Source organism: Arthrobacter sp. Z5-13, from assembly GCF_056499105.1.
In genome coordinates, this window is record NZ_CP096460.1 from 1,938,423 (window position 1) to 1,996,093 (window position 57,671).

52 protein-coding genes and 2 pseudogenes (2 of these 54 cut by a window edge) are annotated in these 57,671 nt (G+C 62.4%); 43 read left to right on the forward strand and 11 right to left on the reverse strand.

Annotated elements, in window-relative coordinates; genetic code table 11:
• The 5 genes from M1E02_RS09235 to pdxS all read left to right on the forward strand — a co-directional run.
• A protein-coding gene (locus tag M1E02_RS09235; protein ID WP_479377744.1) for a DNA polymerase III subunit alpha crosses the window boundary here: on the forward strand, positions 1 to 1,121 show its 3' end. The gene continues 2,401 nt to the left of window position 1, outside the view; the window shows 1,121 of its 3,522 coding nt (coding positions 2,402–3,522); its start codon lies beyond the left edge, outside the window; its stop codon occupies positions 1,119 to 1,121.
• A gap of 103 nt (positions 1,122 to 1,224) precedes the next feature.
• The gene (thrS, locus tag M1E02_RS09240) at positions 1,225 to 3,234 is read left to right on the forward strand and encodes a threonine--tRNA ligase (RefSeq protein ID WP_479377745.1); all 2,010 of its coding nucleotides are present in this window, start codon (positions 1,225 to 1,227) and stop codon (positions 3,232 to 3,234) included.
• Positions 3,235 to 3,256: 22 nt separating this feature from the next.
• Entirely contained in the window at positions 3,257 to 3,847 is a 591-nt protein-coding gene (locus M1E02_RS09245) for an HIT family protein (RefSeq protein WP_479377746.1), read from the forward strand.
• Positions 3,840 to 4,475, forward strand: a complete 636-nt coding sequence (pgsA, locus tag M1E02_RS09250; RefSeq protein WP_479377747.1) for a phosphatidylinositol phosphate synthase — start codon at positions 3,840 to 3,842, stop codon at positions 4,473 to 4,475. Before M1E02_RS09245 ends, pgsA begins: the two co-directional genes overlap by 8 nt.
• Positions 4,476 to 4,673: 198 nt before the next feature.
• Positions 4,674 to 5,600: a pyridoxal 5'-phosphate synthase lyase subunit PdxS gene (gene pdxS / locus M1E02_RS09255; RefSeq protein ID WP_308198279.1), complete on the forward strand. Its 927-nt coding sequence runs from the start codon at positions 4,674 to 4,676 to the stop codon at positions 5,598 to 5,600.
• A 136-nt stretch (positions 5,601 to 5,736) separates the two neighbouring features.
• Here pdxS and M1E02_RS09260 read toward each other — a convergent pair whose 3' ends face one another.
• Positions 5,737 to 7,749 carry a M3 family metallopeptidase gene (locus M1E02_RS09260; protein WP_479377748.1) on the reverse strand — a complete coding sequence of 671 codons (2,013 nt, stop codon included), beginning with the start codon at positions 7,747 to 7,749 and terminating at the stop codon, positions 5,737 to 5,739.
• A gap of 93 nt (positions 7,750 to 7,842) precedes the next feature.
• The gene (locus M1E02_RS09265) at positions 7,843 to 8,055 is read right to left on the reverse strand and encodes a hypothetical protein (RefSeq protein ID WP_479377749.1); all 213 of its coding nucleotides are present in this window, start codon (positions 8,053 to 8,055) and stop codon (positions 7,843 to 7,845) included.
• A 7-nt stretch (positions 8,056 to 8,062) separates the two neighbouring features.
• Here M1E02_RS09265 and M1E02_RS09270 point away from each other — a divergent pair, with 7 nt between their 5' ends.
• A complete protein-coding gene (locus tag M1E02_RS09270; RefSeq protein ID WP_479377750.1) occupies positions 8,063 to 9,061 on the forward strand; it encodes a CapA family protein in 999 nt (332 codons plus the stop codon).
• Between the two features lie 15 nt (positions 9,062 to 9,076).
• On the opposite strand, the gene M1E02_RS09275 is transcribed toward M1E02_RS09270, so the two are convergent.
• Together M1E02_RS09275 and M1E02_RS09280 are read right to left on the reverse strand one after the other, a co-directional pair.
• Entirely contained in the window at positions 9,077 to 9,754 is a 678-nt protein-coding gene (locus M1E02_RS09275; RefSeq protein ID WP_479378114.1) for a type 1 glutamine amidotransferase, read from the reverse strand.
• Positions 9,755 to 9,813: 59 nt separating this feature from the next.
• Complete coding sequence (locus M1E02_RS09280; RefSeq protein WP_479377751.1) at positions 9,814 to 11,118, reverse strand: MurT ligase domain-containing protein; 1,305 nt, start codon at positions 11,116 to 11,118, stop codon at positions 9,814 to 9,816.
• Positions 11,119 to 11,209: 91 nt separating this feature from the next.
• Here M1E02_RS09280 and pdxT point away from each other — a divergent pair, with 91 nt between their 5' ends.
• From pdxT to M1E02_RS09325, 9 genes are all read left to right on the forward strand, one after another.
• On the forward strand, positions 11,210 to 11,968 hold the full coding sequence (pdxT, locus tag M1E02_RS09285) for a pyridoxal 5'-phosphate synthase glutaminase subunit PdxT (RefSeq protein ID WP_479377752.1): 759 nt from the start codon (positions 11,210 to 11,212) through the stop codon (positions 11,966 to 11,968).
• Positions 11,969 to 11,971: 3 nt separating this feature from the next.
• Positions 11,972 to 12,727 (forward strand): YebC/PmpR family DNA-binding transcriptional regulator, encoded by a 756-nt coding sequence (locus M1E02_RS09290; protein ID WP_458111050.1) that lies wholly within the window; start codon positions 11,972 to 11,974, stop codon positions 12,725 to 12,727.
• Between the two features lie 9 nt (positions 12,728 to 12,736).
• Positions 12,737 to 13,312, forward strand: coding sequence for a crossover junction endodeoxyribonuclease RuvC (ruvC, locus tag M1E02_RS09295; protein ID WP_247040160.1), 576 nt, complete (start codon positions 12,737 to 12,739; stop codon positions 13,310 to 13,312).
• 78 nt (positions 13,313 to 13,390) lie between these two features.
• The gene (ruvA, locus tag M1E02_RS09300; protein ID WP_479377753.1) at positions 13,391 to 14,035 is read left to right on the forward strand and encodes a Holliday junction branch migration protein RuvA; all 645 of its coding nucleotides are present in this window, start codon (positions 13,391 to 13,393) and stop codon (positions 14,033 to 14,035) included.
• Positions 14,028 to 15,116 carry a Holliday junction branch migration DNA helicase RuvB gene (ruvB, locus tag M1E02_RS09305; RefSeq protein ID WP_479377754.1) on the forward strand — a complete coding sequence of 363 codons (1,089 nt, stop codon included), beginning with the start codon at positions 14,028 to 14,030 and terminating at the stop codon, positions 15,114 to 15,116. Before ruvA ends, ruvB begins: the two co-directional genes overlap by 8 nt.
• 232 nt (positions 15,117 to 15,348) lie before the next feature.
• Positions 15,349 to 15,744: a preprotein translocase subunit YajC gene (gene yajC, locus M1E02_RS09310; RefSeq protein WP_479378115.1), complete on the forward strand. Its 396-nt coding sequence runs from the start codon at positions 15,349 to 15,351 to the stop codon at positions 15,742 to 15,744.
• Positions 15,745 to 15,860: 116 nt separating this feature from the next.
• Positions 15,861 to 17,618, forward strand: a complete 1,758-nt coding sequence (gene secD / locus M1E02_RS09315; protein WP_479377755.1) for a protein translocase subunit SecD — start codon at positions 15,861 to 15,863, stop codon at positions 17,616 to 17,618.
• Positions 17,619 to 18,647, forward strand: a complete 1,029-nt coding sequence (gene secF / locus M1E02_RS09320; RefSeq protein WP_479377756.1) for a protein translocase subunit SecF — start codon at positions 17,619 to 17,621, stop codon at positions 18,645 to 18,647.
• Between the two features lie 134 nt (positions 18,648 to 18,781).
• A complete protein-coding gene (locus tag M1E02_RS09325) occupies positions 18,782 to 21,175 on the forward strand; it encodes a RelA/SpoT family protein (RefSeq protein ID WP_479377757.1) in 2,394 nt (797 codons plus the stop codon).
• A gap of 189 nt (positions 21,176 to 21,364) precedes the next feature.
• Here the strand turns inward: M1E02_RS09325 and M1E02_RS09330 are convergent.
• A pseudogene (locus tag M1E02_RS09330) lies at positions 21,365 to 21,859 on the reverse strand (hypothetical protein); the annotation flags it as partial.
• A 109-nt stretch (positions 21,860 to 21,968) separates the two neighbouring features.
• Here M1E02_RS09330 and M1E02_RS09335 point away from each other — a divergent pair.
• On the forward strand, positions 21,969 to 22,463 hold the full coding sequence (locus M1E02_RS09335) for an NUDIX domain-containing protein (protein ID WP_479377758.1): 495 nt from the start codon (positions 21,969 to 21,971) through the stop codon (positions 22,461 to 22,463).
• An 82-nt stretch (positions 22,464 to 22,545) separates the two neighbouring features.
• Here M1E02_RS09335 and M1E02_RS09340 read toward each other — a convergent pair whose 3' ends face one another.
• A complete protein-coding gene (locus tag M1E02_RS09340; protein ID WP_479377759.1) occupies positions 22,546 to 24,282 on the reverse strand; it encodes a DUF349 domain-containing protein in 1,737 nt (578 codons plus the stop codon).
• A 67-nt stretch (positions 24,283 to 24,349) separates the two neighbouring features.
• Positions 24,350 to 25,159 carry a peptidylprolyl isomerase gene (locus M1E02_RS09345; protein ID WP_479377760.1) on the reverse strand — a complete coding sequence of 270 codons (810 nt, stop codon included), beginning with the start codon at positions 25,157 to 25,159 and terminating at the stop codon, positions 24,350 to 24,352.
• A gap of 245 nt (positions 25,160 to 25,404) precedes the next feature.
• On the opposite strand from M1E02_RS09345, the gene hisS reads away from it, so the two are divergent.
• The gene (gene hisS / locus M1E02_RS09350; RefSeq protein ID WP_479377761.1) at positions 25,405 to 26,751 is read left to right on the forward strand and encodes a histidine--tRNA ligase; all 1,347 of its coding nucleotides are present in this window, start codon (positions 25,405 to 25,407) and stop codon (positions 26,749 to 26,751) included.
• 10 nt (positions 26,752 to 26,761) lie between these two features.
• Here hisS and M1E02_RS09355 read toward each other — a convergent pair whose 3' ends face one another.
• Positions 26,762 to 28,033, reverse strand: coding sequence for an APC family permease (locus M1E02_RS09355; RefSeq protein ID WP_479378116.1), 1,272 nt, complete (start codon positions 28,031 to 28,033; stop codon positions 26,762 to 26,764).
• A 110-nt stretch (positions 28,034 to 28,143) separates the two neighbouring features.
• On the opposite strand from M1E02_RS09355, the gene aspS reads away from it, so the two are divergent.
• Complete coding sequence (gene aspS, locus M1E02_RS09360) at positions 28,144 to 29,922, forward strand: aspartate--tRNA ligase (protein ID WP_479377762.1); 1,779 nt, start codon at positions 28,144 to 28,146, stop codon at positions 29,920 to 29,922.
• 96 nt (positions 29,923 to 30,018) lie between these two features.
• Positions 30,019 to 30,822 carry a GNAT family N-acetyltransferase gene (locus M1E02_RS09365; RefSeq protein WP_479377763.1) on the forward strand — a complete coding sequence of 268 codons (804 nt, stop codon included), beginning with the start codon at positions 30,019 to 30,021 and terminating at the stop codon, positions 30,820 to 30,822.
• Positions 30,823 to 30,827: 5 nt separating this feature from the next.
• On the opposite strand, the gene M1E02_RS09370 is transcribed toward M1E02_RS09365, so the two are convergent.
• Entirely contained in the window at positions 30,828 to 31,505 is a 678-nt protein-coding gene (locus tag M1E02_RS09370) for an acVLRF1 family peptidyl-tRNA hydrolase (RefSeq protein ID WP_479377764.1), read from the reverse strand.
• 85 nt (positions 31,506 to 31,590) lie between these two features.
• Here M1E02_RS09370 and M1E02_RS09375 point away from each other — a divergent pair, with 85 nt between their 5' ends.
• The 14 genes from M1E02_RS09375 to nusB all read left to right on the forward strand — a co-directional run bounded on the left by M1E02_RS09375 (position 31,591) and on the right by nusB (position 45,208).
• Positions 31,591 to 33,006, forward strand: coding sequence for a replication-associated recombination protein A (locus M1E02_RS09375; RefSeq protein ID WP_479377765.1), 1,416 nt, complete (start codon positions 31,591 to 31,593; stop codon positions 33,004 to 33,006).
• A 185-nt stretch (positions 33,007 to 33,191) separates the two neighbouring features.
• On the forward strand, positions 33,192 to 33,818 hold the full coding sequence (gene rpsD, locus M1E02_RS09380; protein WP_247040174.1) for a 30S ribosomal protein S4: 627 nt from the start codon (positions 33,192 to 33,194) through the stop codon (positions 33,816 to 33,818).
• Between the two features lie 195 nt (positions 33,819 to 34,013).
• Positions 34,014 to 34,388, forward strand: a complete 375-nt coding sequence (locus M1E02_RS09385) for a DUF948 domain-containing protein (protein WP_458111038.1) — start codon at positions 34,014 to 34,016, stop codon at positions 34,386 to 34,388.
• A 20-nt stretch (positions 34,389 to 34,408) separates the two neighbouring features.
• Positions 34,409 to 34,639, forward strand: coding sequence for a DUF6167 family protein (locus M1E02_RS09390; protein WP_479377766.1), 231 nt, complete (start codon positions 34,409 to 34,411; stop codon positions 34,637 to 34,639).
• Between the two features lie 132 nt (positions 34,640 to 34,771).
• On the forward strand, positions 34,772 to 37,450 hold the full coding sequence (gene alaS, locus M1E02_RS09395; protein ID WP_479377767.1) for an alanine--tRNA ligase: 2,679 nt from the start codon (positions 34,772 to 34,774) through the stop codon (positions 37,448 to 37,450).
• A gap of 9 nt (positions 37,451 to 37,459) precedes the next feature.
• Positions 37,460 to 38,059, forward strand: coding sequence for a Holliday junction resolvase RuvX (ruvX, locus tag M1E02_RS09400; protein WP_479377768.1), 600 nt, complete (start codon positions 37,460 to 37,462; stop codon positions 38,057 to 38,059).
• The gene (gene mltG / locus M1E02_RS09405; protein ID WP_479377769.1) at positions 38,056 to 39,771 is read left to right on the forward strand and encodes an endolytic transglycosylase MltG; all 1,716 of its coding nucleotides are present in this window, start codon (positions 38,056 to 38,058) and stop codon (positions 39,769 to 39,771) included. Before ruvX ends, mltG begins: the two co-directional genes overlap by 4 nt.
• Positions 39,768 to 40,628 carry a shikimate dehydrogenase gene (locus tag M1E02_RS09410; protein ID WP_479378117.1) on the forward strand — a complete coding sequence of 287 codons (861 nt, stop codon included), beginning with the start codon at positions 39,768 to 39,770 and terminating at the stop codon, positions 40,626 to 40,628. The genes mltG and M1E02_RS09410 overlap by 4 nt, the downstream gene beginning before the upstream one ends.
• 26 nt (positions 40,629 to 40,654) lie before the next feature.
• Positions 40,655 to 41,854, forward strand: coding sequence for a chorismate synthase (gene aroC / locus M1E02_RS09415; RefSeq protein ID WP_479377770.1), 1,200 nt, complete (start codon positions 40,655 to 40,657; stop codon positions 41,852 to 41,854).
• A gap of 59 nt (positions 41,855 to 41,913) precedes the next feature.
• Positions 41,914 to 42,483, forward strand: a complete 570-nt coding sequence (locus M1E02_RS09420; protein WP_479377771.1) for a shikimate kinase — start codon at positions 41,914 to 41,916, stop codon at positions 42,481 to 42,483.
• Positions 42,480 to 43,571, forward strand: coding sequence for a 3-dehydroquinate synthase (aroB, locus tag M1E02_RS09425; RefSeq protein WP_479377772.1), 1,092 nt, complete (start codon positions 42,480 to 42,482; stop codon positions 43,569 to 43,571). The genes M1E02_RS09420 and aroB overlap by 4 nt, the downstream gene beginning before the upstream one ends.
• Entirely contained in the window at positions 43,571 to 44,089 is a 519-nt protein-coding gene (locus M1E02_RS09430) for a tetratricopeptide repeat protein (protein WP_479377773.1), read from the forward strand. The genes aroB and M1E02_RS09430 overlap by 1 nt, the downstream gene beginning before the upstream one ends.
• A 145-nt stretch (positions 44,090 to 44,234) precedes the next feature.
• Positions 44,235 to 44,798: an elongation factor P gene (gene efp / locus M1E02_RS09435; protein WP_461165154.1), complete on the forward strand. Its 564-nt coding sequence runs from the start codon at positions 44,235 to 44,237 to the stop codon at positions 44,796 to 44,798.
• Positions 44,798 to 45,208: a transcription antitermination factor NusB gene (gene nusB, locus M1E02_RS09440; RefSeq protein ID WP_309107122.1), complete on the forward strand. Its 411-nt coding sequence runs from the start codon at positions 44,798 to 44,800 to the stop codon at positions 45,206 to 45,208. Before efp ends, nusB begins: the two co-directional genes overlap by 1 nt.
• Positions 45,209 to 45,268: 60 nt before the next feature.
• Here nusB and M1E02_RS09445 read toward each other — a convergent pair whose 3' ends face one another.
• On the reverse strand, positions 45,269 to 46,081 hold the full coding sequence (locus tag M1E02_RS09445) for an SDR family oxidoreductase (protein ID WP_479377774.1): 813 nt from the start codon (positions 46,079 to 46,081) through the stop codon (positions 45,269 to 45,271).
• Positions 46,082 to 46,207: 126 nt separating this feature from the next.
• On the opposite strand from M1E02_RS09445, the gene M1E02_RS09450 reads away from it, so the two are divergent.
• Positions 46,208 to 46,639: a protein-tyrosine phosphatase family protein gene (locus tag M1E02_RS09450; protein ID WP_479377775.1), complete on the forward strand. Its 432-nt coding sequence runs from the start codon at positions 46,208 to 46,210 to the stop codon at positions 46,637 to 46,639.
• A gap of 27 nt (positions 46,640 to 46,666) precedes the next feature.
• On the opposite strand, the gene M1E02_RS09455 is transcribed toward M1E02_RS09450, so the two are convergent.
• Entirely contained in the window at positions 46,667 to 47,932 is a 1,266-nt protein-coding gene (locus M1E02_RS09455) for a PrsW family intramembrane metalloprotease (RefSeq protein ID WP_479377776.1), read from the reverse strand.
• 122 nt (positions 47,933 to 48,054) lie between these two features.
• On the opposite strand from M1E02_RS09455, the gene pyrR reads away from it, so the two are divergent.
• The 9 genes and pseudogenes from pyrR to gmk form a co-directional block, all read left to right on the forward strand.
• Positions 48,055 to 48,639, forward strand: coding sequence for a bifunctional pyr operon transcriptional regulator/uracil phosphoribosyltransferase PyrR (pyrR, locus tag M1E02_RS09460; RefSeq protein ID WP_479377777.1), 585 nt, complete (start codon positions 48,055 to 48,057; stop codon positions 48,637 to 48,639).
• Positions 48,636 to 49,634: an aspartate carbamoyltransferase catalytic subunit gene (locus tag M1E02_RS09465; RefSeq protein ID WP_247040190.1), complete on the forward strand. Its 999-nt coding sequence runs from the start codon at positions 48,636 to 48,638 to the stop codon at positions 49,632 to 49,634. The genes pyrR and M1E02_RS09465 overlap by 4 nt, the downstream gene beginning before the upstream one ends.
• Positions 49,634 to 50,998: a dihydroorotase gene (locus tag M1E02_RS09470; RefSeq protein WP_479377778.1), complete on the forward strand. Its 1,365-nt coding sequence runs from the start codon at positions 49,634 to 49,636 to the stop codon at positions 50,996 to 50,998. Before M1E02_RS09465 ends, M1E02_RS09470 begins: the two co-directional genes overlap by 1 nt.
• The gene (locus M1E02_RS09475) at positions 50,998 to 51,516 is read left to right on the forward strand and encodes a PH-like domain-containing protein (RefSeq protein ID WP_479377779.1); all 519 of its coding nucleotides are present in this window, start codon (positions 50,998 to 51,000) and stop codon (positions 51,514 to 51,516) included. Before M1E02_RS09470 ends, M1E02_RS09475 begins: the two co-directional genes overlap by 1 nt.
• Positions 51,497 to 52,810, forward strand: coding sequence for a glutamine-hydrolyzing carbamoyl-phosphate synthase small subunit (gene carA / locus M1E02_RS09480; RefSeq protein ID WP_479377780.1), 1,314 nt, complete (start codon positions 51,497 to 51,499; stop codon positions 52,808 to 52,810). The genes M1E02_RS09475 and carA overlap by 20 nt, the downstream gene beginning before the upstream one ends.
• Positions 52,810 to 56,139 (forward strand): carbamoyl-phosphate synthase large subunit, encoded by a 3,330-nt coding sequence (gene carB, locus M1E02_RS09485; protein WP_479377781.1) that lies wholly within the window; start codon positions 52,810 to 52,812, stop codon positions 56,137 to 56,139. Before carA ends, carB begins: the two co-directional genes overlap by 1 nt.
• Entirely contained in the window at positions 56,132 to 56,995 is an 864-nt protein-coding gene (gene pyrF, locus M1E02_RS09490; RefSeq protein ID WP_479377782.1) for an orotidine-5'-phosphate decarboxylase, read from the forward strand. The genes carB and pyrF overlap by 8 nt, the downstream gene beginning before the upstream one ends.
• Positions 56,995 to 57,240, forward strand: a pseudogene (mihF, locus tag M1E02_RS09495) (integration host factor, actinobacterial type); the annotation flags it as partial. The gene pyrF and the pseudogene mihF, both read left to right, overlap by 1 nt.
• Before the next feature lie 102 nt (positions 57,241 to 57,342).
• A protein-coding gene (gene gmk / locus M1E02_RS09500; protein WP_479378118.1) for a guanylate kinase crosses the window boundary here: on the forward strand, positions 57,343 to 57,671 show its 5' portion. 244 nt of this gene lie beyond the right edge of the window; 329 of the gene's 573 nt are visible here — the first part of the coding sequence; its start codon is at positions 57,343 to 57,345; the stop codon falls past the right edge of the window.

Here is a 57,671-nt window from a genome sequence, read left to right on the forward strand (position 1 = left end):
CTTTTGCCAGCTTTGGTTTCTGCAAGGCTCACGGGGCGGCCTTTGCTGTTCCCACCTACCAGTCGGCCTGGTTGAAGGCACATCATCCGGAAGCGTTCCTTGCCGGGCTTTGGGAGCACGATCCTGGCATGTACCCCAAGCGGCTTCTTGTTGCAGAAGCCAGAAGGATGGGGATCCCCATCCTTCCCCTGGACATCAACAGGAGCAAAGCCGAATACCGGGTAGAACGGGTTGAGTCGGGGGAGCATGCCGGAAAGCTGGGGATCAGGCTAAGCCTCAAGGGCATCTTCGGATTGTCAGGCTCAGAGCTTAAGCGGATCGTTGCCGGGCAACCCTACGATTCCCTGGCGGATTTGCGGGCACGTTCACGCTTATCCAAGCCAGGCATCAAACGGCTGGCCCAACTGGGTGCGTTTGATTCCCTTCACCGTGAATCCGGAAACGATGCCAACCGTGCTGACTTGGTCCTTCATCTGCAAAACCTTCAGAGCCGTTCCACCAAAAAAGGCGTAGACATCATTGAAGGGCAACTGGCGCTGCCTTTAGGGGATGTGGAACTGCACAATCTCCAGCGGGGGCAACCGGCTCCCACCATGGTGGAGAACGTCCGTGCAGAACTTGATCTCATGGCAGTGGACGTCAGTGAGCACTTGATGGAGAGTCACCGGCCACTCCTGAACCGGCTGGGGGTCACAACCGCCGATAAGCTGCTCGGCCTTCGTAACGGCACTGAGGTGTTGGTGGCCGGTGTCCGGATTGCCACCCAGACCCCGCCCATGAGGGGAGGACGGCGTGTTGTTTTCATCAGCATCGACGACGGCACCGGATGCGTGGATTCTGTCTTCTTCCACGAGGCACAGGAAATGGCCGGTCCCTTGCTGTTCGGAACACGCCTGCTCTTGATCCGGGGAACCACCCGGCGGACAGGGCCCAGGGGGATAAGTTTGAGCGCCAGCATGGCGTGGGATCTCAGCAGGATCGAAACCCTTCCCTTCCGACCGCCGGAGCAGAACCAGGACAGGACGGCTTCAAGCATCAATGACGATCAGGTGACCTTTGGCCAGGCCGGCCCTCTGGACGGGATCGGACGCAACCTGGCCATCACCGGGCTCGGGAGCTGAGGCTGCGCCGGCGGCTGCCGAGAAACCGATACGATGGACGAGGCTGGCTGTGGTCCCCGTACGCCACAAGCTACGAAGCCTTAACATTGAATAGGAGACACCCGTGTCAGATGCCCAGCAGATCACCCTCATCGTCGATGGCGAAGAGACCAAGGTGACTACCGGGACCACCGGCGCGGAACTCTTTTTTGAGCGCCGCGACGTCGTTGTGGCCCGCGTGGACGGCGAGCTCAAGGACCTCGACCAGCAGTTGCCGGAAGGTGCTGTCGTTGAAGGCGTCACCATTGATTCCCCTGACGGACTGAACGTCCTCCGGCACTCAACGGCCCACGTCATGGCCCAGGCCGTGCAGCAGCTTCGCCCCGACGCCAAGCTCGGAATCGGCCCATACATCACGGACGGCTTCTACTTCGACTTCGACGTCGAGGAGCCCTTCACACCCGAAGACCTGCGTCAGCTTGAAAAAATGATGCTGAAGATCGTCAACCAGAACCAGAAGTTCGTACGGCGCGTCGTCAGCGAGGACCAGGCCCGCGAAGCCATGAAGGATGAGCCCTACAAGCTCGAACTGCTGGGCAAGAAGAACAATGCCGCCGACGCCGGCGAGGGCGTTAACGTCGAGGTCGGCGCCGGCGACATCACCATTTACGACAACGTTGACCGCAAGAGCGGCGACAGCGTCTGGTGCGACCTGTGCCGCGGCCCCCACCTGCCCAACACCAAGCTCATCTCCAATGCATTCGCCCTGACCCGGTCATCGGCCGCCTACTGGCTGGGCAACCAGAACAACCAGCAGCTGCAGCGGATCTACGGCACAGCCTGGCCCACCAAGGATGCCCTCAAGGCCTACCAGGAGCGCATCGCCGAGGCCGAGCGCCGCGACCACCGCAAGCTGGGCGCCGAGCTGGACCTGTTCTCCTTCCCCGACGAGCTGGGTTCAGGGCTGCCGGTGTTCCACCCCAAGGGCGGCATCATCCGCAAGGCCATGGAGGACTATTCCCGTCAGCGCCACGTGGATGCCGGCTACGACTTCGTCTACACCCCGCACATCACCAAGGGGCACCTCTACGAAGTCTCAGGCCACCTGGACTGGTACAAGGACGGCATGTTCCCGGCGATGCACGTGGACGCGGAACTCAATGAGGACGGCACGGTCCGCAAGCCCGGTCAGGACTATTACCTGAAGCCGATGAACTGCCCCATGCACAACCTCATCTTCCGTTCCCGAGGACGCTCCTACCGCGAGCTGCCACTGCGTCTGTTCGAGTTCGGCTCCGTCTACCGGTACGAAAAGTCGGGTGTGGTGCACGGCCTGACCCGTGTGCGGGGGATGACACAGGACGACGCCCACATCTATTGCACCCGCGAGCAGATGAAAGACGAGCTCACCACCACGCTGAACTTTGTGCTGGGTCTCCTCAAGGACTACGGCTTGGACGATTTTTACCTGGAGCTGTCCACCAAGAACGAAGACAAGTTCGTCGGCGAGGACGCCGCCTGGGAAGAAGCAACGCGGACCCTGGCCGAAGTAGCCGAGGCCTCGGGCCTGGAACTCATTCCGGATCCGGGTGGAGCCGCGTTCTATGGCCCCAAAATCTCGGTTCAGGCTAAGGACGCCCTTGGCCGGACCTGGCAGATGTCCACCATCCAGCTGGACTTCAACCTGCCAGAACGCTTCGAACTTGAGTTCCAGGCCGCGGATGGCACCCGCCAGCGTCCCGTGATGATCCACCGTGCCCTGTTCGGCTCGGTTGAACGGTTCATGGGCGTTTTGACCGAGCACTACGCTGGAGCGTTCCCGGCATGGCTGGCGCCCGTGCAGGTGGTTGGCATCCCGGTGGCGGAGGCGTTCAACGACTACATGTTCGACGTCGTCGACCAGCTTAAGGCGGCGGGCATCCGTGCGGAGGTGGACATTTCATCAGATAGGTTCCCCAAGAAAATCCGCACAGCCAGCAAGGACAAGATCCCGTTCGTCCTGATTGCCGGCGGAGAAGACGCTGAAGCCGGCGCCGTATCCTTCCGGTTCAGGGATGGCAGCCAGGATAACGGGGTGCCGGTTGCTGAGGCTGTCCGCCGCATTGTTGACGCCGTCCGCGACCGGACCAGATAGCGGAAACCGGGAAGGGTAAAGCGTGCGGGAGAACACAGGCGCGGACGCGGACTATTCCGGCGACGCCGGGGTGACTGACGACTTCGGCCTGGTCGGCGTTCCGGACGCGTTCCAGCGCCTGTGGACTCCGCACCGTATGGCCTATATCAAGGGCGGGCAGCACCAGTTCAAAAACCAGGATGATTGCCCCTTCTGCGTCGCACCAGGGCGCAGCGACGAGGAGTCCCTGATCGTATATCGGGGGAAGCGCAACTACGTGGTGCTGAACTTGTTCCCCTACAACCCAGGACATCTGCTGATTTGCCCCTACCGGCATGTCCCGGACTACACAGACCTGACCGAAGAGGAAACCGCCGAGTTCTCCTCCCTGACTCAAACTGCCATGCGGGTTCTGCGGAAAGTGGCAAACCCCGGAGGATTCAATCTTGGGATGAACCAGGGCGTCGTGGGAGGTGCTGGCATTGCCGGCCACCTGCATCAGCATGTAGTACCGCGCTGGGGCGGGGACGGAAATTTCTTCCCGATCATTGCCCAGACCAAAGCCATCACCCAGACGCTGGACGAGGTGCGCCAACAGGTGGCCGAGGCTTGGCCGGAGGATCAAGGTGCTTAACAGACACGCCCGTGGTTTCTTCACCAGGCTTTTCACCCCGCTGGCACGTTGGCTGCTGAAGCATGGAGTATCGCCGGACGCGGTCACCATCTTCGGCACAGCCGGCGTGGTGGTCGGAGCCCTCGTCTTCTATCCCATCGGCCAGCTATGGTGGGGCACAATCTTCATCACGGCTTTCATCTTCTCCGACGTCGTAGACGGCATTATGGCCCGGATGGCGGACCGGGGCGGCCGCTGGGGGAACTTCCTTGACTCCACGCTGGACCGGATAGCCGACGGCGCGCTGTTTGCCGGACTTGCCATCTGGTTCTTTATGGGCGGGGCGAACACGGCAATCGGCATTGGCGCACTGATCTGCCTCGTGCTGGGAATGGTGGTCTCCTATGTCCGGGCCAAAGCTGAGTCCCTGGGTTTCACCGCCAACGTGGGCATTGCAGAGCGCGCGGAGCGGCTGGTCTCGGTGCTGGTTGTCACAGGCTTTACCGGGCTTGGGCTGCCGGAGGTGGTGTTGCTGGTGACCCTGGCTGTGCTTGCCGCCGCAAGTTTCGTGACCATCGTGCAGCGCATTGTCACCGTCCGCCGCCAGTCCCGGGACGAGGCAGGAACAGCGTTCGAACAGCCGGCTTGAGGCACACCCGCGCAGAGAAGTTGGGGTTTGACTTCTCACCGTCACCGGAATTAAGCCCGTCAGCCATGGGGGACTAGTATTAGGAATACCTGAATCAATGGATCCGGTAATCCGGTGTGGCGATGCTGATTTTGCGTGCCGTCAGCACCGATCGGGAGTCCGGATCAAAGTAACATCTATCTACCCATAGGGGTTTTTGTGTCTACACCTGATGTAAGCAGCGAAGCCGGCTCGTCGGCGAACGGCGTCACGGGCAGCAAGCGCGTCAAGCGCGGTATGGCTGAGATGCTCAAGGGCGGCGTCATTATGGACGTCGTTAACGTCGAGCAGGCCCGCATCGCCGAAGACGCCGGTGCCGTTGCAGTTATGGCGCTGGAACGCGTTCCGGCCGATATCCGCGCCCAGGGCGGCGTGTCCCGCATGTCCGATCCTGACATGATCGACAAGATCATCGAAGCCGTCTCCGTGCCGGTCATGGCCAAGGCCCGGATCGGCCACTTCGTGGAGGCGCAGGTCCTGCAGTCTCTCGGAGTGGACTACATTGACGAGTCCGAGGTCCTGACCCCGGCCGACTACACCAACCACATCGACAAGTGGGAATTCACTGTTCCCTTCGTCTGTGGTGCCACCAACCTCGGTGAGGCGCTGCGCCGCATCAACGAGGGCGCGGCGATGATCCGGTCCAAGGGCGAAGCCGGCACCGGCGATGTCTCCAACGCCACCACCCACATGCGCCAGATCCGTGCCGAGCTCCGCCGGCTCTCCTCGCTGCCCGAGGACGAGCTGTACGTGGCGGCCAAGGAACTGCAGGCCCCGTATGAACTGGTCAAGGAAGTAGCGCTTTCGGGCAAGCTTCCCGTGGTCCTGTTCACTGCCGGCGGCATCGCCACCCCGGCTGACGCTGCCATGATGATGCAGCTCGGTGCCGACGGCGTGTTCGTCGGTTCGGGCATCTTCAAGTCCGGGAACCCGGCCCAGCGTGCCGCCGCCGTCGTGAAGGCCACCACCTTCTTCGATGACCCGGACGTCATCGCCAAGGCCTCCCGCGGCCTGGGCGAGGCCATGGTCGGCATCAACGTCGACGAAATCCCGCAGCCGCACCGCCTCGCCGAGCGCGGCTGGTAACCCAGTCTTACGGACAAACCGCGACGCCGGGTGGTCACCTTTTCGAAGGCGGCCACCCGGCGTCGTTGGTTGCATCGATTGCTCCGTAACTGCCCTTTAGGGTCCCCATAAGGGCAGTTACGGAGCAATGGATGGGTCATTCCAGGCCGCGGCGTTTGAGTAGCGGTTCCAGTTCGGCGTCCCTGCCGCGGAAGGTCCGGAAGGATTCGAGTGGATCGCGGCTGTTTCCCCGCGCAAGCAGCTCGGTCCGGAAGAACTCACCGTTCGAGCGGTTGAGTCCGCCGTTCTCCTTGAACCATTCGACCGTGTCGGCGTCGAGCACTTCACTCCAGATGTAGGAGTAGTAGCCGGCCGCATAGCCGTCTCCGGCAAAGATGTGCTGGAAATAACCGGTCCTGTAGCGTGGCGGAATCAGTGTGTGGGCGACGCCCGCTGAAGCAAGGGCCTTTGCCTCGAACTCCAAGGGATCGGCAGGAACGTCTGACGCCTCCAGGACATGCCAGGCGAGATCCAGCAGAGCGGCACTCAAGTACTCCGTGGTGCCGAAACCCTCACCCCAAAGCTCGGCGTCCTTTAGCCGCTCCACCACATCCTGGGGAAGAGGCTCGCCCGTCTCATGGTGCCGGGCATAGTTGGCCAGGACCTCGGGCCACATGATCCACATCTCATTGACCTGTGAGGGGTATTCCACAAAGTCGCGCGGCACGGACGTACCCGAGAACCGGGGATACGTGACGTTGGAGAACAGGCCGTGGAGGGCATGGCCGAACTCATGGAATGCGGTGCGCAGCTCGTCGAGGGTCAGGAGAGTGGGCTCGCCCGCTGGCGGCTTGGAGATGTTGAGGTTGTTGATGACCACCGGCTTGGTCCCGAGAAGGGCCGATTGTTCAACCAGCGAGTTCATCCATGCTCCGCCGCGCTTGGACTCACGGGTGTAGTAGTCGCCCAAGAACAGCCCAAGCCCCGAGCCGTCCTCGTTCCGGACCTCCCACACCCTGACATCCTGGTGGTATCCCAAAAGGTCAGTTCGTTCGTGGAATGTGATGCCGTACAGGGTTGTTGCTGCAAAAAACACACCATCTGTGAGCACCCTGTTCAGTTCAAAGTAGGGACGCAACTGCTGGTCATCAACCGAATACCGGTCCTTCTTCACCTGCGCCGAGTAGTACGCCCAGTCCCACGCCTCTAACCGGTGACCCGCCATCTCGGCCAGTGCAGCAGCCTCAGCGTCAGCGTTTCGGACGGCAGCCGGGGCCAGCCTGCTCATCATGGACTGTACGGCTTCGAAGTCCGGCGCTGTCTGGCGGTCCACCGTCAGCTCGGCGTAGTTTCCAAAGCCCAGCAGGGCAGCCTTTTCGGAACGCAGCCGAACCAGGTCCCTGACGAGGTCCAGGACGTCAAGGCTTCCGCCGCTGGATCCGCGACTGACCGATGCCTCATACAGCCGGCGGCGAACAGCCCGGTTTTCCAAGGCTGACATGGCCGGCTGGTTGCTCGGCAGGATCAGAGTGAGGAGGAACTTGCCCTGGTGGCCGGCCTGGTGGGCCGCTTCGGCAGCATTGGCAATGTCATCGGCGGGCAGTCCTGCAAGTTCACCTTCATCATCCAGCAGCAAGGCTGACTGCTTCATACCCTCCTTCACACGTTGTCCGTATTCAGTGCCAAGCCGGGAGAGCTCGGAGTTGATCGCCCTGAGCCGTTCCTGCCCGGCATCGTCCAGCTGGATCCCTGACTCCCGGAACTCCTTGAGGTACTCCTGGACCAGACGCGCTGATTCGTCATCGAGTCCGTCCGTGCTCAGCGCATGGAAGCGTTCAAACAATTCTCGGTTCATATAAATTGCATCCTGGTGCGCAGCGAACAACGGTGACAGTTCGGTCTCCAGGGAGCGGATTTCATCTGATGCGTGTGCCGACACGAGCGTGAAGAAGGAGGCCGCCGCACGCTCAAGGAGGGCACCGCTGCGTTCCATGGCCAAAGCCGTATTTTCGAAGGTGGGTGGCTCCGGGTTCGCGGTGATTTTCCCTATTTCGGCCAAGTGCTCTGCCAGGCCTGCCCGGATTGCTTCCCCGTAGTGGGCTTCCGCAATGTCGGCAAAGGAAGGCAATCCGAATGGCAGGGGACTGGGTGTCAGAAGGGGGTTCGTCATGAAGCAACACTTTCATGTGGCGGCATGGTTGACCAGCATCGTCGCTGTTCGCCGTAGGATGTCGAACATGTCGAGCAATCCCAGAAAACTCTCTCAACGTCTCGCCGCGGTCTCAGCCGCAGCTGCGCTCATGGTTTCGATGGCGGGCTGCGGAGTAATCGCCGACCAGGACCGTGAGGCAACGACGTCGGCAGCGGCGGCCCCGGCAACCCTGACACCTTCCCCGGCACCCACTCCCACGCCGACGCCGACTCCCGGGAAGGGCCCGGAATGCCCCACTCTGCGCTGCACTTCCGTTGTGGTCACAGGCGACATGCTTGTGCACACGCAACTTTGGGAGCAGGCACGCGCGGACGCCTTGGCCACGGGGGCAAAAGGCCTCGACTTTGGTCCGCTGCTGGAAGGCCAACGCCGGTACGTCGAACGGAGCGATCTGGCTATCTGCCACCAGGAGACACCGGTTTCCGTTCCCGCTGGGCCATTCTCCGCCTATCCCTCATTCAATGTGCCGCCACAGATTATCGCCGCAGCCAAACACATCGGTTATCAAGCCTGCACAACGGCAAGCAACCATACGATCGATCGCGGCACGGAAGGTTTGGTTCGGACCCTGGATACGCTGGACGCTTCCGGACTAAGCCATACGGGTTCCTACCGTACAGAGGATGAATCTCAGGAGATCATGATCCTGCCGACACAGGCGGCGAAAATTGCCGTCATCATCGGCACCTACGGACTCAACGGCCAGATTCCAGAACAGGAATGGCAGGTGGACATGCTAGACGCACCCACCATGATCGCCAAGGCCAAGAAGGCCAAAACCATGGGTGCAGACATCGTGCTGGGAGTCATGCACGCTGGCGATGAGTATGCCAGCGAGGCGAACGCCCAGCAGCAGGAAACTGCCCACGCGCTGGTGGACAGCGGGGAATTCACCATGATCTACGGACACCACACCCACTCGGTCCTGCCGATCGAGCAGTACAAAGGAACATGGATTGTCTACGGACTGGGCAACGGCGTTACGGAGTTGTCGCCGTGGTACCAGGTCAACAACGAGGGGTTGCTGGTACGGGCCCAGTTCAGCCAGGACGCTGCCGGAAAATGGACCGCGGCGGACCTTGCCTGGGCCCCTTCGGTCATTGTCCGTGACCCTTACAGGTGGTGTTCCGTCGCGTCAGACGCTCCTCAAGGACCCTGTGCAACACCGGCCGAGGACGCCGTAACGCACCAGCGCACCAAGACTGTGGTGGAGTCGATGGGAGCCGCTGCCGCGGGAGCCCACGAACTCCTTATCAGCAAGGAGCCCTGAGCTTCAGGTGTTGAGCTAACGCGGCCGGCGGCCGGCGTGTTCCCTCGCCAGGACTGCAAAACGGTCATCCGGTGCACCGGCGGTGAAGTTTCCGTATTTACGTTCGACGGCGGTGCGGATCAGGAAATCTGCGATAGCCGGGTTCTTGGGCAGGAGCGAGCCGTGAAGGTAGCTGGCCACGATGTTCTTATAGCGGGCCCCTTCCTTTCCATCACTGCTGTTGTTTCCAGTGCCTTTGGGGGTAGTGCCCAGAGCACGGACGCCAGGACCGAGGGTGGTTTGGCCGCTGTGGTTCTCGTAGCCCAGGATCTCCCCGAACTCCTCGGACTCGACCTTCACATTCCCAATAAGGCGCTCGTCAGTGCCATGGGTTTCGACGTCCAGCACCCCGATACCGGGAATGACTGAACCTGTGCGCGTCTTGAAGAAGCGGCCAAATAGCTGGTACATGCCGCAAATCAGCAACATGGGCGCGCCATCCTCAGCGAGTTCCTGCAGGGTTGACCCCCGCTTCAGGAGATCGGCTTGAATAACCAGTTGCCCGCTGTCCTGGCCGCCACCGCCAACGATGAGGTCCACGTCTTCCGGGAAATCGTCGCCCACGTTGTACTCGAGCAGTTCCGGGGTGTAGCCGTGCCAGGCAAGGCGCCGCTTCAGAACCAGGGCGTTCCCCCAGTCGCCGTAGATGTTCATGTCCCGCGGATACAGCTGCACTACACGGATGGTGCCTTGATTCTCCGAAGCCTCCTGCGTCAAGAGACCACCTCCACGGTCGTGATCTTGGACAGCTCGCGGCGGATGGCCAGCATTGCTGTATATGTGCAGAATATCCGCTTGGGCTGGCCCTTGGCGTCTCTAATGAAGGCGGCCAGGGCTGACGTGATGTCGGTGTTAACTTCGCCGACGGGTACCTCGTCGTACTGAAGCCGGAGCGCCATGTCGTAGGCACGGGAACCACTCAACTGGTCCACACCGCCGTTACGCAGCGAGTCGAACTCGACGTCCCAGAGCCAGGACATGTCCCGGCCGTCCGCGTAGTTGTCGTTGATGGCGATCATGGTTGCGTAGCCGCCCGCAGGGAACGATTTGAGTCCCAGCCGGAAGCCGCTGGGATTCTTGACCAGGACGAGGTCAAGGGGAAGTCCGTCCACAACCAGGCTCTCGCCCCTGCCAAAAGCAGGGGCCACATTGGAAAGCGCAGACAGCAGCGACTCGTGATCTGTGGGACCGGATCCCTGCCCGGCAATGCAGCGGGCCAGTGTGAGCGCAGCGGCCGCATTGAAGATGTTGTACACACCACGAAGCTTCATGTGAGTGGTGACGATTGCGCCGTCGTACTCAAAATCGGCGTCGTCCACGCCTACCCGGCGAAGCACGACGTCGGCATGGGGCCGTTCCGGTGCAACGGGCACCGGGCTGCCGGGACCGGCACGCATGTCATCGTCATTGGGAAAGGTGCTCAACAGTGAGTCATCAAGGCCGAAATAGCTGACCTCGGGTCCGCCGGACCCCGGCTGGGGCAGCGCGGAAGCAATCCTGGCGACCCTCGGGTCCTCACGGTTAAGCACCACCGTGCCCGTGGTCTTGGACGCAACATGCTGCAGCAGTTCAGCTGTCTTGTCGATCTCCCCGAACCGGTCAAGCTGGTCGCGCAGGACGTTCAGGAGCAGGCTGTAGCGCGGTGGAACCCTGTTCACGAAATGAACTGCATGGGCTTCGTCCAGCTCAAGCACAGCTATATCAGCGTCAAGTCGCCCCCGCCAGTCCACTTCACCCAGCAAGGCAGCAGCAACTCCACGGGTGAAGTTGCTTCCGGTGCGGTTCGTGAAGACTTTCAGCCCTTGGCTTTCCAGCAGTTCCACCACCATTTTGGTGGTGGTGGTCTTGCCGTTTGTGCCGCTGACGACGGCCACGCCATGCGGGAGTGTGGTCAGCGTCCGCGCCATAAAACCGGGGTCGACTTTTTCGACCACCAGGCCGGGAAAAGCGGAGCCGCCTCCCCTTAGCCGGGTGACCCGGCGCACGAGCTTTCCAAGGGGGACGCTGAAGAAAAACATGCTCCGAATATATCCCAGCAGAGGCATGCACTCTTGCCGGGTGCCGTCCCCGCTGCGTCAGGAGCGGCTTCGGGGAGATTATGCTGGATGAATGACCAATCCCACTTCCCAGGATTTTTCGCTGGAATCTGCGCGGGGTTCTTCCCTGTCCTCCCAATGGTCAGCGGAGCAATCATCCAAAGCAGGCGCAGGGCTTCGCATCGGTGTCCTGGCGCTGCAGGGCGACTTCCGGGAGCATCTCCACGCCGCCGAAGACGCCGGTGCGACTGGCGTTGCCGTCCGGCGGCCGAAGGAACTCGACGACCTGGACGGCCTGATCATCCCGGGCGGAGAGTCCACCACCATTGACAAACTGGCCAGGATTTTTGAGCTGACGGAGCCGCTGCGGGAAAAGATAGCTTCAGGCCTTCCCGTCTATGGGTCCTGTGCCGGCATGATCCTGCTGGCAGACGAAATTGCCGATGCAGCAAAGGACATGTCCGGGAATCCCCAACAGACATTCGGCGGACTGGACATGACCGTTCGGCGCAATGCATTCGGACGCCAGCGCGAATCGTTTGAGACCGATCTTGAGTTCAAGGGACTCGAGTTCAGCGCCACCGGTGCCGGCGTTGCTCCGGTGCATGCCGTGTTCATCCGGGGTCCCTGGGTTGAGCGGGTAGGCCCCGCCGTGGAGGTGCTGGCACAGGTGGAACCGGCCAACGCAGCCCACTCTGAGGCCCTGCACGGGAAGGCTAGAATTGTTGCAGTGCGTTCAGGTCACCTGCTGGCCACCTCATTCCACCCGGAAGTGACGGGGGAGAAGCGCGTGCACGAACTGTTTATTCGAATGATCAGAGGAGAAGCGTAAAGCATGTCAGGCCACTCCAAATGGGCGACGACCAAGCACAAGAAGGCTATCCTCGACAGCCGGCGGGCCAAGTCGTTTGCCAAGCTGATCAAGAACATCGAAGTCGCCGCGCGCATGGGCGGGCCGGATCTAGCCGGAAACCCGAGCCTGGAACTTGCCGTCACCAAGGCAAAAAAGACCTCGGTCCCCGCTGACAATATTGACCGGGCCATCAAGCGGGGTGCAGGCCTCACCGGTGAAACAGTTGACTACACCGAGATCATGTACGAGGCCCGTGGCCCCCAGGGCTCGGCCCTGCTGATCGAGTGCCTCACAGACAATAAGAACCGCGCCGCCTCGGAAGTGAGGCTCGCCATTTCCCGCAACGGGGGCACCATTGCCGATCCCGGTTCAGTCAGCTACCTCTTTTCGCGCAAGGGCGTAGTATCGCTGCCAAAAAACGGCCTCAGCGAGGACGATGTCCTGATGGCAGTACTGGATGCCGGCGCCGAGGAAGTCAAGGACAATGGGGACACGTTTGAGGTCCATTCCGAGCCGACGGATCTGCAGGCCATTCGCGATGCTCTGACTGAGGCCGGAATCGAGTACGACACGGACGAAGCGGAGTTCGTGCCGTCCATGCAGGTTCCCCTGGACCTTGACGCGGCGAAGAAGTTCATGAAGCTCGTGGACGCGCTTGAGGAGCTCGACGACGTTCAGAACGTCTACAGCAACGCGGATCTCAGTGACGAAGTGCAGGCCGCACTGGAAGCCGAGTGATCTAGGGCCTTGCTCCGCGTACTGGGGGTTGATCCGGGGCTCACACGATGCGGCATCGGCGTCGTTGATGTGGAAAAAAACCGCCGTGCAACCATGGTTGCTGTGGGTGTTGTAGGTACTTCGCCTAGCGAAACGCTGGACCAGCGGCTGCTGCTCATCGCGACATCGATCGATGACTGGCTTGACCGGTATGAACCCGATGTCCTGGCAGTGGAGCGTGTTTTTTCGCAACTGAATGTCAGCACGGTCATGGGTGTGGCCCAGGCGTCCGGCGTGGTGATCGCCGCCGCCGCCCGTCGGGGAATCCCGGTAGCCCTCCACACGCCGTCGGAGGTTAAGGCAGCAGTGACCGGCAGCGGCACCTCAAACAAGGAGGCCGTCACCAAACTGGTCACCAAAATCCTTCGGCTTGACGCTCCGCCCCGTCCGGCCGATGCCGCAGACGCGCTGGCCCTGGCCATAACCCACGCCTGGCGCGCGGGCAGCGGAGCGGCCGTGGCCACTACAGGCCCGGGAAGCCTGTCGCTGACCCCGGCCCAACGCGCCTGGGCGGAAGCGGAAGCCAAAGCGCGCCGTGCACGATGAATGCACGCCGGGTTGTTAGGGTATTCGTAAGTATGTTCGGATAACCGGTTCAGCCGGTGGTATTTCAGGAGCCCGGCCTTGATCAGTTTTCTCCGCGGAACAGTAGCTCACGTCGGGCTGTCCAGTGCCGTTATCGACCTCAACGGCGCCGGCATGAGCGTCAACGCCACACCGCAGACGCTCAGCAGGCTGCGCCAGGGCGAAGAAGGAAAACTGTTCACATCACTCATTGTGCGTGAGGACTCCCTGGCCCTCTTCGGTTTTTCCACGGATGATGAACGTGAAGTCTTCGACGTTCTGCTGAGCGTCAGCGGTGTTGGCCCCCGCTTGGCGCTGGCTGTCCTGGCTGTCCACGACCCCGAAGCCGTCCGGGTGGCCGCACACTCGGGCGACGGGAAAGCTTTCACCAAGGTGCCGGGCATCGGTCCGAAGGTGGCTGGCAGGATCGTGCTGGAGCTGGCCGGAAAACTCGTCCCGCACGGGACGCCGGGAGGAGCCACCCCCGCCGCCGTTACGGTCACCGCTTGGAAGGGCCAGGTAGTAGCAGCAATGACGAGCCTGGGCTGGTCCGAAAAAGACGCCACTGCCAGCATCGAAAAAGCCCTGGCCGATTCGCCGGAAATCGCAGAAAAGGGCAATGTGGCGGAAATTCTGCGAACCACACTGCGCTGGTTGGGCCAGGACGGTGCCCGGGCCGGCAACAGGGTAGGCAGCCGTGGCTGAGCCCTCCCTGGTCACCGGAGGCGAAGAGCCCGAAGAGCGGGTCATTGAAGCCGCCCTCCGTCCGAGGAACCTTCACGATTTCGTGGGGCAGCACCGTGTCCGTAAGCAGTTGTCTCTGGTCCTTGAAGCATCGAGGATGCGAGGGCGCAGCGCCGACCATGTACTTTTTTCCGGTCCGCCAGGACTCGGAAAGACCACACTCGCCATGATCGTCGCGTCCGAAATGAACGCTCCGCTGCGCATCAGCAGTGGGCCGGCCATTCAACACGCCGGCGACCTCGCGGCAATACTGTCCTCCCTGTCAGAGGGGGAAGTGTTGTTCCTCGATGAAATTCACCGCATGTCCCGGCCTGCGGAGGAAATGCTGTACATGGCTATGGAAGATTTCCGCGTGGACATCGTGGTGGGCAAGGGAGCCGGCGCCACGGCTATTCCACTGGAGCTGCCTCCGTTCACGCTGGTGGGAGCAACCACTCGCGCAGGCCTCCTTCCCGGTCCCCTGAGGGACCGCTTCGGTTTCACCGGCCACCTCGAGTTTTACTCAGTGGAGGAATTGGAACTCGTACTACGGCGCTCGGCAGGGCTGCTGGACCTGAAGGTGAATTCAGCAGGTTTCAGTGAAATCGCCGGCCGTTCACGGGGCACGCCGCGAATAGCGAACAGGCTCCTGCGCCGTGTGCGTGACTGGGCGCTCGTGCACGGCATTGAGCAAATCGACGCGCGGGCAGCTTCGGCTGCACTGGATATGTATGAAGTGGACACCCGAGGCCTGGACAGACTGGACCGCGCCGTCCTGGAAGCACTAATCACCAAATTCGGCGGGGGACCGGTGGGGCTCTCAACTCTGGCCATCGCCGTCGGGGAGGAACCCGAGACCGTGGAAACGGTCGCCGAACCTTTTCTCGTGCGCGAAGGTTTGCTGGGACGCACACCCCGTGGCCGCATTGCCATGGGACCGGCATGGACGCATTTGGGGTTCGCCATCCCCGCCGGAGCCTTTGGCCAGGAACCATTGGAGCTCTTCGACGGCGCCCAGGTGGGCCAGGATCCATCCGACGAATGGATTCGGAACGGTCAATAGCACCGCTGCCGCGTGTTTCCCTTTAGACTGGTATGACGCTCGGCACGTTCGGGTCTTTATTTCTGTGCGCCGACTCCAATGGAGTCGCCCGCCGGCATGGTCTCCTGCCGGGCAGATGGAAGTGAAGCGGACGTTGCTGAAAAACAGTGACGCAAGTACAGAACGGAATTTTCCTGTGTTCGGAAATATCTCTGCCCAGGCCCAGCCGCAGGCCGGCGGCGGCATCGACATCATGACCATCCTGCTGTTCGCGATGCTCGGTCTCTTCATCTTCATGATGTTCCGCCGCAACAAGAAGACGCAGCAGCAGCAGGCCAAGCTGCAGTCGCAGTTTGAGCCGGGCGTTGAGGTCATGACGAGCTTCGGCCTCTTCGGCCGTATTGTCTCGATCGATGACGCCGAGAACAAGGTGGTCCTGGAACTGTCTCCCGGCCACCAGGCAACGGTGCACCGCCAGGCCGTGACCAAAATCGTTGAGGCTCCCGTTGCAGATGAAGAGCCCACGGCTGTTCCTGATGACGCTTCCTCCCTCACCGCCCAGGAAACGGATGCCACTCCCAATGCCGTGGTGGACACTCCTGACGAGGCCGGGAAGCGCCTCAACGACGAGGGCAAGAAGGACATTTAGTCCGCTGCCCCTGTCAGCTCCCGCAAAGTAACGATCCTACGGCTGCGGGCCGCCGCCGGTAAGTGTGCTGCAAGCAGCTGCCGGCGGCTCCTCCGTAATTAATAGAAAGATCCACAATGGCACGAACTGGCCCCAAAAACTCAGCACTCCGGGTGCTGGTCTGGCTTGGCGTTATCCTGGCAGTCCTCACGGCTGTCCTGGCTGGCGGCACCATGGCCGGCCAAGCGAGCTGGGCTCCAAAACTTGCACTGGACCTGGAGGGCGGCACCCAGATGATCCTGGCGCCCAAGGTTGAGGGCGGTTCGGACATCAATGAAGAGCAGCTGAACCAGGCTGTAGCGATCATTCGCCAACGCGTGGACGGCTCCGGAGTCGCTGAAGCGGAAATCAGCACGCAGTCGGGCCGGAACGTTGTGGTGAGCCTTCCCGGCACGCCTTCCTCCCAGACCCGTGCGCTGATCCAGGCTTCTGCGGACATGAACTTCCGTCCAGTGCTGCAGGCAGGCCCGGGTGCTCCGGTTCCGGCCGAACAGCAGGCGCCTGAGGATCAGCTCCCGAAGCCCACTGCCGAACCCACAAACGGCAGTGACATCAACTGGGTGACCCCGGAGATTTACAAGCAGTTCGAGGCGCTTGACTGCGATAACCCCGCACAGGACAAGCAGGAACGATCCGATCCGGCGAAGCCGCTCGTCACCTGCGAGCCCGCTGGCGACTCAAGGCCCGCGGTCAAGTACATCCTTGGACCGGTCGAAGTGAAGGGCTCCAACATTGTCTCTTCCTCGTTCCAGCTTCAGCAGGGCGCCCAGGGAGCAGTCACCAATGAGTGGGCTGTCAACATCCAGTTCGACGGCGACGGCACGGCCAAATTCAAAGAGGTCACTGAGCGCCTGAACCAGTTTTACGTGGCCGCCGGCGGCGAAAACGGTTCGGACCCTAAGGCTCAGTTCGCCATCGTCCTGGATGACCAGGTCATCTCCGCTCCCCGTGCCCTGGCTGTCATCACTGATGGCCGCCCGCAGATCACCGGCGGGTTCACTGAGCAGTCGGCAAAAGCCCTCTCCGACCAGCTCCGTTTCGGTGCATTGCCGATCAGCTTCGAAATCCAGAGTGAACAGCAGATTTCCGCTACCCTCGGCGGCGAGCAGCTGCGGATGGGCCTCTTGGCAGGTGTCATAGGCCTGCTCCTTGTGGTGGTCTACTCGCTCTTCCAATACAGGGCATTGGGCCTGGTGACCATCGCTTCCTTGGTGGTGGCGGGTGTCCTCACCTATCTGGCCATTGCCATCCTGGGCTGGACGGAAAATTACCGCCTGTCCCTTGCAGGCGTCGCCGGTATCATCGTGGCCATCGGTCAAACGGCCGACTCCTTCATTGTCTACTTCGAGCGAATCCGTGATGAGCTCCGTGAAGGCCGCGGACTGGTCTCAGCCGTCGAGAACGGTTGGAAGCGTGCCAAGCGGACAGTTCTGGCGTCCAAGGCAGTGAACCTGTTGGCGGCGCTGGTGCTCTACTTCGTCGCCGTCGGTAACGTACGTGGGTTCGCCTTCACGCTCGGCCTGACTGCCATCGCCGACTTGATAGTGGTCTTCATGTTTACGCACCCCACCCTGCGACTCCTCGCGCGGACCAAGTTCTTTGGCGAGGGCCACAGGTTCTCCGGTCTTGACCCTGAGCGGCTCGGCGCGGTGCCCCTGTACCGCGGTGCCGGAAGAGTGCGCAGCCCCGAAGACAAGCCTGCAACCGTCCGCGCCAAGAACGCCGGCGCTGCCGCGGAAGCAGAGCGCAGAATGACCATTGCAGAACGCCGCCACGCGGAAAAGCAGGAGCAGCTCGCCGGTTCTTCCAAGAGCTCGGCCAAGGAGGGCAAGTAAATGTCCAATAGTTTCGCGAATTTCGGCAATGAGCTCTACACGGGCAAGCGCTCGTACGACTTTGTCGGTTCCAAGAAGATCTGGTTCCTTATAGCCGCCGTTGCGGTTGCCCTGTCCATCCTGCTTCCGGCGGTCAAGGGCGGCTTCAACCTTGGTATCGAGTTCCGCGGGGGTTCCGAGTTCACGGTATCGAACGTGAAGACCACTGACACGACGCTGGGGACCAAGGCCGTCCAGGACGTCGTCGAGGGAAGCGTTCCCCGTGTAGCCAACGTCGCGGGAACCACCATGCGCATTCAGACAGACAAACTGACTGATGAAGAGACGCTGGCCATCAAGGAAGGGTTGACCACCGCCTATGGCGTCACGGACAACGAGGTTACCTCCACGTTCGTCGGGCCCACCTGGGGAGCCGACGTCACGCGGCAGGCATTGGTTGGCCTGCTTGTGTTTGTCGCCTTCGCATCCGTCCTGATGGCGTTGTACTTCCGTACCTGGAAGATGTCGTTGTCTGCCATCGCCGGAATGTTGGTGACGATGTTCATCACAGCCGGCGTCTACTCCCTCAGTGACTTCGAAGTGACCCCTTCGGCCATCATCGGGTTCCTCACGGTCCTCAGCTACTCGCTGTATGACACCGTGGTGGTTTTCGACAAGATCCGCGAGAACACCGCCGACCTTGACGCCTCGACTCGCCGGACCTTCGCTGAAGAGGTCAACCTTGCTGTCAACCAGACGCTGGTCCGCTCCATCAACACCATGATGGTGGCGATCCTCCCTGTCGGCGCCATCCTCTTCATCGGTGCGGGTTTGCTGGGTGCCGGAACGCTGCGCGACCTTTCCTTGGCATTGTTTGTCGGGATCCTCATCGGCACTGCGGCCACCATCTTCATCGCGGCGCCCCTGTATGCATGGTTGCGGGAAAGGGAACCGCAGCTCGTCAGCCAGGCCAAGCGGGTGGAACACCGCCGCCACGATGCAGCTGCACGGGCTTCCGCTGCAGCATCCTCGGAAACAGCTTCCGCCTGATTGATGTTTTTTCTGATGGGCCGGGCTGCGTCACAATGACGCTGCCCGGCCCATCGGCGTTTGCCCCCGGTTATCGAAGTCTCCTGCTCCGGGAATAGACTGGAATAATTGAACAGGTCGTGAGGGGTGCTTCATTGGAAGAACGTTCGACGTCGGCGGCAATGGCAGACGGAAATGAAGATCCGGGCCAGGCTCCACAGACTGGCGTGGTGGCCTCAGTGCGCCCCGGACCTGGTGTACCCGTCGACAACCCCGGCCTGCGCCAGACGTTCCCGGGACGACGGGAGCGTACGCGTTCCCGCCTCGCCCGACTGACGGGAAGGGGCGCTATCACGTATTCGCCCATCCTCGAACCCCTGCTGCGAACCGTGCGGGTGAACAATCCAAAAGAAGATTTTGACCTGATCCAGCGGGCGTTCATCGTAGCTGAGCGCAGTCACCGCGGCCAGAAACGCAAAAGCGGGGATCCCTACATCACCCATCCCGTGGCCGTGGCAACCATCCTGGCTGAGCTGGGGCTCAGCGGTGCCACCCTGGCCGCAGCGCTGCTCCATGACACCGTGGAAGACACGCCTTACACCCTGGCCGATCTCAAGGCTGATTTCGGGCCGGAAGTGGCGATGCTTGTAGACGGTGTTACCAAACTGGACAAGGTCAGCTTCGGCGAGGCCGCCCAGTCCGAGACAGTCCGCAAGATGGTTGTGGCCATGGCGAAGGACATCAGGGTCCTGATGATCAAGCTGGCCGACCGCCTGCATAATGCCCGCACCTGGCGCTTTGTTTCGGCCGAATCGTCGGCCCGGAAAGCCCGGGAAACCCTGGAAATCTTTGCCCCGCTTGCGCATCGGCTGGGCATGAACACCATCAAGTGGGAACTCGAGGATCTGTCCTTCGCCGCCCTGTACCCCAAGGTGTATGAGGAAATCGTCCGCATGGTGGGGGACAGGACCCCCGAGCGTGAGAAGAGCCTCAGTGTCATCCGAAACCAGATCACCGAGGATCTGCGGACTGCCAAGATCAAGGCCACAATTACAGGCCGGCCCAAGCACTACTACTCGATCTACCAGAAGATGATTGTCCGCGACAAAGACTTCGACGACATCAACGACCTCATGGGCGTCCGGGTACTGGTGGACTCGGTCCGTGACTGCTACGCGGCACTCGGAACTTTGCATTCGCGCTGGAACCCCCTGCCCGGCCGGTTCAAAGACTACATAGCCATGCCGAAGTTCAACATGTACCAGTCGCTGCACACCACGGTGATCGGTCCAGGCGGGAAGCCGGTCGAAATCCAGATCCGCACCCACGAGATGCACCGGCGGGCCGAATACGGTGTCGCCGCCCACTGGAAGTACAAGGACCAGCCGAACCGGACGGCAGCAGGGCCCGGGAGCCCGCGCGACGGCGATATGGGCTGGCTGCGTTCACTCGTGGACTGGCAGCAGGAAACGTCTGATCCGGGCGAGTTCCTCGATTCCTTGCGGTTTGAGATCAACGCCCGTGAAGTATTCGTTTTCACTCCCAAGGGCGAGGTCATGGCGCTCCCGGCAGGCTCAACGCCCGTGGACTTCGCTTACGCGGTGCACACTGAGGTGGGCCATCGCACCATCGGTGCCCGCGTCAACGGCAAGCTGGTACCTCTCAACAGCGAACTGAACCATGGCGATTGGGTGGAGATCTTCACCTCCAAGGCTGAAGGCGCAGGTCCCAGCCAGGATTGGCAGCACTTCGTCAAGAGCGCGCGGGCACGGAACAAGATCCGTCAATGGTTCAGCAAGGAACGCCGCGAAGAAGCCATCGACCGCGGCAAGGATCTTCTCACCAAGGCAATGCGGAAGCAGAACCTTCCCTTGCAGCGGCTGATGACCCATGACGCCTTGGCAGCTGTGGCCGAGGACTTGAAGTACGTCGACATTTCCGGGCTCTACGCGGGGGTCGGCGATGGCCATACGTCCGCGCAATCGGTGATGGAGAAGCTCGTAGAGAGCCTGGGCGGGAACGAAAGCCCTGATGATGACCTCGCTGAAGTCAGCATCCCCACACAGGTCACGAAAGCCAGGTTCTCGGATTCCGGTGTCATTGTCCGCGGCGTGGGAGATGTCTGGGTAAAGCTGGCGCGCTGCTGTACGCCTGTTCCGCCGGATCCCATCCTCGGTTTTGTGACTCGCGGTTCCGGTGTGTCTGTGCACCGGACCGACTGCACCAACGTCTCGGATTTGAAGGACCAGCCCGACCGGATCGTGGAAGTGGACTGGGCTCCGACCCAGTCCAGCGTCTTCCTCGTCGAGATCCAAGTGGAAGCCTTGGACCGCAAATCGCTGCTCTCAGATGTCACCCGCGTCCTGTCCGAAAATCACGTAAACATCCTGGCAGCCAGCGTGCATACCTCAACTGACCGGGTGGCCATTTCCAAGTTCGCCTTCGAGATGGGTGACCCCAAGTACCTCAGCCACGTGCTGAGTGCGGTGCGGCGCATCGATGGCGTCTTCGACGTTTACCGGACCACGGGCAACAGGCGCCGCAACTAGCCCGGGCCTGCCTGCCCCGGACCTGCCGGTGAGCTGGCTGAGCTTCTCAAGGGCTGCCTTTTTGTGAGGAACTCTTGGTGTGGCCTCGACGGCCAGGACCAGCAGGCGCAGCCGGACGTCCAGTTCGGGACGATTCAGCAGCTCCTGGAGGGCCGGTATTGCGCGCACCGGCTCCACATGCAGGGCTATATCCAGCGCCGTGCGCAGGGGAGTGGAGACCATTAAGCCGCCCAGGCTGACCACATCGCACGGCCCCAACCGGACTTCGTGCAGGGTGCATCCCCGAGTGGAGCGAAGACTCGATACGCGCCTTTTTGCATCCACCAGCAGAGCGAGCCGGTCCGGCGCGGGTGCGCATCCGTAGATCCAGGCTGCAGTCATGCGACCCGCCACCACCCGTTGCCTTATCGACTGAGGCACCGCGAATGCAGCGGCCCTTGCCCTCAGCTGCGGCGTTTCAGGTGTCCCGGGCAAAAGGTAACCGCGCTGGAAGAGCTGCGTCAGCACGCCGTCGGACGCCATTGCCTGCAACTCAGGCCAGGAGAACAGGCGGCCGGGAAAAAGAAGCTCTGCGGATACGGCGGCGCTTGGGTCCCCGAAGGGCGGAGGAGCTGTGTTCTTTAGTGGAGCCGGGTTCCCTGACAGGGAGCCTGCCAGGAGGGAAAGACGGGACGTGGTGGCCATTGAGCAATCTTCCCGTGCCCCGCTTGAACCGGACAGTACCGGCAGCGGTTATGTGGATAACCCGGGTTGAGGCTCTGAGGGGACTTCCAAGCAGGCATATCCTGTGTCAATGACCGGATTCAGCATGCCCGCCACGGCTGGGCTGCCCACTAAAGGCAAGGTTGCGATTTATATTTTCGATTCGCAGCTTGATCACTACATAACGTTCATCCAGCCACATCACGCCGAAGCCGGGAGGCAGGTACCGGCCGGAACCATCGAAGCGGGAGAAACGCCTGCCCAGACAGCCGTGAGGGAGCTCCAGGAAGAGACAGGGAGAGGCCAAGGGATAGCCCTATTCCATTTCGCGGACAGCGTCTATGACATGCGCCAATACAAGCCCGAGATTCACCTGCGGAGCTGGTTCTTCGGAGTAGCTGCCACAGAGGATTTCCCGCCAGAGCCCTGGACCCACATCGAGCGCCCAGGCGGCGGGGAAGCAGACATCGCGGCGGAGTTCTCATGGACAAGAACGTCCGATCAGGACGGGCTGGTTGCCGGCCATGGAGACCTTTTGCCGCTTGCATTACATCTGGCGCAGGCCTGGGGCCTTCGCCAACCTTGAAATTCTTCCGCTCGGACGGGGCGGAAGACAAGAGGGCCCCGTTCAGAAGTCATCTGAACGGGGCCCGCTGAACCTCTAAACCCTAGGCGAGTTCGTTGGCCGAACGCTCAAGCTGATCCAGCCAGGCCTGGCGCGCCTCAAGGGCTTCCTTGGCCTGCTTGATCTTGCGCTGGTCGCCGGCCTTCTCTGCTTTGGCCAGGTCCTCCTTGAGGGAGGCGATCGCGGACTCCAGCTGTGACAGGGCGCTGTTGGTGCGTGCCTTTGTCTCCGGGTTGGAGCGCTTCCAGTTCTCATCTTCGGCGTGGCGGACGGCGTCCTCCACCTTCCGGAGCCCGGCCTCGATCCGGCCCATGTCCCCGCGAGGAACCTTGCCGGCTTCCTCCCAGCGGTCACGGATGGATTGGAGCGCCTTCTTGGCGGCGGCCAGGTCCGTAATGGGGAGCAGGGCGTTTGCTTCCGTTAGGAGGGCTTCCTTCACGGCGAGGTTGGCGCCGTACTCCTGGTCGATCTCATCGTTTGCAGCCTGACGTGAGGAGAAGAAGACATCCTGGGCGGCACGGAAGCGTGCCCACAGGGCGTCATCATCTTTACGGCTGGCCCGCGGGGAAGCTTTCCACTCATCCATCAGGCGGCGGTATTCCCCGGCGGCGAAACCCCAGTCCGTGGACGAGGACAAGGCCTCAGCCTCTGCAATGAGTTTTTCCTTGACCGACTTCGCAGCGGAATTGTTGCTGTCCAGCTGGGAGAAATAGGCGCGGCGGTGACGGTCAAAGACCGTGCGTGCTGCACGAAACCTCTTCCAGAGCGCGTCCTCGTTGCTGCGGCCAAGCCGGACACCGCTCTTCTGAGCGGCTTTCCAGCTTTCGAACAGCTCGTTCATCCGGGCACTGGACGTCTTCCACTGAATCTGGGAAGGGTCGTGGCCTGCAATTTCCTCAGCCTCGGCAACTATGGCTTCCCGTGCCGCCAGTTCTGCAGCGCGCACGGCGTCGTGCTCAGCCTTTTCGGCCTTTTCCAGTGCAGTAATCTGCTCGGACAAGGCGTCCAGACGCGTCTCGGCTGACCTGATATCGCCCACCATATTGCGTTCTGCCAGGAGCTCGCGCAGATGAGACACGGTTTTCTGCATGTCCGCGGTAGGAGCCTTGGAGCTTACCCGCTGTTCCAGAAGGACAATCTGGGCCACGATGTCGTCGTACTTCTTGGCGAAGTAGGCCAGTGCTGCGTCATCAGTCGCACCAGGAAACTGCCCTACGGGATGCTCGTCGCCGTCGAGTTTCACGAAAACCTGTCCGTCGCCTTCCACCCGGCCCCATCGTGCAGCCTCTGCCAGCGACGTCGCCGGAGGAGCCGGTGCGGGGGCGGGCGCAACGGCTGAAGGAGCCGTCTTGGGCCGGGCAGCAAACGCTGCCGGTGAGGGAGCAGGGCGCGGCGCGGGACGCGGAGTAGGACTTGGTGCCGGTACAGCAGCCGTGGGAGCAGCCTCAGCTGCACCCTCCTCGGCCGGAGCCTCGTCAGCTATCTCGGCCGGAGCAGCCTCAGTTTCAGCCTCAGCTGCACCCTCCTCGGCGGGAGCAGCCTCAGCTGCACCCTCCTCGGCCGGAGCCGCGTCAGCTACCTCGGCCGGAGCCGCCTCAGCTGCACCCTCCTCCGCTGGCGCCTCTTCGAACGAGGCAGTCTCAACTGGAGCATCCTCAACGGACGGGCTGTCGGCTGCTGTGGTGTCGGCTGCGTCGCTGATGGAATCGTCGGTAACGGGAACCGTGGGTTCGCTTGCGTCGGCAGCTGATGTTTCGTCGGATTTCTGACTGTCTGTCACCGCTAAAAGTCTTTCGCTTGGAGGGAACTGCTCAGGTAATGCTGCCCCGGCCCCTGGCCGGAGTTGGTTACTTCAGAGAAAACGAGTCTATCGTGACTGGTTCCACAGGTGGGCCGTCGGTTGGGTTGCCGCCCGGCTTGAGGCCGGCGGCCGCAATGTTCGACACTACGTCCAACCCTGACGTAACCTTGCCAACCACGGTGTAGCCGCCTGCCGAGTCTGCCGGAATCACGGTGTCCTTGTAGACAATGAAGAACTGGCGCCCGTTGCTGTAGGCGTCACCGCCTCTGGCTACGGCAACTGTTCCGGCCGGGTACTTGTTGTCGGCGGGAGTGTTTTCAAGCGGTCCCCAGGTGAAATCGGGGTCTGCCTGGCCGTCACCGGTGTTGGAGCCGCACTGCAGGACGCCGAAGTTCTCGGCTGTGGTGAGTCGGTGGCAGCTGGTTCCGGCGAAGTAGTTCTCGTCGGCCATGGACTTGAACACGGCTGCAGCCTGCGGCGCCTTCGTTCCGTCGAATTCGACACCCAGCGTGCCGCGGTTAAGCATCAGCTCTCCCGTAAACACCTTGCCGGCCGCCGTTTCTGGCTTAGGGATGTTCTCGGCATTGGTGGGCGCTGCGGAAGGGGTGGCGGAGGCAGCAGCCGAGGGGCTTGTGAGGCCGGCCTGGGCCGCCGCGTATTCCTCTTCCGTGGGATTGCTGGAGAAGACCGTCAGCTGGAGGACGACGGCGAGGATCAGCACCGCGGTACCGGCGCCTACCGCAAGGACATTGTCCCGTTTGCGGCGTTTTTCCTGCTCCCGGCGCAACTCTCGCTTTGCTTCCATCTGCTGGATGCGTCGCTTGGTTTCGCGGGCACTGCGTGAACTGGCCGCCAAAAGTCCTCCTGGGTGTCGTGCTGGCGTCAGGCGTGCCGAAGGCAAGCGTCCTTAGACCAGGTGCAGAGTGGCCAGCCGAGTAGCAGGCGCCTGCCGCATTAGAGTTGCAGGCGCCGAAAGCATAAACTGACTGCCGCACATAGTTTATGCATGTCTGACCGGACTCCCGCCCATTCCCGCCCGTTTTGGGCGGAATACTGCGCCGAGGGCACCGGCGGCCTGTTTACCTGAGGAGAAAATCCACCATGGCACGCACCGCCTCCCTGTCCGGATTCCCCGAGTGGCTTCCCGAGGAGCGGCTGGTCGAAATGCATGTGCTGGATACCCTGCGGCGCGTCTTCGAGCTACACGGCTTCTCCTCGATCGAGACCCGGGCCGTGGAGACTGTGGGACAGTTGCTGCGCAAGGGGGAGATCGACAAGGAAGTTTACGGTCTCAGCAGGCTCCAGGAAGAAGAAGGCGACGAGGCCAAAGCCGGCAAAGCTGATCCGCATGCCCTGGCACTGCACTTCGACCTGACGGTTCCCTTCGCCCGCTACGTAGTGGAGAACGCCGGATACCTTGCTTTCCCCTTCCGGCGCTACCAAATCCAAAAAGTGTGGCGCGGTGAGCGCCCCCAGGAGGGGCGCGCCCGTGAGTTCACCCAGGCGGACATCGATGTAGTGGGCGACGGCGAGCTGCCGTTCCGTTACGACGTCGAGATAGCACTGGTCATCGCAGAGGCCCTGAACGCACTGCCCATCCCCGACTTCCGCTTGCGTATTAACAACCGCAAACTGGCGGAGGGCTTCTACCGCGGTATCGGCCTGACGGATACTGCGGGTGTACTGCGCAGCATTGACAAGCTGGAGAAGATCGGTCCGGACAAGGTGTCAGAGTTGCTCCAAAACGAGCTTGGAGCCACCAGGCAGCAGGCCGAAGCAGCGCTGAAGCTGGCCGGCATCCGCACCGAAGACACCTCGTTCGTGGAACAGGTCCGGGCTTTGGGTGTTACCGATGAGCTGCTGGAGGAAGGCCTCAGCGAGCTCGAGCAAGTCATTGACGCTGCCGTCCAGCGCGCGCCCGGAAAGGTGGTGGCGGACCTAAGCATTGCGCGCGGACTCGATTACTACACGGGAACCGTGGTGGAAACGGTACTGGTGGGCCACGAGCAGCTTGGTTCCATTTGCTCCGGAGGCCGCTACGATGCCTTGGCGAGCAAGGGCAGCCGGAAGTTTCCCGGCGTTGGACTTTCCATCGGTGTGACCCGCCTGGTTTCCCGCATCCTGAGCCAGGATCTGGCGAAGGCATCCCGGTCCGTCCCGACAGCCGTGCTGGTGACGCTGAACAACGATGAGAGCTGGGACGCCGCCCAGGATGTTGCCGCATTGCTGCGCAGCCGCGGTATCTCCACTGAAGTTGCGGCGAAGGCTGAGAAGTTCGGCAAACAGATCAAGTTCGCGGACCGCCGGGGAATCCCATTTGTCTGGTTTACAGACGACGACGGCAAGCACCAGGTCAAGGACATCCGTACCGGCGAACAGGTCAGCGCCGCGCCCGAGACCTGGACACCGCCGGAAGAGGACCTCCAGGTCCAGGTACACCGCACGTAGCGGGAAGGACCTAGCTGGTGACGTTGCTTGCGGCTCTGCGTTTTCGGAGCCGGAGCACCGCGTAGCGGCCAAGAACGCCAGCTGCCAGGACCACAACCATGACCAGCACTGAGGTCGGCGGGAGCGTCACGGCCAGGACCATGCAGCCCGCGAACCCCACTGCGTTCAGCCATTTCGGTCCATACGCCGGACGGTTGGTCATGGTAAAAGCGGATGCATTGGTGACGGCGTAGTAAATCAAGACTCCGAAACTTGAGAAGCCAACCACCGTGAGCACATTGGTGGTCAGCAGCAGGACAATAACAGCCGCTGCTACGGCAAGTTCGGCGACGTAAGGGACGGTATGAGTTCCGCCAATGCGGGCCAGAGGCCGGGGCAGGTCCCGCTCCCGTGCCATCGCCAGGGCTGTCCTGCCCACCCCGGTGATCAGGGCCAGCAGGGCGCCGAGACTGGCCGCGGCCGCTCCTGCCTGCACTAACGGTGCACCGGCGCTAAGCCCCGAATCACTGACCGCGTCAAGCAGCGGCGACGCGGATCCGGCCAAGCGCTCAACGGACAGGTGGGCCATCAGCAGGAATGCAAGCACCAAATAGATCGCAAAGGCACCGGCGAGGGCCGCAAGAATGGCCTGGGGAATCGTCTTCGCGGGATCCTTCACCTCCTCGCCCAGAGTGGCGATCCTGGCATATCCGGCAAAAGCAAAGAACATCAGGCCCGCGGCGGGAAGGATGCCCCAAGGGCTGCCTGCCGGCCCTTCGCCAGAGCCGACAGCAACCGGATGGGGCCCCATGATGCTGGCCACAGCCACGAACACCAGCGTGGCCAGGACGATGGCGAGCAGAACCCGAGTGAGAAGTGCTGTCCGCGTGATGCCCAGCAGATTTACGCCCGTAAGCACCACCACCGCCGCGATGGCAACTGGTATTGCGTAATCCGGTGCCACATAGTGCCCGAAGGTCAGGGCCATGGCGGCACATGACGCCGTCTTGCCCGTCACGAAGCCCCAGCCGGCGATGAATCCCGGCCATTCCCCCAGCTGCTTCCGCCCATACAGATAGGTACCGCCGCTGGCGGGATAAACCGAGGCAAGCTGAGCCGATGCCACGGCATTGCAATAGGCGATGGCCCCGGCAAGGACCACCGAAAAGATCAGCAGTTCGCCAGCCAATAGGGCGGCGGGCGAAAAGACAACAAAAACTCCGGCGCCAAGCATGGAGCCGAGGCCTATGGACGTGGCGTCGAACACGCCCAGCCTGCGTTGTAACTGGCTGTGGCTCTGCATGGAGGTGGGGAGGCCTTTCCAACGGGTAAACTCGGACGGGATCATTCCCGCAATGATCCTAGTCAACTTGATTCTGTTTTTGCTTCCGTTCTCCTTTAGAAAGGCGTGCTGTGCTGCGCACACATGACCTCGGATCCCTTCGTTCCGAGCACATTGGACAGACCGTTACCCTGGCCGGCTGGGTAGGCCGCCGACGTGATCACGGTGGTGTCGCCTTCGTCGATCTGCGTGACGCCTCCGGCGTTGCCCAGGTGGTGGTCCGTGAGGAAGAGGTATTCCACGGACTGCGCAACGAATACGTGCTTCAGGTCATCGGAACGGTATCCAAGCGCCCGGAGGGCAACGAAAACCCCGCTCTGGCAACGGGCGAAATCGAGGTCATGGCCGAAAAGGTGGTGATCCTCAACACCTCTGACCCGCTGCCGTTCCAGATTGATGAGCATGTGGAAGTGGGCGAGGAAGCACGCCTGAAGCACCGCTACCTGGACCTGCGCCGCCCGGGTCCCAGCAAGAACCTCCGCCTGCGTTCAGAGGCCAACCGGGTAGCACGCGAACTCCTTCACCAGGACGGTTACGTCGAGATCGAAACCCCCACGCTGACGCGTTCGACGCCGGAAGGCGCCCGCGACTTCGTGGTTCCAGCACGCCTGGCCCCGGGCTCCTGGTACGCACTGCCGCAGTCTCCCCAGCTCTTCAAGCAGCTGCTGCAGGTGGGCGGTTTCGAGAAGTACTACCAGATCGCCCGTTGCTACCGCGATGAGGACTTCCGTGCCGACCGCCAGCCGGAATTCACCCAGCTGGACATCGAAGCGAGCTTCGTGGAGCAGGACGACATCATCGCGCTCGGTGAAAGCATCGTGAAGGCCCTGTGGCGCCTGATCGACGTCGAGATCCCGACCCCCATCCAGCGGATCACCTACAACGACGCCATGGCGCGTTATGGATCTGACAAGCCGGACCTGCGCTTCGGAGTGGAGCTCACCGAGCTCACTGAATTCTTCAAGGACACCAACTTCGGCGTTTTCAAGGCTCCTTACGTGGGCTCCGTGGTCATGCCCGGAGGTGCCTCCCAGCCGCGCCGCACCCTGGACGGCTGGCAGGAGTTTGCCAAGCAGCGTGGGCACAAGGGCCTTGCCTACGTCCTGTTCAAGGAAGATGGCGAGCTGGCCGGTCCCGTGGCCAAGAACCTGACGGAGACTGAACGTGCCGGCCTGGCTGACGCCGCGGGCGCCCAGCCCGGGGACTGCATCTTCTTCGCCGCCGGCGAGAAGTCATCGGCACGCGCCCTGCTGGGTGCGGCGCGGGTCGAAATCGGGCACCGTACCGGTCTCATCGACCCCAACGACTGGGCCTTCGCCTGGGTGGTGGACGCCCCAATGTTCGAGCCGGCTGCAGCCGCTGTGGCATCAGGCGATGTTGCAGTGGGCGCAGGCAACTGGACGGCTGTGCACCATGCGTTCACCTCGCCGAAGCCCGAGTACATGGACAGCTTTGACACCGATCCCGAGTCGGCCCTGGCCTATGCCTACGACATCGTCTGCAACGGCAACGAAATCGGCGGCGGTTCCATCCGTATCCACCAGAGGGACATTCAGGAGCGTGTCTTCGAGGTCATGGGGCTCTCCCATGAGGACGCCCAGGAGAAGTTTGGCTTCCTCCTGGATGGCTTCAAGTACGGGGCACCCCCTCACGGCGGCATCGCCTTCGGCTGGGACCGCGTGGTGGCTTTGCTGGCCGGCGTTGACTCCATCCGTGACGTCATTGCGTTCCCGAAGACCGGTAACGGCTACGACCCCCTGACGGCAGCTCCTGCCCCCATCACGCCCCAGCAGCGCAAGGAAGCAGGCGTCGACTTCAAGCCCGAGGCCAAAAAGCCCGAAGCGAAGTAGCCACGCCGGGCCAGCCTTGCGGCCCTTTGCATTCACACCAAAGGCTCCCTGATACGGGGGCCTTTGGTGTTTCCCAATCCGCTCTGAAGGAGACGAATGGCCAACGCACAGGACGCCGCCAGTCCAGCAATGCCTGAACTGGAGGCACTCATGGACGCCGCGTGGCCCGCCACGGAACGGCAGGACACCGGCGAGTGGGTGTTCCGGGCGGCGTCAGGGGTCACCCAACGTGCCAACTCCATCTGGGTCAGGGACACCGCCGCCAATGAATCGGCAGCGATGCGTGACGCCGTCCAGTGGTACCGCCGGAGCAGGCTCCCCGTCATCTACCAGATCGCAGAAGACCCGCGCGACCGGGGGCCGCAGCGGCATGAGTCTCTGCACGCGTTGCTGGACGCTGAAGGGTATACCCGGCAATCCGAAACGTTGGTCATGCACCTCGATGCCGTCTCAAACCTGCCGGCAGCCGGGACCGGAATAGAAGTCCTACCGGAACCGTCAGAGGAATGGCTGCAGCTGTGGTGGAGTGTCGATGGCCGGGGCGGGTTCGACGAGCTCGCTGTCGCGGGCAGGATCCTTACCGGCTGCCCCGCCCTGTACGCGCTGGTGAGGGACGACGACGGCGCTCCGGCCGCCGTCGGACGCCTTGCCTTGGTAGGCGGTTACGGCGGGTTGTACTGTATGGCCACACGCCCCGCTGTCCGTCGCCAGGGTTACGCCCGCAAGATCATCAACGCCCTGCTCGCTGAAGGGCACAGCCGTGCCGTGTCCGGATACTGGCTTATGGTCACGGCGTCGAATCCAGCGGGACAGCAGCTCTACCGGCAGGCAGGCTTTACCGAAGCAGGCCGCTATGTGTACCGCCAGGAGCGGCCAAAGCGGCATCTGACCGGGTGCTGATCCTGCTAGCGACCGGGAGGATCTGATACCACTACCCTGATGGCACAAAAGTCGGCCGCTGCCTTCTTCAGCACCTCGGCCCGGGGATCCGGAACGTCCATGAAAGCCAAGCGTGGGAGCCTTGCATACTCCTTCAGGGGAGGCTCTCCAAGCACCAGGTCCGTAAGGGTCCTGTCGCCGCCGGGGGCAATGTACTCAATGGCCTGTCCCTGGAAAATCCTTGCGGCATGCTCCGCCACAGCTTCCACGAGGGCATCAGCCTGGTTCGCACGGCGGCGGGCAAATCTTTGCTGCGACCAACCTCCGGCAGCGGTCCGTGACTGGACATGCCGCGTGCCGGTTTTCCACGCAACTACGCGCCCCTCCCGGACCGCCGCAACCGTGTAGCCTCCGCGGCGGACCAGCACCAGTCCCAGACTCCGGGACTGGGCGGCCAGCGAAGCCATCCTGGTCACGGGATCTGCGCCCTTGCCGGGACGTCCGTCTGCCGGCCAGGGTGGCTGCAAGAGGGCGGCGGCGCCATCGGAGGCGTTTACCTGCAGGCCGGCGTCGCGCTCTTCCAGCTGAACCGCACCGTGGCTGGCCTCGAACCGTTCCAGCCAACCGGTGAGCCGCCGGCCCGGAACGAAGGCGGTACGCGTGGCAACGCCCGGACGTCCGGTTGCCGGACCGTTCTCGATCATTACCGCATCCCCTTGTCCGATAGTCAGCTTCTCCACGGTTCACGTGCCGGAACCCGTCCGGAGAAACTATGAGTAGCCTATCTATGTGGATGATCTTTTTGGGCAAGGGCAAGACCGCGACGACGACGCGGACTCCGCTACGCCCGATTCCCGGGTGGGGGGCCAGACGCCGTCGCAACGCAGCCCCCTCGCGGTCCGCATGAGACCCCGGACCCTGGATGAAGTCGTGGGGCAGCAGCACCTCCTTGGCCAGGGCTCGCCACTACGCCAGCTCGCAGCAGGTACCAACGCCGCGGGGCCGGCCGGGCCAAGTTCGCTGATCCTCTGGGGCCCTCCCGGAACGGGCAAAACCACACTTGCCCACGTCATCGCCCGGGGCCCCGGCCGGAAGTTTGTGGAGCTTTCCGCGATTACTGCAGGCGTCAAGGACGTTCGTAGGGTGATGGACGAGGCGCTGACAGCCAGGGATCTCTACAAGACCACCACCGTACTGTTCCTCGACGAGATCCACCGGTTCAACAAGGCCCAGCAGGATGCACTTCTGCCGGGTGTTGAAAACCGCTGGGTGGTGCTGGTTGCCGCCACCACGGAGAACCCGTCGTTTTCGGTGGTTTCCCCGCTCCTGTCCCGATCACTGCTGCTCACCCTCAGGCCGCTCACCGATGCCGATATTGAAGGGCTGCTGCTCAGGGCGGTCACGGATGTCCGCGGGCTGAATGGAAAAGTTGAACTGAGCGACGAAGCCCGGGCGCACCTCGTGAGGCTTTCCGGGGGCGACGCGCGGCGTGCGCTGACTGCGCTCGAAGCAGCAGCGGGTGTGGCCTTCGGCGATGCGGACGATGCCGATCCTGCCGCAGACTCTGTCATCCCAGTTGAATTGCGTCACACCGAGCGCGCCCTGGACGTTGCCGCTGTTCGATACGACCGGGCCGGGGACCAGCACTATGACGTCGCCAGCGCCTTCATCAAGTCAATCCGGGGTTCAGATGTGGACGCCGCCCTCCACTATCTGGCGCGGATGCTTGAGGCGGGGGAGGACCCCCGCTTTGTGGCCCGCCGCATCGTTATCTCGGCGGCAGAGGACGTGGGCATGGCAGACCCCACGGCCTTGCAAACAGCGGTGGCCGCTGCCCAGGCCGTGCAGCTCATCGGAATGCCCGAGGGGCGGATAATCCTGGCGGAGGCTGTGGTTCACCTGGCCACAGCGCCAAAATCCAATGCCGCCTACATGGGTATCAACAAGGCAATAGCGGATGTCCGGGCCGGGCTTGGCAATGGAATACCTGCCCATTTGAGGGATGCCCACTATCCCGGATCCAAGCAACTGGGCCACGGCCAAGGATACAAGTATGCTCATGACGCGCCGCACTCGGTGGCCACCCAGCAGTATCCTCCGGATGACCTGGTGGGGCGGAATTACTACGAACCGACGGCGAACGGCTCCGAGCGGGACATCGCGGTCCGGTTGGAGCGTTTGAGGAAGATCATCCGCGGCGAGTGACAGCCCTCCCGTGGTAGGATAGTTCGTTGTCTGGCAAGGCACGGACGCACAATCCACCTGATTCAGCTTTAGCTGTGTGATTTGGGGTGTGCTCTGCGCCCAGTAGCAAAAGGCAGCGGTTGGCCGATGCTCTCCATCGTGGAGGCCAGTAACACTGACACACCGCAGATATTGGAAGGACACAAGTGGCTAACAACACTCGTGCTCGCCGTACCGCACGCCTCTCGCGTGCACTCGGCATCGCTCTGACCCCCAAGGCCGCCAAGTACATGGAGCGCCGCCCGTACGGCCCCGGTGAGCATGGCCGTGCCCGCAAGAAGCAGGACTCCGACTACGCCGTACGTCTGCGCGAAAAGCAGCGTCTGCGCGCCCAGTACGGCATCCGTGAAGCACAGATGACCCGTGCCTTCGAAGAAGCACGCCGCACCAAGGGCCTGACCGGTGAAAACCTCATCGAACTGCTCGAAATGCGCCTGGATGCCGTCGTGTTGCGTGCTGGCTTTGCCCGCACCATCGCTCAGGCCCGCCAGCTGGTTGTCCACCGCCACATCCTGGTTGACGGAATCCGCGTTGACCGCCCGTCTTTCCGCGTCGCCGAGGGCCAGCTGGTCCACGTTCACAGCCGCAGCGAGACCATGCCTCCGTTCCAGGTTGCAGCAGCCGGCGCGCACCGCGACGTTCTGCCCATCGTCCCGGCTTACCTGGATGTCAAGCTGGATGCACTGCAGGCACGCCTGGTTCGCCGCCCGAAGCGCTCTGAGGTTCCCGTAACCTGCGAAGAGCAGCTCGTCGTCGAATTCTACGCACGCTAAATTTTCAGCAGCGTACCCAAAGAAGCCCGTGGCAAGCGCCGCGGGCTTCTTTGTATGTAAGGTACTTGGGGGAGTTCCGCGGTAGCGGCCAGCTCGGTTCCACAGGTCCTGAATTTCTCAGCAGATCTTTGGAGGGGCGGCGGCAATGCCTCGGAAGTACCGCAGCATTCACAGTATTGAAGGAGATGAACGTCTATGTCTGGTGGCGATATTGCCGGCCTGATCGCGGCCGGAGTGTTTGCAGTCCTGGTGCTGTTGCTGGCTGTACCCATTTTTAAGCTTGGACGGGTGCTCGATGAAGTCCGCACGTCCATCCGTTCCCTCAGTGACGGTGCCACTCCGTTGATGGACGAGGTCACTGCCACCGTCTCCACCACCAACCAGCAGCTGAAGAAGGTGGACGGTATCTCCTCCAACGTTTCCGACGCCTCGGCGAACATCTCGGCTCTTTCCTCTCTCTTGGCCGCCACGGTGGGATCCCCACTCATCAAGGTTGCTGCGTTCAGCTATGGCGTTCGCACGGCTTTGTCTGCCCGCAAGAAGCCCGCAACCGGCCGTCGCAGCCGCTGAATCCAGCCGGAGAACATAAAATGAAGAGAATTATCTGGATGGGCATTGGCGTTGCCATCGGCGTCATCGCATTCCGTAAGGTCACGGAAGCACAATCCGCTCTGGGCCCCGAAGGGCTCAACCGGGCGGTAGGACGTCTCGCCGACGGCCTGTACGACTTTGCGGACGCCGTCCGGGGCGGGATGCAGGAACGCGAAACGGAGCTCCGTTCAGCGCTTGGAATCGAAGTGGAAGACATCGTCCGGCGCTAGGCGGCTGGACGTCGCTGGCCGGGTGCCAACCCAAAAAACCAGATATCGGCAGACCCGTTATGGGGCTGCTACGCGGATCAAGCGGTCACGCGAACCAAATGCAGTGAAGCAAGAAGGGTACGTAGAAAACTCATGAAGTCGCAGGAGATCACAAAGCGCTGGGTGGACTTTTTTGTCAGCAAAGGCCACACACCAGTTCCCTCCGCATCCCTGGTCTCCAGCGACCCCTCCCTGCTGTTTACAGTCGCAGGCATGGTGCCGTTTATTCCGTATCTGACGGCACGCGAAGAAGCCCCTTACGCCCGTGCCACGAGTGTCCAGAAATGCATCCGTACGGGCGACATCGAGGAAGTCGGCAAGACCGCGCGCCACGGGACGTTCTTCCAGATGTGCGGCAACTTCTCCTTCGGCAACTACTTCAAAGAGGACGCCATCAAATTCGCCTGGGAGCTGCTGACCACCAGCACCGACGACGGCGGGTACGGACTTCCCCCGGAACTGCTCTGGGTGACGGTGTACGAAGAAGACGATGAGGCCAAGGACCTGTGGCTGAAGAACACCGGCGTCCCGGCCAACCGCATCCAGCGGATGGGCAAGGCTGACAATTACTGGCACACAGGCCAGCCCGGCCCCGCCGGTCCCTGCTCGGAGATCTACTACGACCGCGGGCCCGATTACGGCGTCGAAGGCGGACCCATCGCCGACGAGAACCGCTATGTGGAAATCTGGAACCTTGTGTTCATGCAGTACCAGATCGACAACGTCCGCTCCAAGGATGACTTCGACATCGTGGGTGAACTGCCCAAGAAGAACATCGACACCGGCCTCGGCATGGAACGCCTCGCCATGATCCTGCAGGGTGTCGAAAACATGTACGAGACTGACCAGGTCCGTCCTGTCATCGACAAGGCAGCCCAGCTGTCCGGCAAGGAATACACCTCGGCTGAGACGGCCGACGATCCTCACCACACCGATGACGTCCGTATGCGGGTAGTGGGCGACCACATCAGGTCAGCCCTGATGCTGATTGCCGACGGCGTCACCCCCTCCAATGAGGGACGCGGCTACGTTCTGCGCCGTCTGATCCGCCGCGCCGTCCGCTCCATGAGGCTGCTGGGCGTCGAAAAAGCCTGCCTGCCTGACCTGCTGCCGGAATCGCGTGACGCGATGAAGGGCGTCTACCCGATCGTGGAGACGGACTTCGAGCGGATCAGCCGGATTGCCTACGCCGAAGAGAAGGCGTTCCTGCGCACCATCGCGTCCGGCACCGCCCGCCTGGAGGATGCGGTCAAGGATTCCAAGGCCGCAGGACGTCCACTCTCCGGAGCCGACGCCTTTGCCCTCCATGACACCTACGGTTTCCCGATCGACCTCACCCTTGAAATGGCAGAAGAGGCCGGCCTGAAGGTTGACGAGCCTGAGTTCCGCAAGCTCATGCTCGAGCAGCGTCAGCGGGCCCAGGCCGATGCCAAGGGCAAGAAGGGCGGCCACGCCGACCTCAGCGCCTTCCAGGAGCTGTTGGCTCAAGGCGAGACCGTCTTCACCGGTTACACCGAACTCGACGGCGAGTCCCGGGTCCGAGGTATCCTCTCCAACGGTGCCAAGGTGTCACAGGCCTCCACCGGCGACGAGATCGATCTGGTGCTGGGCGAGACGCCCTTCTACGCTGAGGCCGGCGGACAGGCTGCTGATACCGGACTTATCACCGGCGACGGATTCGTCGTCGAGGTGCTGGATGTCCAGCGTCCCCTCAAGGGGCTCAGTGTGCACAAGGCCATCGTCCGTGAAGGGGAAATCAGCTCTGACGCCCTCGTCCGGGCCGCCGTGGACCGGGAGCGGCGCCATGCCGCGGAGCAGGCCCACACCGGAACGCACATCGTCCATGCGGCACTGCACCAGATCCTCGGCCCGCAAGCAGTCCAGCGCGGTTCCTACAACAAGGCCGGCTACCTCCGCTTTGACTTTGCCTGGGGCGAAGGCCTCAGCACCGCCACGCGCTCCGAGATTGAGGAAGTCTCAAACATCGCCATCCGGAACAACTTCCAGGTGGAGACCAAGGTCATGCCGCTGGCAGAAGCCAAGGCTTTGGGCGCCATGGCGCTCTTCGGTGAGAACTACGGCAGCGAAGTCCGTGTTGTGGAGATCGACGGCGCCTGGTCCCGTGAGCTTTGTGGTGGAACCCACGTTCCCAATACCTCCCTCATCGGCAGCCTGTCGTTGCTGGGCGAGCAGTCGGTGGGTTCAGGAAACCGGCGCGTAGAAGCCTTTGTGGGCATGGAGGCTTTCCGGCACCTGGCGGCGGAGCGCGCCCTCGTGACCGAGCTGACCGAAATGCTCAAGGTCCCGTCCGGGTTGCTGACGGACCGTATTGCCAGCACTCTGGCCAAGCTCAAGGCCGCCGAGAAAGAGCTTGAGAAGCTTCGTAAGGAGCAATTGACGGCAGCGGCTGCCCAGCTGATCGGAACGGCCCAGGATGCAGCCGGAATCAAGGTTATCGCCCACGACGCCGGCCACGTCAGTGGCGCCGACGATCTCCGGGGTCTGGCACTGGACCTGCGCACGCGCCTCGGTTCAGCGGCTTCGGCAGTTGCCGTTGCCGGCGTCAGCAACGATCGCCCCATCATTCTGATCGCCACCAATGAGGCAGCCCGCGAGGCCGGAGTGAAGGCTGGAGCCCTGGTGCGCCTCGCTGCAGGAATTCTCGGTGGTGGCGGTGGCGGCAAGGACGACGTCGCCCAGGGCGGTGGCAATGACGCCGGTAAGGTCCAGGCTGCTCTGACCGCCGTCGTGGACGCCATCACACGGCGGTAGCGGCTGCCAATGGATCACGAAGCAGAGGGCACCGGCTACCCCCGCGGCCTCAAGCTGGGGGTGGACGTCGGCACAGTTCGTGTCGGCGTGGCTGTCTGCGACCGTGACGGGATACTGGCCACACCGCTGAGGACCCTGGCACGGAATGCCAAGAAGAACATTGACGTCAGGATTCTCGCCGGTCTAGCTGCAGAATTGGGAGCAGTGCAGATTTTCGTGGGGCTGCCCCGGACGCTCAAGGGGGAGGAACATGCCTCTGCGCGCATGGCAGAAGACTATGCGCACCTCTTGGTAGAGGCTCTGGAAGGTGTCGGATTCGAGGTCCCGGTGTGCCTGATTGACGAGCGACTCAGCACGGTCACGGCGCACCGCAACCTTCACGCGGCTGGCATGAGCAGCCGTAACCACCGTAAAGTGGTTGATCAGGTTGCGGCGGCAGGTATTCTGCAGCACGCAATTGACATGCAAAAGGCCAGGGGAACGGACGTCGGAAGCCGAGTTTATGCGGTTTCCCGTGCGGGGCAATCCGGGGACACCACAGCGGGGGACGCTGAGAGGACCGTTCCTGGAGAAAACGAGCAATCTTCAGAACATGGAAGGCTACAGTGAGCCCGGTCGATCGTGACGAGTCCTCAGGTGATGCTTTCAGTGACCTGGGACGCCCCCTGACCCGTAAGGAACTGCGAGCCCGCGAGAAGCTGCTGGCAACCCAGAGCCAGGACGCCGTGCCGCCTCAGGCGTACGTGGAGGATCCTCCCGGCAGGGAGTTGCCCGAGGTACCTTCTCCGCCGGTAGAAAGTCCACAGGTTCCCGCAGCACCGCCTGAGCCGCCGTCAGTGCAGGACGAGCCCATCCACCAGGAGCCGGAGCCCGCCTTCCACGAGCCGGAGCCCGTCTTTCACGAGCCGGAGCGCGTCTTTCACGAGCCGGTACCGGGCCACGATGAGCCGCTTCACCATGAGGACCGTCATGAGCTGGTGACCGTCGGAGAATTGCCGGCGACACACAACGGACCCCATTCCCCACACTTGTCCGAGCCCTTGCCTGATCATGGTGATCACGGGTACCACGAGTTCGACGACCATCTTGAGGCCGGTACACACCATGTCCACCACGACGTACTCGATGCGCACGGGCATCTGGATGAACACGGCCATCACCTGGACCAGCACGGCCACCCGCTGGACGAGCATGGGCATCCGCTGGACGAGCATGGCCACACGCTGTTCGCTGATGCCCCGATCGTGAAGAAGGGCCCGTCAAAGAAAGTCCGCAGACGCCGTCGCTTTCTCGCCCTGCTGCTCACGCTTGCCGTCTTCGTCACCGCGCTGGTGGTCGGTGCGCAGTTCCTGAAGCCGCTGCTGGGAATGGACAAGGTAGCGGACTACCCGGGGCCAGGCACCGGCCAGGTGAGCATTACGGTGCAGCCCGGTGAGGGTGTACGGTCCGTAGCTACGAGGCTCGAGAGTGAGAAGGTGGTAGCCAACGCAGACACTTTCGCCGCAGCCTTTGCTGCCGACGGCGGGACGCTCAGCCCCGGTGACTTTGTCTTCCGCCAGGAAATGACGAGCACCGATGCGGTGGCCATCCTGGTGGGCAAGGACCAAGGCAAGGTGATGTACTTCGCCTTGAGCGCCGGACTGCGGGTTGATGAATCACTTGCCGCCATTGCCAAGGGATCCGGAATACCTGAGCCCGAACTGAAGGCGCTTAGTGATTCCCCTGCCCAATTCGGCATCAGCGCCAAGGCAAAGAACCTGGAAGGTTTCCTGGCGCCCGGTGAATACCGGTTCCCGCTTGGCACAGCCGCCAAGGACATTGTGCAGAAGCTTGTCTCCACTACTGTTGACGAGTTGAAGGCGCAGGGTGTCACCGAGCCCGACAAGCAGTACGACGTCGTAACAGTAGCGAGCATCGTCCAGGCTGAAGGCGGGCAAGCGGAGTACGGAGACGTTGCAGGCGCTATTTATAACCGCCTGAAACCGAACAATACAGAGACCAACGGACTCATTCAGTCCGACGCGACGGTCACCTATGGGCTCGGCATCAAGAGCTTCCACATCAGCGAAGAGCAGAAGGCTGACAAGTCGAATCTGTACAACACCTACGCCAACGTCGGCTTGCCAGTGGGGCCAATCGGCTCACCGGGAAAAACCGCCATTGACGCTGCTGCCAAGCCCAAGACGAATGACTATCTGTACTGGGTGACCATCAACCTGGACACCAAGGAAACCAAGTTCTCGAAGACCTTGGCCGAGCACAGCGTCTATGTTGAGCAGTACAACGAATGGTGTTCTGCCAATCCGGGCCGCTGCGTATGAGCCACCGGGCTGCAGTCCTGGGACACCCGATTTCGCACTCCAAGTCTCCGGCACTACATCGGGCGGCCTACGCCCTGCTGGGCGAGGACATTTCGTATTCGGCCATTGATGTCACCGAGGACACGCTTCCAGCCTTTATGGCTGCCGTCCGTTCCGAAACCGGCTGGCGGGGTCTTTCAGTGACTATGCCGTTGAAATCAGCCATGCTGCACGAATTGGATGAGGTTCGCGGAATCGCCCAAATCCTCAAGGTTGTAAACACCGTGGTGTTCGAAGCTGACGGGCCAGGGGTCCGGAGAGTCGGCTACAACACCGATGTGGCCGGCATCGTCAATGCTGTCCGTCACGCCGGCAGCCCTCCTGTACCGTCAGCCGTAATCCTGGGTGGGGGTGGGACAGCTGCTGCCGCCGTCGCGGCGTTGAAAGACCTCGGTGCAACCTCGGCCGATGTCTTTGTCCGTGATGTGAACCGTGGAGCTGAGGTCAAGGCAGCCTCAGAGGGCGTTGGCCTGGACATCCGGGTGCTTCTCTTTTCCGAGGCCGGATCCGCTGCGGCCGCCGCCGACGTCGTTATTTCCACTTTGCCTCCCCGCGGCGCCGATGCGTTGGCAGATGAGCTAAGCGAAAGCGGGCTAGCGCTTGATGGGGTCCTGCTGGACGTTGCGTATGATCCCTGGCCCAGCCGGATTGCCTCTGCGTGGCAGAACGCCGGAGGCCGGGTGGTCCCGGGACTTGAGATGTTGATCTATCAGGCGGCCGAACAAGTGCGGTTATTCACCGGCCGCGGCGCCGATGTCAATGAGAAAGTCATAGATGTGATGTGTGACTCAGTCGGGGCACCCCGACGGGTGTTGTAACCGCCATACGTGGCAGGATGGAAGATATGTTGCGTTGGTTGACAGCCGGTGAATCCCATGGTCCGGCCTTGGTCGGAATTATTGAAGGCGTTCCCGCAGGTGTTGAACTCACCAGCGGTCAGATCGCCGACTCCTTGGCACGCCGCCGCCTTGGTTATGGCCGGGGTGCCCGGATGAAGTTCGAGCAGGATGCCGTGACCATCCTCGGTGGAGTCCGGCACGGGCTGACCCAGGGCGGGCCCGTCGCCATCCAGGTCGGAAATACCGAGTGGCCCAAGTGGGAACAGATCATGTCCGCTGATCCCGTCGACGCCGAGCTGTTGGCTGATCAGGCCCGCAACGCACCGTTGACCAGGCCGCGCCCGGGTCACGCCGACTTTACCGGCATGCAGAAATACGGCTTCGATGAGGCGCGCCCGGTACTGGAACGCGCCAGCGCCCGTGAAACCGCTACCCGTGTTGCCCTCGGCACGGTCGCCTCGCAATACCTCAAGCAACTCGGCATCGAACTCGTGAGCCACACTGTTGCCATCGCCAGCGTCTCAGTTCCCGAAGGCAGGCCCTTGCCGCTTCCGGTCAACGTTGTTGCACTCGACGCGGACCCTCTTCGCTGCTTTGACCGCGAAACCTCCGATGCCATGGTGGCCGAGGTGGATGCTGCCCACAAGGAAGGCGAAACCCTCGGCGGCGTGGTCGAAGTCCTCGCCTACGGGCTCCCGCCCGGACTCGGCAGCTATGTCCACTGGGACCGCCGGCTTGATTCCCGCCTCGCGGCGGCACTCATGGGCATCCAGGCAATTAAGGGTGTGGAAGTGGGCGACGGTTTCCTGACCGCAGCCCGCCGCGGCTCGGCTGCCCACGATGAAATCGTCAGGGATTCCGACGGAAAAATCATCCGCACAAGCAACCGTGCAGGCGGGATCGAAGGCGGCATGAGCATTGGCGACGTGCTCCGGGTCCGTGCTGGAATGAAGCCCATTGCCACGGTGCCGCGGGCACTCAAGACCATTGACGTCAGCACCGGCGAGGCTGCGAAGGCCCACCACCAGCGTTCAGACGTCTGCGCTGTTCCTGCTGCCGGGGTGGTGGCTGAAGCAATGGTGGCCTTGGTTCTGGCCGAGGCCGTCGCGGAGAAGTTTGGCGGAGACTCCGTGGCTGAAACTGCACGCAACATCAAGGGTTACCTGGAAAACATCCCGGCGGCCCTGGATACGATCGGCCAGTAGTGCCGGTCGGTCAGGGAGCCCGGCCGGGTATTTCCGGGCCCGTCGCGTTGATCGGGCCGATGGCTGTCGGAAAGACAGCAATCGGCCAACAGCTCGCGAAGCAGCTGCGTGCGCCTTTTGTTGACACCGATGCCCTGATTGTTGAGAGTCACGGCTCCATTGCCGATATTTTCGCTGGCCGCGGCGAGCGCGCTTTCCGGGAGATCGAAGCCCGAACGGTAGCCAGGGTCATCGAGGAAGCCGCCGGCACCTCCACCGTTATCTCACTGGGCGGGGGAGCGGTGCTGGATTCCGGCACCCAGCAGTTGTTGGCCCGCTGCACGGTGGTGTACCTGGAATGCGATCCGGAAACGGTCGCGGAACGTATCGCCAGGAATTCCGGCCGCCCCCTGTTGGCCGGCGATGCGATGAGCCGTTGGATGGAACTTTTTACCACCAGGCGCCCGGTCTATGAACGGCTGGCCAATCTGGTGTTTGACGTGCGGCACGGCTCAGTTTCCGAGCTGGGGCGCCGGCTGGAGGAAGCATTGCGTGAGTTCCCCGAAGGGGCGGCAGCAATTGCGAAGGAAACGGCCGCGGCACCCGCTGTACCCGAAAACGTAGCCGTGAAAGAGGAAGTTGAGCAGTGAGTAACGAATCAACCGTCATCAAAGTCACCGGCCAGTCCGCCGGAGAGAACTACGACGTCGTTGTGGGCCGAGGCCTGCTGGGGCAACTCCCCGCGGTGCTGGGGGAGCGGGTAAAGAGGGTTCTCGTTATCCATCCGCGGGCTCTCCGGCTGACCGGCGACACCGTCCGTGATGAACTGGCTGCTGCCGGGTTCACAGCGCTCACCGCAGAAATTCCGGATGCCGAAGAAGGTAAGCACATCCAGGTTGCCGCCTTCTGCTGGCAGGTCCTGGGTCAGAACGACTTCACCCGTTCCGACGCCATCGTTGCTGTTGGTGGCGGAGCCGTGACCGATCTTGCCGGATTCGTGGCCGCTACCTGGCTGCGGGGCGTCAAGGTTGTGCACATGCCCACCAGCCTCCTCGGCATGGTGGATGCCTCCGTCGGCGGTAAGACAGGCATCAACACCGCTGAGGGGAAGAACCTGGTGGGAGCCTTCCACCCGCCTGCCGCCGTCCTGGTGGACCTTGACACCTTAAGCACCCTGCCCAAAAACGAGATGATCTCCGGAATGGCCGAGGTCATCAAATGCGGTTTCATCGCAGATCCAACCATCCTTGACCTGGTGGAGAAGGACCCGGAGGCAGTCACTGATCCGGAGTCGGCAGTGCTCCGTGAACTCATTGAGCGGGCCATCACAGTCAAGGCCAAAGTCGTCTCAGAGGACCTCAAGGAATCCGGATCCAGGGAGTTCCTCAATTACGGGCACACACTCGGCCATGCCATTGAACTCGTAGAGCGGTACTCCTGGCGGCATGGGGCAGCCGTCTCGGTCGGAATGATGTTCGCCGCGGAACTGTCCCGGAGCGTAGGGCGGCTTAGTGACGCGGAAGCCGACAGGCACCGCAGCATCCTGGATACCCTTGGCCTGCCGGTCACCTACCGTCGTGACAGGTGGCAAGGGCTGTTGGACGGCATGCGACGGGACAAGAAATCCCGCGGTGACCTTTTGCGCTTTGTGGTGCTCGACGGCGTCGGGCGTCCTGGAATCCTGGAGGTCCCTGATACCTCCCTGTTGTTTGCCGCCTACCAGGAGATTGCCTCCTGATGTATTCGGTAACTGAATCAACCAGCGAATGGCCGGACGCAGGATTTCCCGGGATCAAGATTAATCCGGACACTCTCACTCCCCACATCGTTGACGAGGAACTTTGCCTGGCCGCGCTGGCTGCGTCCACTGATCCTTCGGACAGGATATTTGTGCTCCTGGCCCAAGGCCATCCCGCAGATGCAGCAGAATTGCTGGCCGAAGCACGTTGCAAGGATCCGGAATCCTTCCGCCTGCGGACGTTCGAGGCTGAGGTGTTGCGTGTTTCCAACCGTTTCGACCGCTCGGTTGAACTGTATAAGCAGCTGCTGGCAGAGGTGCAAGGCACGCCTCGGGAAGCAGTGGTCCTGCAGCATCTGGGACGTGCCTACTACGCCGCAGGCAACACTGCTTCGGCAGTGGACGCCTTCGCCAAGGCACTGGACCTTCGCGTGGCGGAAGCAGCCGACGCTGCGCTGATCTACAGCTCCACAGTGGCATTGCAGCGCGCGCGGAACGTCCTTGAAATGGCCTGCTAAAGGAGCCAGAACCCGGCGGGTCCGCTGTACCGGTAGAATGGTCTTTGGATTTTTGATAAATACGCGCTGGCAGGCCGTTTGGCGTGCCTGCCTGGCATAAGCGGCTGGCAGCCAGAACCAGTCACAGAGAAACCAGAGGAAATCAGTGGCAACCACTAACGACATCAAGAACGGCACCGTCCTGAAGCTGGAGGGCCAGCTCTGGAACATCATCGAGTTCCAGCACGTAAAGCCCGGTAAGGGCGGCGCGTTCGTCCGCACCAAGATGCGGAACGTTATGTCCGGCAAGGTTGTTGACAAGACCTTCAACGCCGGGCTCAAAATCGAAACAGCCACAGTGGACCGCCGGGACTACCAGTACCTGTACCAGGACGGCCCTGACTTTGTGTTCATGGACACACAGGATTACGACCAGATCACCGTAACCGGTGCAACGGTGGGGGACGCCACCAATTTCATGCTGGAAAACCAGATGGTCAACATCGCCATCCATGAAGGCACCCCGCTCTACATCGAGCTTCCCCCGAGCGTTGTGCTTGAGATCACCTACACGGAGCCGGGCCTGCAGGGCGACCGCTCCTCAGCCGGCACCAAGCCGGCCACCCTGGAAACCGGTTACGAGATCCAGGTTCCGCTCTTCGTGGAGAACAACACCAAGGTCAAGGTCGACACCCGTGACGGTAGCTACCTTGGCCGGGTCAACGACTAGTGAGTGCACGCGGTAAAGCCCGGAACAGGGCACTTGATGTACTTTTCGAGGCGGAGCAGCGTTCCGTTTCGGCGTTCGACGTCCTGAGGTCACGACGCGAAAAGACTGACCAGATCGTCAATCCGTACACGCTGGAAATCGTTGAGGGCGTGGTTTCACACCAGAGCGCCATCGATGAGTTCCTGGAAACTTATTCCCAGGGCTGGACCCTCGAGCGGATGCCCTCGGTGGATCGGATCATTCTGCGGATCGGCACCTGGGAACTGCTCTATAACGACGACGTCCCTGACGGTGTTGCTGTCAGCGAAGCCGTGGCGTTGGCTAAGACTCTTTCGACTGATGAATCGCCGTCGTTCATCAACGGCCTTTTGGGCCGGCTCCAGCAGCTGAAGCCCTCGCTGCTGGCTTAGCCTGCTGCACCTCCGGATAGCCCCGACCAGGTAGTGATCCTGGCCGGGGCTCTTCTGTCTCTAACGCCGGACCAGCCACTCCGCCCAGGTTGTGGAGCCGAGCCGCCCCTGGGGGCAGGTCTGAGGTCCTCCGGCCCGGACCGCAATAGCCGGCAGGGGAAACTCAACAATCCTGCTTTCGATATTGCGCGCTGCCTGATACTGCCGGGCAATTTCCCCTTGTGTCAGTACCTCCGGTCCCGCGAAGCACGGCAGGTCCTGGCCCGGCCCCGCCGCCACAGTCTCAACGACGTAGTGGGCGAATTCCGCTGAATCCCCGGGCTGCATTTCCAGGTTCGAGGCAACCGGCCAGAGCCGTTTCTTCCCCGTGTGATGCTTTGTCGCCATGTGATCGTGAAGCCGCTCTACGAGCCAGTAAAAGGGAGTGGTTGCAAGGATGGTCCAGGGGAGCGGTGAACTCCTGACCAGATTCTCCGCCTGCGCCTTCCTCCGGAGATAGGGAATTTTCGACTCCTGGACGCCGACTATCGAGATGAGCAGAAAATGCTCAACACCTGCACTCTTTGCCTCACGCAGGAGACGGCGTGTCCCCTCCACGTCTACGTCCCCGGGACTGCGCACGAAGTCACCCGGCAGAAAATAACCCCTTTGTGCTGCCGGGGACATGGTTGCAGCATGAACGATGGTGCGCACTCCCGAGACTGCCTGGCGCACACCCTCACCGGTGGCAAGGTCGCCCCGGATATTCATGACGTCCGGGTTGGTCCCCAGGCCTCGGGACAGCACCCGCACTCGATCATTCCGTTCCAGGAGGAGCCGTACTACCTCCGAGCCGAGATGGCCGGAACCGCCGGTAACAAGAACGTCCTCCACGATTCTTACCCTTTCCGTGCGTTTGGTCCGCTCCTTCAAATGTAGGTCCTCGGCCCGTGGGTACAAGGTCTCCCCGCCGGCTCATTTGCTCCTGATGAGCCCATTGCGCTGATCTACGATGGAGTGATGTTCGAGCCGTGGGACCCGCAAGCCCCAGGCGTCCTGGTGCTGCCGAGTGGACGCTCCATCAGGGGCCGATCCGTACGGGCGCAGCTGCCGGAAGGACAGCTTCCCGAGCTGGGCCTCTACCTCCTCGGTAAGGAACCAGCCCCCCTGCCTTGGACCACACGCTGGCTGCCATGGCGGGATTTCGGGTTGCCCGCTGATAAATGCGCCGCCCGCCGCTCCTTTGAGGAGGTCTGGGCCGAGGCAGCCACGGTCCGTGTCGAGATCGGCTGTTCCGGAGGGCGGGGAAGGACGGGCACCGCCCTTGCCTGCCTCGCGGTATTGGACGGGGTTCCGCCTGAAGACGCCGTCGCTTACGTGCGGAGGCACTACGATCACCGAGCCGTCGAGACGCCGTGGCAGCGCTTCTACGTGGCGCGTTTTAGGCGCTAACTGCTTTCATTCACTGCTGCTGCGCACTCAGCCTGTGACTGCAGCCCGCAAAGCGACGATGTCGCGCAGCTGGCGGAGCTCATCATGCTGATGGCCCTGCACATCACGCCCGCTGAGGATCCGTTGGCGAGTGAACGCCAATTGCGTTGCGGCCCGCAGGAAGGCCTTCATCTGGCGCCCCCGGCCAAAACTCTTCGCCCAGCGGATGGCCGACCGGCGCCCGCTGGCCGTCGCCAGCATGGCTACTTCCGGAGGGGTGAACCATCCGGTGGCCGCATACTCCAGCAGGCGCTGGCGCGTCAGGCGGTTCTCGGCAACCCGGAGCAGGATCACGACGACGACGGCCAACACGAAGATGGGCACCTGGACGAAGATGTACTGCGCGATGAAGTTCTGCCCCATGCTGTTCCACTGACTGTGCAGGATCATCGCCGGGATGAGCCCAAGGACAAAGCCCAGAACCGACAACCCGTGGTGCCAGCGGCGGGCCGCGAGCCCCATGATGAGGCCCGTAGCCCCGGTGAAAATCGCGTGGGCGAAGGGAGACATGACGCCGCGGAGGAAGAAGACCCGGGCAAGGTCGCTGCCGGGGTCGCTGGACTCAGCGATTGCCCGGCCAAAGTAGAGGATGTTTTCCGTGAAAGCAAAGCCGCCTGCAATGGTGAAAGCGAACACGATGCCGTCCACGGGACCATCAAAATGCTTCCGCGCCAGCAAGAGAATCAGGAGTAATCCGAGGGACTTCGCGAACTCTTCCACCACAGGGGCCCTGACTGTCGTCGCGAATGTCAGGAAGTCCATTCCCGCTGGTGGAGGGGCAATCAGCGGAAAATAGGGCTGGATCAGCAATGTGACGGAAATGGAGCCGATCGCACCCCACACAAACGCGAAGATCAGCAGCCGCTTGGGCTCAGGTTCCCAGCGGTCTATGACTGAGACTGCCAGCAGGACGGCCCCCAGCGGAAGCAGGGAAGCCACAAACCCGATGACGAACCCTGCGATGCCTGTATTGCCCACCAGGAAGGGGAGGACCAGGAACAGGCCCATGAAGGCCACCGCTGCGCCACCGAGCACAAGTCCCAGAACCCCTGCCGAGGCACGACTCCTGGACTTAACAGGCAACGCCGGGGGAATGACCGGACTGAACGCACCAGCAGGGTTGGCCGGTGCCTGGCGGTAATTCTGCGGCTGGATCCTTCCCATCCACGTTGGGTTCGTTTCTGCCCTGAATTGAACCTGGTGTGCATGCGGATTTCGGCCGGACGGATCCTGCCAGGGATGATTGCTGGTCATGGACAAAAGCCTAGGGGGTCCAGGGACCATGCGCAGGCGCCGGCAGCCGGTGTGGTAATTTTGGAGGGCAAATGTTCCTTTTTTAATTCCGTCCCGTGAGGCGGGGAAAGGGGAGACGAGCGTTGGCTTCTGTCACACAGGCACCCGTGCCCGCCAGAGTTGTACTCAACCAGGCGGACATCGACCGTGCACTCACTCGTATCGCCCATGAGATCCTCGAGTCCAACAAAGGCTCCCAGGATCTGGTGCTTCTTGGTATCCCGCGGCGCGGTTATCCCCTTGCAGTCCGGCTGGCGCAGAAAATCGCCGCCGCTGATCCCGACGTGAACCCCGCCGCCATCGTTGGCCAACTGGATGTCACAATGTTCCGGGACGATCTCTCGCATCAGCCCACCCGGCCGCCATATCCCACCCAGCTTCCCCTTACCGGAATCGATAACAAGGTTGTTGTCCTCATAGACGACGTCCTGTACTCCGGACGCACCATCCGTGCAGCCCTGGACGCAATCATCGACCTCGGCCGCCCCAGGATTGTCCGCCTGGCGGTCCTCATCGACCGCGGACATCGGGAACTCCCCATCCGGGCCGATCATGTGGGCAAGAATCTGCCGACTTCGTCTGCGGAGAAAGTCCGTGTCCGGCTCGAAGAAACTGACTCCCGGGACGGCGAGCCCGTCAACGAGGTCGTTATTGAGGCAGGCGCATGAGGCACCTCCTGTCCACCGAGGATCTCAGCCTGCACAACGCAAAACGGATCCTGGACACTGCCGAAGAAATGGCCGCCGTGGGGGAGCGGGAAGTCAAGAAGCTCCCGGCTCTCCGTGGCCGCACCGTGGTGAATCTCTTCTTCGAGGACTCCACCCGGACCCGGATCTCCTTTGAGGCCGCAGCCAAGAGGCTCTCGGCTGACGTCATCAACTTCGCAGCCAAGGGATCATCGGTGTCCAAGGGCGAGTCGCTGAAGGACACGGCGCAGACCCTGGCAGCAATGGGGGCAGACGCCGTCGTCATCCGCCACTGGGCCTCCGGCGCACCGCACCGCCTGGCAGCAACTGACTGGATTGACGCCGCAGTGATCAACGCCGGCGACGGCACCCACGAGCACCCAACCCAAGCACTCCTGGATGCCTTCACCATGCGCCGGCACTGGGCCAAACTCGGCGGACTCCCGTCCACGGGAGCCGACCTGAAGGGCATGCGCGTTGCCATCGCCGGCGATGTCCTGCACTCCAGGGTGGCACGGTCGAACGTGTGGCTCCTCCGTACGCTGGGAGCGCAGGTCACCCTGGTGGCGCCTCCCACTCTGCTGCCCATCGGCGTCGAACAATGGCCCTGCAGCGTGAGCTACGACCTCGACGAGACCCTGGAGAAGGGCGTCGACGCCGTCATGATGCTGCGTGTCCAGGGCGAGCGGATGAATGCCTCATTCTTCCCTTCGACGCGGGAATACTCCCGCCGGTGGGGATTCGATGACAACCGGCTGCGTACGCTTGACCGTATAGGACTCAAGGACACCATCATCATGCACCCGGGCCCCATGAACCGGGGACTCGAAATTTCCGCAGCCGCTGCCGACTCGCACCGTTCCACCGTACTTTCACAGGTGAGGAACGGCGTGTCTGTCCGGATGGCTGCCCTATACCTGCTGCTCTCCGGGGAAACCCGCGAACCAGCCGCCAATTTGAGCAAGGAGAGCAACTGATGGCCAGCAACAACGGCGCATACCTCATCCGGGGTGCTGCAATTCTCGATGGGGCCAAGGAAGACCTCCTTATCCGGGACGGCTTCATCGTGGACCGGGGTGTCAACATCAACGCAGATGGCGCCACCGTCATTGAGGGCGAAGGCCTGGTGGCGCTGCCTGGCATGGTGGATGTGCACACCCACTTGCGGGAACCGGGCCGCGAGGATGCTGAAACGGTGGAAACAGGAACCCGGGCTGCGGCTTTGGGAGGCTTCACTGCCGTGCATGCCATGGCTAACAGCACGCCCGTTGCAGACACCGCTGGTGTGGTGGAACAGGTCCACAGCCTTGGCCAGGCAGCGGGCTGGGTGGACGTCCGCCCGGTAGGTGCAGTCACGGTGGGACTGGCCGGTGTGCAGCTCGCTGAGCTTGGCGCCATGGCTGACTCCCGTGCACAGGTGCGCATGTTCTCAGACGACGGCATCTGCGTCCACGATCCCGTGCTCATGCGCCGCGCCCTGGAATACGTCAAAGCGTTCGACGGCGTTGTGGCCCAGCACGCACAGGAACCCCGGCTTACCGAGGGTGCCCAAATGAATGAAGGCGACGTCTCCGCAGTCCTGGGACTGGCGGGCTGGCCCGCTGTGGCCGAGGAAAGCATTATTGCCCGCGATGTGCTGCTGACCCAGCACGTTGGATCCCGGCTCCACGTCTGCCACGTGTCAACGGCAGGGTCTGTTGAGATCATCCGCTGGGCGAAGGCCCGCGGCATCAACGTCACCGCTGAAGTCACCCCGCACCACCTGTTGCTGACGGACGAGCTGGTCCGCAGCTACGATCCGGTGTACAAGGTGAACCCGCCGCTGCGCACCGACGCGGACGTCCAGGCCTTGCGCGCCGCCCTCGCCGACGGCACCATCGACGTCGTGGGTACAGACCACGCCCCGCACCCGAGCGAGCACAAGGAATGCGAGTGGGCGCAGGCCGCGATGGGAATGACCGGCCTGGAAACTGCCCTCTCTGTGGTGCAGCAGACCATGATCGAGACCGGGCTGATGTCATGGTCCGATTTCGCCAGGGTCACGTCCACGGCTCCCGCCGCCATCGGCCGGCTGGCAGATCAGGGCCGGCCGCTGGAAACAGGCGAACCAGCGAACCTCATCCTGGTGGACCCCGCCGCGCGCTGGACAGTTGACCCCTCCACCATGGCCACCATGGGACGCAATTCTCCTTTTGCCGGCAGGGAACTGCCCGGCAAGGTGGTGGCAACGTTCTTCAAGGGTCATCCCACCGTGCTCGAGGGCAAGCTCAACACCCCATACCGTTACACGGCCGGTCTGCAGCAGCCAGCTAAGGCCGCAGGTCCGGTGAGTGGCCTCTGATGGACAAAATATTGCCCGGAATCGGGATGCTCGCCATCGCGGCAGTCATCTTCGTGATGATCGGCATCGGCTGGCGGAACCGCCGTCGCCGGCAGGCCGACGTTGAACCTCTGCCTGCAGTGCCTGCCCGGCTGGATCCTGCAATCACCAAAGCCGAGGGCCAATACGTCACCACCACAACGGCCGGCGACTGGCTCGACCGCATCGCGGTCCACGGTTTGGGAATCCGGACCAACGCCGTTCTGCAGGCGCACCCTGAGGGCGCGCTCTTCGAGCGGAGCGGGGCCGGCCCCCTGTTCATCCCCGCCGGCAACCTCACCGGTATCCGGCTCGACAGCGGGATGGCAGGCAAATTCGTTGAAAAGGACGGATTGCTCGTCATCAGCTGGATGCTGGGCGAACACGAACTGGACACCGGGTTCCGAACCCGGCGCGCTGAAGATAAGACAGCGCTCCTCAAGGTACTTCAAGAATTAATCCCGGCAGGCCCCCAGGCAGATGCCGATAGTGGAAAGTAAAGACGTGACGGCAACAGAAGTGACAGAAACAGAAGCAATTTCGAAAGCCACCGGTGCCGCCCTGGTACTGGAGGACGGACGGATTTTCCGCGGCAGCAGCTATGGCGCCCAGGGCACCGCGCTCGGCGAAGCGGTCTTTGCCACCGGCATGACCGGCTACCAGGAGACCATTACGGATCCTTCCTACGCCCGCCAGCTGGTAGTGCAGACCGCTCCGCACATCGGCAACACCGGCGTGAACAGCGACGACGCCGAGTCCCGCCGGATCTGGGTGGCAGGCTACATTGTCCGCGACGCCGCCCGCCGTCCCTCGAACTGGCGTTCTGAGCGGAGCCTTGACGAGGAACTCATCGAGCAGGGCATCGTCGGAATCCAGGGTGTGGACACGCGTGCCATCACGCGCCACCTGCGCGAACACAAGACCATGCGCGCCGGCATCTTCTCCGGCGACGCCGCCACCGCCACGGACAAGGAGCTCCTGGACCAGGTTCTCGCAAGCGCCCCCATGGAGGGAGCACGCCTGGCCGAAGAAGTCAGCGTCGAGGAAGCCTACGTCGTGGAGCCCAAGGACCACGGCTGGGAAGGCGATGTGCGCTTCAGCATTGCCGCCATCGACCTTGGCATCAAGGCCATGACCCCCAAACGGTTTGCGGAGCGCGGTGTGCGCGTGCACGTTTTGCCTGCCACGGCCACCATCGAGGAAGTCAACGCTGTCAGCCCGGACGGATTCTTCATGTCCAACGGTCCCGGCGACCCCGCCACAGCCGACAACCAGGTCAAACTGCTCCGTTCGGTGCTGGATGAAAAGCTTCCCTACTTCGGCATCTGCTTCGGCAACCAGATCCTGGGCAGGGCCCTGGGCTTTGGTACCTACAAACTCCGGTACGGCCACCGCGGCATCAACCAGCCGGTCATGGACCGCCGCACCGGCAAAGTTGAGATCACGTCCCAGAACCACGGCTTCGCCGTCGACGCACCGCTGGACGGAGCCACCATGGCTCCTGAAGAGCGTTACGGGCGAGTTGAGGTCAGCCACGTCAGCCTCAATGACGACGTCGTCGAGGGCCTGGCGTGCCTGGATATCCCGGCGTTTTCGGTTCAGTACCACCCGGAAGCAGCCGCCGGTCCGCACGACGCCGCGTACCTGTTCGACCGTTTCATCGAACTGATGGCCGGCCAGCGTGACGGCCAAACGGCCAATCTCTCCGAAGGTTCAGAGGCAGCGGGATCCGAAGACGCCGCTGCAGCCGACGCCCAGAACGTTAACGAAAACAAGACTGAGGACAACAAGTAATGCCCAAGAGAACTGACCTAAAGAGCGTCCTGGTCATCGGTTCCGGCCCGATCGTCATCGGCCAGGCCGCTGAATTCGACTACTCAGGCACCCAGGCACTGCGTGTCCTCAAAGAGGAGGGCCTGCGCGTTATCCTGGTGAACTCCAACCCCGCCACCATCATGACGGATCCCGAGTTCGCCGACGCGACGTACATCGAGCCCATCACCCCCGAGGTTGTGGAAAAGATCATCGCGAAGGAACGCCCTGACGCGGTACTGCCGACCCTTGGCGGCCAGACTGCACTGAACACCGCCATCGCCCTCGACAAAAACGGAGTACTGGAGAAGTACAACGTGGAACTCATTGGTGCGAATATCGCAGCCATTGAGCTCGGCGAAGACCGCGAAAAATTCAAGGGCGTTGTTGAGCGCTGCGGTGCCGAATCAGCACGCAGCCACATCATCCACACCATTGACGAGGCACTCAAGGCGGCGGAAGACCTTGGCTACCCGATGGTGGTCCGCCCCTCCTTCACCATGGGCGGACTCGGTTCCGGGCTCGCCTACAACGAGGGTGACCTGCTGCGGATCGTTGGCCAGGGCCTCCAGTACAGCCCCACCAGCGAGGTGCTGCTCGAAGAGAGCATCCTCGGGTGGAAGGAATACGAACTTGAAATGATGCGGGACAAGAACGACAACGTCGTTGTTGTCTGTTCCATCGAAAACTTCGATCCCGTAGGCGTCCACACCGGTGACTCGATCACGGTTGCGCCGGCCCTTACGCTGACGGACCGCGAATACCAGCGCCTGCGCGATATCTCCATCGCCGTCATCCGTGAAGTGGGCGTGGACACCGGTGGCTGCAACATCCAGTTCGCTATCGAGCCGGACACCGGCCGCGTTGTGGTCATCGAAATGAACCCGCGCGTCTCACGTTCCTCCGCTCTCGCTTCCAAGGCGACGGGTTTCGCGATCGCAAAGATCGCCACGAAGCTCTCGCTCGGCTACACACTGGACGAGATCCCCAACGACATCACCCAGAAGACCCCGGCTTCGTTCGAGCCGACACTGGACTACGTTGTGGTGAAGGTCCCGCGGTTCGCCTTCGAAAAGTTCCCGGCTGCTGACCCCACACTGACCACCACCATGAAGTCGGTCGGCGAGGCGATGGCCATGGGCCGTAACTTCACCGAAGCGCTGCAAAAGGCGCTGAGGTCCCTGGAACAGAAGGGTTCGCAGCTGGACTTCAGCTCGGTCCCTGAATGGGAAGTACCCGAACTGATCGAAAAGGCCAAGCGGCCCACCACTGAGCGCCTCCACCAGGTCCAGCGCGCAATGCTGGGCGGCGCCAGCGTCGAAGAACTCTTCGAGGCCACCAAGATCGACCCCTGGTTCCTGGACCAGCTGCAGTTGCTCAACGAAATCTCCCGCGAGATCCGCACGTCCACCGCCCTCACGCAGGAGATGCTGCAGCGGGCCAAGCGCCACGGTTTCTCCGATGAGCAGATCGGCAGCCTGACCCACAATTCAGAGGCAGTAGTCCGGGGCGTCCGGCAGGCGCTCGGCATCCGCCCGGTCTACAAGACCGTGGACACCTGTGCCGCTGAATTCGCCGCCTACACCCCGTACCACTACTCCTCCTATGACGAAGAGGACGAGGTGGCTCTGCACTCCAAGCCGTCCATCCTCATTCTCGGATCCGGCCCCAACCGCATCGGCCAGGGCATCGAGTTCGATTACTCCTGCGTCCACGCCTCCATGGCACTGCGCAAAGCGGGTTACGAGACCGTCATGGTCAACTGCAACCCCGAGACTGTTTCCACCGACTACGACGTCTCCACAAGGCTGTACTTCGAGCCGTTGACCCTCGAGGACGTCCTCGAAGTCATCGCCGCAGAAGAACGTACCGGCGGAGTTATGGGCGTCTTCGTCCAGCTCGGTGGCCAGACGCCGCTGAAACTGGCGCAGCAGCTTGCCGACGCCGGTGTGCCCATCCTCGGTACTTCTCCAGAAGCGATTGACCTGGCCGAGCACCGCGGCGCCTTCAGCCGGGTGCTGGACGAGGCCGGCCTGATCTCGCCGAAGAACGGGACCGCGGTCTCCTTCGAAGACGCCAAGAAGATCGCCGACGAAATCGGTTACCCGGTGCTGGTCCGCCCGTCCTACGTCCTGGGCGGCCGCGGGATGGAAATCGTTTATGACGAGCCCAACCTCTCCCGCTACATTGCGAACGCCACGGAAATCACCCCCGATCATCCGGTGCTGATTGACCGCTTCCTTGAGGACGCTGTTGAAATCGACGTCGACGCCCTCTATGACGGCAAGGACATGTACCTTGGCGGCATTATGGAGCACATCGAGGAAGCCGGGATCCACTCCGGGGACTCCGCCTGTGTGCTGCCTCCCATCACCTTGGGCAACAACGTGATCGAGCGGGTCCGGGTTGCCACCCGGGCCATCGCCGAAGGCGTCGGTGTCCGCGGCCTCATCAACATCCAGTTCGCCTTGGCCTCTGACGTCCTGTACGTCCTCGAAGCCAACCCGCGCGCTTCCCGTACGGTGCCGTTCGTGTCCAAGGCGACCGGAGTGCAGATGGCGAAGGCCGCCGCCCTGATCGGTACCGGCGTCACCATCAACCAGCTGCGCAGCGCCTACAAGATGCTGCCGGCGAGCGGTGACGGCTCCACGCTTCCCCTGGACGCTCCCGTCTCGGTCAAGGAAGCAGTCCTGCCGTTCAGCCGGTTCCGGACGCCGGAGGGGAAAGTTGTGGATTCGCTGCTCGGCCCGGAAATGCGTTCCACCGGTGAAGTCATGGGAATTGACAAGCACTTTGACACTGCCTTCGCCAAGAGCCAGGCAGCCGCCAACAACGCCCTGCCTACCGAAGGCAAGATCTTTGTCTCCGTGGCCAACCGGGACAAGCGCTCGGTGATCATGGGCGTCAAGCGACTCTCCGACCTCGGCTTCGAGATTGTCTCCACGGGTGGCACTGCTGACGTCCTGCGCCGCAACGGAATCCAGGCGACCCCGGTGCGCAAGGTCGCTGAAGGCAGCAGCGCCGAGGGCGAAGGCACCATTGCCGATCTCATCATTGCCGGTGAAATCGACATGGTCTTCAACACGCCTTCCGGCGGCGAAGCCCGCAGCGACGGTTACGAACTGCGCGCCGCGGCAACATCCATCGGCATTCCCTGCATCACGACGGTCGCCGAATTCAATGCAGCCGTCCAGGCCATCGAGGCGTTGCGCACGTATGAGTGGTCGGTGACCAGCCTGCAGGAGCATGCTGCTGCCCTGTTCGCCTCGCAAAGCAGGGATTCCGAGGAAGCAGCAGCCAAGAATGCCTGAGCCGGAGGCAACCACGGCCAGCCGGGAGTCTTTTGGCTCCCGGCTGGGCAAGGCCATGGCCCAGCGCGGCCCGCTCTGCGTCGGCATTGATCCCCACCCCGCGCTCCTCATGGACTGGGGATTGGACGACGACGCCGCCGGCCTGCGGCGGTTTTCACTCACGGTTTTGGAGGCGGTCGGTTCGCTCGCTGCCGCCGTCAAGCCGCAGGTGGCGCTTTACGAGCGCCACGGTTCGGCCGGTATGGCTGTGCTGGAGGAAGTTCTTGCCGTGGCACGGGACGAGGGCGTGCTCACCATCGCCGACGCCAAGCGCGGTGACATCGGATCCACCATGGCCGCATACGCCGATGCCTGGCTGCGGGACGGCTCGTCGCTTGCGGCGGACTCGGTGACCCTGAGCCCCTACCTCGGCTTCGAGTCCCTGCGCCCGGCCTTGGATCTCGCGGCAGAGCATGGGCGCGGCGTCTTTGTCCTGGCGTTGACCTCCAATCCTGAAGGTGCCTCGGTCCAGCACGTGGGTGGTGGCGATTCAGTCGCCCGCCGCATCGTCGAAGCAGCGGCAGGGGAGAACAATCGCTATGGCGGAGCACTGGGCTCTGTGGGATTGGTTGTGGGCGCGACAGTGGGCAACGCCCTGTCCGACCTCGGCCTGGACCTCGCCTCTGTCCGGGGACCCATTCTGGCTCCCGGGCTCGGCGCCCAGGGTGCTACTCCGGCTGAGCTGCGCCGAACGTTCGGAGCGGCGTACCCACAGGTCCTGGGGACATCCAGCCGGGACATCCTGAAAGCCGGCCCCGGCCTGCCGTCCCTCCGCGACGCTGCGCTTGCCACGCTTGAAGGCCTTCGGGCCGCCTGATGAGCCTGCCGGCACTGACGCAACAGGAACGGGTGGCGGCCCTGAACAAGGCCGCCGCTGCCCGGGCCGCACGCGCCGCTGCCAAGGAGCAACTGAAAGCCGGCACTCTTTCCATCAATGAGCTCCTTACCGCCGCAACCCAGGATGACGCGATCGCAAGGATGAAGGTCACCGAACTCCTTGAATCACTGCCTGGTGTTGGCGCAGTGACGGCCCGCAACCTTCTGCAGCAATTGGGGATTGCTGCCTCGAGAAGGGTGAAGGGCCTGGGAACCCGCCAGCGCCTGGCGCTGGTAGATTTTATGAACGAGAAACAGATCCATCCGCATACCGCTTCAAAGGAATACGTGAGCAAGAATCCCGGACTGACAGTCCTCGCAGGCCCCACTGCTGTTGGCAAAGGCACCGTATCCACCTACATCCGGGATAACTACCCAAACGTGTGGTTGTCAGTCTCAGCCACCACCCGCCCGCCCCGGCCAGGCGAGCAGGACGGCGTTCATTACTTCTTCAAGTCCCCGGAAGAGTTCGACGCCCTGATCGAGGCCGGGGAACTGCTGGAGTGGGCAGTGGTGCACGGACAGAACCGCTATGGGACGCTGCGCAGCACCGTGGAAGAGGCCATTGCCGACGGGCGCTCGGTTCTCCTCGAGATCGATCTGCAGGGAGCCCGGCA

What these genes read in the sequence shown, in the direction of transcription:
- M1E02_RS09260 (WP_479377748.1), bottom strand. Translation starts at nt 7,749, where the DNA reads ATGACGAACCCCCTTCTGACACCCAGTCCCCTGCCATTCGGATTGCCT.
- M1E02_RS09270 (WP_479377750.1), top strand. Translation starts at nt 8,063, where the DNA reads ATGCTTGTGCACACGCAACTTTGGGAGCAGGCACGCGCGGACGCCTTG.
- M1E02_RS09275 (WP_479378114.1), bottom strand. Translation starts at nt 9,754, where the DNA reads ATGAACATCTACGGCGACTGGGGGAACGCCCTGGTTCTGAAGCGGCGC.
- M1E02_RS09280 (WP_479377751.1), bottom strand. Translation starts at nt 11,118, where the DNA reads ATGTTTTTCTTCAGCGTCCCCCTTGGAAAGCTCGTGCGCCGGGTCACC.
- pdxT (WP_479377752.1), top strand. Translation starts at nt 11,210, where the DNA reads ATGACCAATCCCACTTCCCAGGATTTTTCGCTGGAATCTGCGCGGGGT.
- M1E02_RS09290 (WP_458111050.1), top strand. Translation starts at nt 11,972, where the DNA reads ATGTCAGGCCACTCCAAATGGGCGACGACCAAGCACAAGAAGGCTATC.
- yajC (WP_479378115.1), top strand. Translation starts at nt 15,349, where the DNA reads ATGACCATCCTGCTGTTCGCGATGCTCGGTCTCTTCATCTTCATGATG.
- secD (WP_479377755.1), top strand. Translation starts at nt 15,861, where the DNA reads ATGGCACGAACTGGCCCCAAAAACTCAGCACTCCGGGTGCTGGTCTGG.
- secF (WP_479377756.1), top strand. Translation starts at nt 17,619, where the DNA reads ATGTCCAATAGTTTCGCGAATTTCGGCAATGAGCTCTACACGGGCAAG.
- M1E02_RS09335 (WP_479377758.1), top strand. Translation starts at nt 21,969, where the DNA reads ATGACCGGATTCAGCATGCCCGCCACGGCTGGGCTGCCCACTAAAGGC.
- hisS (WP_479377761.1), top strand. Translation starts at nt 25,405, where the DNA reads ATGGCACGCACCGCCTCCCTGTCCGGATTCCCCGAGTGGCTTCCCGAG.
- M1E02_RS09355 (WP_479378116.1), bottom strand. Translation starts at nt 28,033, where the DNA reads ATGCAGAGCCACAGCCAGTTACAACGCAGGCTGGGCGTGTTCGACGCC.
- M1E02_RS09365 (WP_479377763.1), top strand. Translation starts at nt 30,019, where the DNA reads ATGGCCAACGCACAGGACGCCGCCAGTCCAGCAATGCCTGAACTGGAG.
- M1E02_RS09370 (WP_479377764.1), bottom strand. Translation starts at nt 31,505, where the DNA reads ATGATCGAGAACGGTCCGGCAACCGGACGTCCGGGCGTTGCCACGCGT.
- M1E02_RS09385 (WP_458111038.1), top strand. Translation starts at nt 34,014, where the DNA reads ATGTCTGGTGGCGATATTGCCGGCCTGATCGCGGCCGGAGTGTTTGCA.
- M1E02_RS09390 (WP_479377766.1), top strand. Translation starts at nt 34,409, where the DNA reads ATGAAGAGAATTATCTGGATGGGCATTGGCGTTGCCATCGGCGTCATC.
- alaS (WP_479377767.1), top strand. Translation starts at nt 34,772, where the DNA reads ATGAAGTCGCAGGAGATCACAAAGCGCTGGGTGGACTTTTTTGTCAGC.
- ruvX (WP_479377768.1), top strand. Translation starts at nt 37,460, where the DNA reads ATGGATCACGAAGCAGAGGGCACCGGCTACCCCCGCGGCCTCAAGCTG.
- M1E02_RS09410 (WP_479378117.1), top strand. Translation starts at nt 39,768, where the DNA reads ATGAGCCACCGGGCTGCAGTCCTGGGACACCCGATTTCGCACTCCAAG.
- aroC (WP_479377770.1), top strand. Translation starts at nt 40,655, where the DNA reads ATGTTGCGTTGGTTGACAGCCGGTGAATCCCATGGTCCGGCCTTGGTC.
- M1E02_RS09420 (WP_479377771.1), top strand. Translation starts at nt 41,914, where the DNA reads ATGGCTGTCGGAAAGACAGCAATCGGCCAACAGCTCGCGAAGCAGCTG.
- M1E02_RS09430 (WP_479377773.1), top strand. Translation starts at nt 43,571, where the DNA reads ATGTATTCGGTAACTGAATCAACCAGCGAATGGCCGGACGCAGGATTT.
- M1E02_RS09450 (WP_479377775.1), top strand. Translation starts at nt 46,208, where the DNA reads ATGTTCGAGCCGTGGGACCCGCAAGCCCCAGGCGTCCTGGTGCTGCCG.
- M1E02_RS09455 (WP_479377776.1), bottom strand. Translation starts at nt 47,932, where the DNA reads ATGACCAGCAATCATCCCTGGCAGGATCCGTCCGGCCGAAATCCGCAT.
- M1E02_RS09465 (WP_247040190.1), top strand. Translation starts at nt 48,636, where the DNA reads ATGAGGCACCTCCTGTCCACCGAGGATCTCAGCCTGCACAACGCAAAA.
- M1E02_RS09470 (WP_479377778.1), top strand. Translation starts at nt 49,634, where the DNA reads ATGGCCAGCAACAACGGCGCATACCTCATCCGGGGTGCTGCAATTCTC.
- M1E02_RS09475 (WP_479377779.1), top strand. Translation starts at nt 50,998, where the DNA reads ATGGACAAAATATTGCCCGGAATCGGGATGCTCGCCATCGCGGCAGTC.
- carA (WP_479377780.1), top strand. Translation starts at nt 51,497, where the DNA reads ATGCCGATAGTGGAAAGTAAAGACGTGACGGCAACAGAAGTGACAGAA.
- carB (WP_479377781.1), top strand. Translation starts at nt 52,810, where the DNA reads ATGCCCAAGAGAACTGACCTAAAGAGCGTCCTGGTCATCGGTTCCGGC.
- pyrF (WP_479377782.1), top strand. Translation starts at nt 56,132, where the DNA reads ATGCCTGAGCCGGAGGCAACCACGGCCAGCCGGGAGTCTTTTGGCTCC.